Source organism: Sphingomonas sp. PL20, from assembly GCF_017875905.1.
Classification (GTDB): Bacteria; Pseudomonadota; Alphaproteobacteria; order Sphingomonadales; family Sphingomonadaceae; genus Sphingomonas; species Sphingomonas echinoides.
In genome coordinates, this window is sequence record NZ_JAGINH010000002.1 from 1145325 (window position 1) to 1202995 (window position 57671).

Annotated in this window: 44 protein-coding genes and 1 tRNA gene (2 of these 45 cut by a window edge); 14 read left to right on the forward strand and 31 right to left on the reverse strand. The window is 63.5% G+C overall.

Going from position 1 to position 57671, the window contains the following annotated elements:
- The 7 genes from H4W01_RS05455 to arfB form a co-directional block, all read right to left on the reverse strand.
- On the reverse strand, positions 1-655 hold the 5' portion of the coding sequence (locus H4W01_RS05455; RefSeq protein WP_209610206.1) for an endonuclease/exonuclease/phosphatase family protein. 38 nt of this gene lie to the left of the window's left edge; 655 of the gene's 693 nt are visible here — the first part of the coding sequence; the start codon lies at positions 653-655; its stop codon lies off the left edge, out of view.
- A 133-nt stretch (positions 656-788) separates the two neighbouring features.
- On the reverse strand, positions 789-2192 hold the full coding sequence (locus tag H4W01_RS05460; RefSeq protein WP_209610207.1) for an efflux transporter outer membrane subunit: 1404 nt from the start codon (positions 2190-2192) through the stop codon (positions 789-791).
- An 8-nt stretch (positions 2193-2200) separates the two neighbouring features.
- Entirely contained in the window at positions 2201-5398 is a 3198-nt protein-coding gene (locus tag H4W01_RS05465) for an efflux RND transporter permease subunit (RefSeq protein WP_209610208.1), read from the reverse strand.
- Positions 5399-5656: 258 nt separating this feature from the next.
- Complete coding sequence (locus H4W01_RS05470) at positions 5657-6931, reverse strand: efflux RND transporter periplasmic adaptor subunit (protein ID WP_209610209.1); 1275 nt, start codon at positions 6929-6931, stop codon at positions 5657-5659.
- Positions 6928-7320, reverse strand: coding sequence for a hypothetical protein (locus H4W01_RS05475; protein WP_209610210.1), 393 nt, complete (start codon positions 7318-7320; stop codon positions 6928-6930). Before H4W01_RS05475 ends, H4W01_RS05470 begins: the two co-directional genes overlap by 4 nt.
- 343 nt (positions 7321-7663) lie before the next feature.
- Complete coding sequence (locus tag H4W01_RS05480; RefSeq protein WP_010408299.1) at positions 7664-8278, reverse strand: TetR/AcrR family transcriptional regulator; 615 nt, start codon at positions 8276-8278, stop codon at positions 7664-7666.
- Between the two features lie 56 nt (positions 8279-8334).
- Positions 8335-8757 carry an alternative ribosome rescue aminoacyl-tRNA hydrolase ArfB gene (gene arfB / locus H4W01_RS05485; RefSeq protein ID WP_010408303.1) on the reverse strand — a complete coding sequence of 141 codons (423 nt, stop codon included), beginning with the start codon at positions 8755-8757 and terminating at the stop codon, positions 8335-8337.
- A 96-nt stretch (positions 8758-8853) separates the two neighbouring features.
- Between arfB and H4W01_RS05490 the strand changes: the two genes are divergently transcribed.
- Complete coding sequence (locus tag H4W01_RS05490) at positions 8854-9339, forward strand: GAF domain-containing protein (protein ID WP_209610211.1); 486 nt, start codon at positions 8854-8856, stop codon at positions 9337-9339.
- 113 nt (positions 9340-9452) lie between these two features.
- Entirely contained in the window at positions 9453-10379 is a 927-nt protein-coding gene (locus H4W01_RS05495) for an RcnB family protein (RefSeq protein WP_334685163.1), read from the forward strand.
- 9 nt (positions 10380-10388) lie between these two features.
- Here H4W01_RS05495 and H4W01_RS05500 read toward each other — a convergent pair whose 3' ends face one another.
- The 3 genes from H4W01_RS05500 to H4W01_RS05510 form a co-directional block, all read right to left on the reverse strand.
- Positions 10389-11699 carry a M28 family metallopeptidase gene (locus H4W01_RS05500; protein ID WP_209610212.1) on the reverse strand — a complete coding sequence of 437 codons (1311 nt, stop codon included), beginning with the start codon at positions 11697-11699 and terminating at the stop codon, positions 10389-10391.
- A gap of 73 nt (positions 11700-11772) precedes the next feature.
- Positions 11773-12375, reverse strand: coding sequence for an anthrone oxygenase family protein (locus tag H4W01_RS05505; protein ID WP_334685164.1), 603 nt, complete (start codon positions 12373-12375; stop codon positions 11773-11775).
- A 78-nt stretch (positions 12376-12453) separates the two neighbouring features.
- Positions 12454-12909, reverse strand: a complete 456-nt coding sequence (locus H4W01_RS05510; protein ID WP_010408319.1) for a universal stress protein — start codon at positions 12907-12909, stop codon at positions 12454-12456.
- Positions 12910-13044: 135 nt separating this feature from the next.
- On the opposite strand from H4W01_RS05510, the gene H4W01_RS05515 reads away from it, so the two are divergent.
- Genes H4W01_RS05515 through H4W01_RS05535 form a run of 5 tightly spaced genes read left to right on the forward strand, consistent with a single transcriptional unit; the run spans position 13045 to position 17782 of the window.
- On the forward strand, positions 13045-14331 hold the full coding sequence (locus H4W01_RS05515) for a pyruvate dehydrogenase complex dihydrolipoamide acetyltransferase (RefSeq protein ID WP_209610214.1): 1287 nt from the start codon (positions 13045-13047) through the stop codon (positions 14329-14331).
- A gap of 7 nt (positions 14332-14338) precedes the next feature.
- Positions 14339-14551, forward strand: a complete 213-nt coding sequence (locus H4W01_RS05520; RefSeq protein ID WP_010408325.1) for a hypothetical protein — start codon at positions 14339-14341, stop codon at positions 14549-14551.
- Positions 14544-14939: an acyl-CoA thioesterase gene (locus H4W01_RS05525; RefSeq protein ID WP_209613257.1), complete on the forward strand. Its 396-nt coding sequence runs from the start codon at positions 14544-14546 to the stop codon at positions 14937-14939. Before H4W01_RS05520 ends, H4W01_RS05525 begins: the two co-directional genes overlap by 8 nt.
- Positions 14932-16326, forward strand: a complete 1395-nt coding sequence (gene lpdA, locus H4W01_RS05530) for a dihydrolipoyl dehydrogenase (protein WP_209610215.1) — start codon at positions 14932-14934, stop codon at positions 16324-16326. The genes H4W01_RS05525 and lpdA overlap by 8 nt, the downstream gene beginning before the upstream one ends.
- A 40-nt stretch (positions 16327-16366) precedes the next feature.
- Positions 16367-17782 (forward strand): hypothetical protein, encoded by a 1416-nt coding sequence (locus H4W01_RS05535; RefSeq protein ID WP_209610216.1) that lies wholly within the window; start codon positions 16367-16369, stop codon positions 17780-17782.
- A gap of 79 nt (positions 17783-17861) precedes the next feature.
- Here the strand turns inward: H4W01_RS05535 and H4W01_RS05540 are convergent, their stop codons facing one another.
- Both H4W01_RS05540 and H4W01_RS05545 read right to left on the reverse strand, forming a co-directional pair.
- Complete coding sequence (locus H4W01_RS05540; protein ID WP_010408334.1) at positions 17862-18362, reverse strand: bactofilin family protein; 501 nt, start codon at positions 18360-18362, stop codon at positions 17862-17864.
- A gap of 65 nt (positions 18363-18427) precedes the next feature.
- The gene (locus H4W01_RS05545) at positions 18428-19504 is read right to left on the reverse strand and encodes a hypothetical protein (protein WP_209610217.1); all 1077 of its coding nucleotides are present in this window, start codon (positions 19502-19504) and stop codon (positions 18428-18430) included.
- A gap of 147 nt (positions 19505-19651) precedes the next feature.
- Between H4W01_RS05545 and H4W01_RS05550 the strand changes: the two genes are divergently transcribed.
- Positions 19652-20080: a phasin family protein gene (locus tag H4W01_RS05550; RefSeq protein WP_209610218.1), complete on the forward strand. Its 429-nt coding sequence runs from the start codon at positions 19652-19654 to the stop codon at positions 20078-20080.
- Between the two features lie 57 nt (positions 20081-20137).
- Here H4W01_RS05550 and H4W01_RS05555 read toward each other — a convergent pair whose 3' ends face one another.
- The 5 genes from H4W01_RS05555 to H4W01_RS05575 all read right to left on the reverse strand — a co-directional run bounded on the left by H4W01_RS05555 (position 20138) and on the right by H4W01_RS05575 (position 27026).
- On the reverse strand, positions 20138-20683 hold the full coding sequence (locus H4W01_RS05555; protein ID WP_209610219.1) for a GNAT family N-acetyltransferase: 546 nt from the start codon (positions 20681-20683) through the stop codon (positions 20138-20140).
- A 157-nt stretch (positions 20684-20840) separates the two neighbouring features.
- Entirely contained in the window at positions 20841-22322 is a 1482-nt protein-coding gene (locus H4W01_RS05560; protein ID WP_209610220.1) for an efflux transporter outer membrane subunit, read from the reverse strand.
- Entirely contained in the window at positions 22319-25513 is a 3195-nt protein-coding gene (locus H4W01_RS05565; protein WP_334685165.1) for an efflux RND transporter permease subunit, read from the reverse strand. Before H4W01_RS05565 ends, H4W01_RS05560 begins: the two co-directional genes overlap by 4 nt.
- A gap of 6 nt (positions 25514-25519) precedes the next feature.
- Positions 25520-26701, reverse strand: coding sequence for an efflux RND transporter periplasmic adaptor subunit (locus H4W01_RS05570; RefSeq protein ID WP_209613259.1), 1182 nt, complete (start codon positions 26699-26701; stop codon positions 25520-25522).
- Positions 26702-26843: 142 nt separating this feature from the next.
- The gene (locus H4W01_RS05575; protein ID WP_209610221.1) at positions 26844-27026 is read right to left on the reverse strand and encodes a hypothetical protein; all 183 of its coding nucleotides are present in this window, start codon (positions 27024-27026) and stop codon (positions 26844-26846) included.
- Between the two features lie 119 nt (positions 27027-27145).
- On the opposite strand from H4W01_RS05575, the gene H4W01_RS05580 reads away from it, so the two are divergent.
- Together H4W01_RS05580 and H4W01_RS05585 are read left to right on the forward strand one after the other, a co-directional pair.
- Positions 27146-29701, forward strand: a complete 2556-nt coding sequence (locus H4W01_RS05580) for a TonB-dependent receptor (RefSeq protein ID WP_209610222.1) — start codon at positions 27146-27148, stop codon at positions 29699-29701.
- Between the two features lie 108 nt (positions 29702-29809).
- On the forward strand, positions 29810-30916 hold the full coding sequence (locus H4W01_RS05585; protein ID WP_209610223.1) for an S-(hydroxymethyl)glutathione dehydrogenase/class III alcohol dehydrogenase: 1107 nt from the start codon (positions 29810-29812) through the stop codon (positions 30914-30916).
- A 36-nt stretch (positions 30917-30952) separates the two neighbouring features.
- Here H4W01_RS05585 and H4W01_RS05590 read toward each other — a convergent pair whose 3' ends face one another.
- From H4W01_RS05590 to H4W01_RS05610, 5 genes are all read right to left on the reverse strand, one after another.
- Positions 30953-33328: a TonB-dependent receptor gene (locus tag H4W01_RS05590; protein WP_209610224.1), complete on the reverse strand. Its 2376-nt coding sequence runs from the start codon at positions 33326-33328 to the stop codon at positions 30953-30955.
- A gap of 144 nt (positions 33329-33472) precedes the next feature.
- Positions 33473-34975, reverse strand: a complete 1503-nt coding sequence (locus tag H4W01_RS05595) for a tryptophan halogenase family protein (RefSeq protein ID WP_209610225.1) — start codon at positions 34973-34975, stop codon at positions 33473-33475.
- A complete protein-coding gene (locus H4W01_RS05600; RefSeq protein ID WP_209610226.1) occupies positions 34972-35976 on the reverse strand; it encodes a cupin-like domain-containing protein in 1005 nt (334 codons plus the stop codon). Before H4W01_RS05600 ends, H4W01_RS05595 begins: the two co-directional genes overlap by 4 nt.
- Positions 35973-36749, reverse strand: coding sequence for a SapC family protein (locus tag H4W01_RS05605; protein WP_209610227.1), 777 nt, complete (start codon positions 36747-36749; stop codon positions 35973-35975). Before H4W01_RS05605 ends, H4W01_RS05600 begins: the two co-directional genes overlap by 4 nt.
- A 116-nt stretch (positions 36750-36865) precedes the next feature.
- Complete coding sequence (locus H4W01_RS05610) at positions 36866-40003, reverse strand: TonB-dependent receptor (protein ID WP_209610228.1); 3138 nt, start codon at positions 40001-40003, stop codon at positions 36866-36868.
- 384 nt (positions 40004-40387) lie between these two features.
- Between H4W01_RS05610 and H4W01_RS05615 the strand changes: the two genes are divergently transcribed.
- The 4 genes from H4W01_RS05615 to H4W01_RS05630 all read left to right on the forward strand — a co-directional run bounded on the left by H4W01_RS05615 (position 40388) and on the right by H4W01_RS05630 (position 45468).
- On the forward strand, positions 40388-41398 hold the full coding sequence (locus H4W01_RS05615; RefSeq protein WP_209610229.1) for a LacI family DNA-binding transcriptional regulator: 1011 nt from the start codon (positions 40388-40390) through the stop codon (positions 41396-41398).
- A 3-nt stretch (positions 41399-41401) separates the two neighbouring features.
- A complete protein-coding gene (locus H4W01_RS05620) occupies positions 41402-42655 on the forward strand; it encodes an MFS transporter (protein WP_209610230.1) in 1254 nt (417 codons plus the stop codon).
- A gap of 165 nt (positions 42656-42820) precedes the next feature.
- Positions 42821-45226, forward strand: coding sequence for a glycoside hydrolase family 3 protein (locus H4W01_RS05625; RefSeq protein ID WP_334685166.1), 2406 nt, complete (start codon positions 42821-42823; stop codon positions 45224-45226).
- A 168-nt stretch (positions 45227-45394) separates the two neighbouring features.
- Positions 45395-45468: transfer RNA gene (locus H4W01_RS05630), tRNA-Gly, on the forward strand.
- A 151-nt stretch (positions 45469-45619) separates the two neighbouring features.
- Here H4W01_RS05630 and H4W01_RS05635 read toward each other — a convergent pair.
- From H4W01_RS05635 to H4W01_RS05675, 9 genes are all read right to left on the reverse strand, one after another.
- The gene (locus H4W01_RS05635; protein ID WP_209610232.1) at positions 45620-45919 is read right to left on the reverse strand and encodes a hypothetical protein; all 300 of its coding nucleotides are present in this window, start codon (positions 45917-45919) and stop codon (positions 45620-45622) included.
- 1 nt (position 45920) lies between these two features.
- A complete protein-coding gene (locus tag H4W01_RS05640) occupies positions 45921-46460 on the reverse strand; it encodes an antirestriction protein ArdA (RefSeq protein ID WP_209610233.1) in 540 nt (179 codons plus the stop codon).
- Between the two features lie 332 nt (positions 46461-46792).
- Positions 46793-47875 (reverse strand): glycosyltransferase, encoded by a 1083-nt coding sequence (locus tag H4W01_RS05645; RefSeq protein WP_209610234.1) that lies wholly within the window; start codon positions 47873-47875, stop codon positions 46793-46795.
- Between the two features lie 119 nt (positions 47876-47994).
- Entirely contained in the window at positions 47995-50496 is a 2502-nt protein-coding gene (locus tag H4W01_RS05650) for a hypothetical protein (RefSeq protein WP_209610235.1), read from the reverse strand.
- Positions 50497-50505: 9 nt separating this feature from the next.
- Positions 50506-51120 (reverse strand): hypothetical protein, encoded by a 615-nt coding sequence (locus H4W01_RS05655; protein ID WP_209610236.1) that lies wholly within the window; start codon positions 51118-51120, stop codon positions 50506-50508.
- Between the two features lie 161 nt (positions 51121-51281).
- Positions 51282-52679 carry an HlyD family type I secretion periplasmic adaptor subunit gene (locus H4W01_RS05660; protein WP_209610237.1) on the reverse strand — a complete coding sequence of 466 codons (1398 nt, stop codon included), beginning with the start codon at positions 52677-52679 and terminating at the stop codon, positions 51282-51284.
- Positions 52676-54835: a type I secretion system permease/ATPase gene (locus tag H4W01_RS05665; protein ID WP_334685167.1), complete on the reverse strand. Its 2160-nt coding sequence runs from the start codon at positions 54833-54835 to the stop codon at positions 52676-52678. Before H4W01_RS05665 ends, H4W01_RS05660 begins: the two co-directional genes overlap by 4 nt.
- Positions 54836-55038: 203 nt before the next feature.
- Complete coding sequence (locus H4W01_RS05670) at positions 55039-55365, reverse strand: hypothetical protein (RefSeq protein ID WP_209610238.1); 327 nt, start codon at positions 55363-55365, stop codon at positions 55039-55041.
- Between the two features lie 181 nt (positions 55366-55546).
- On the reverse strand, positions 55547-57671 hold the 3' portion of the coding sequence (locus tag H4W01_RS05675) for a hypothetical protein (protein ID WP_209610239.1). The gene runs 845 nt beyond the window's last position; the window shows 2125 of its 2970 coding nt (coding positions 846-2970); the start codon falls outside the window, past its right edge — the gene reads right to left on this strand; the stop codon is at positions 55547-55549.

A 57671-nucleotide genomic window follows, 5' to 3' on the forward strand; every position in this document is an offset into this window, starting at 1 on the left:
CCGACGCGCGCCGCGCCAGCGCGCTGTCATGCACGCCGCAGCCGAGCACGCGAAACCCGCGCGTCATGATCCGGTCGAGTCGCCCGACCGGGCGGCGCGCATGGAAGCTGGGGCCGGTCGGCACGCTGGGATACTCCCGCCCGAAATCGTGCAGGCAGCCGCCGCGCGCGGTCCATTCGTTGAGGTCACCCATCAGCACCGTCGGCAGCGGGGCGGGGCAGGCGTCGATATGCGCGAGGATCGCGCGCGCTTGCCGCCTGCGCCACAGGCCTGACAGATCGAGGTGCATCCCCAGCACGCGGATCGCGTGGTGGCCGATAACCACATCCGCCCGGATTGCACCGCGCGGTTCGAGCGCGGGCAAATGCAGCGATGTGGCGGCGCGTATTTCGCTCCCCTTGCGCACCAGCATCGCATTGCCGTGCCACCCCATGCTCGCCCCGTCATGCCCGAAGGAAACGGCGTGCCACGGCGAATGCTCCTCGATCAACGCGTGCGGGATGACTTGCGCCTTGGTGCCGAAGCGGCGGTCGGCCTCTTGCAGCGCGATCACGTCGCCATCGATCTCGCGCAGCACATCCAGGATGCGGCGCGGATCGCGGCGGCGGTCCAGCCCGATGCCCTTGTGCATATTGTAGCTGACGACCTTGATCATCGCGCGCTCGCGCCGGATCGAGCGGCCACACGCGACCGCCGCCTGCAGCGGCAGGTCGCGGTGCCAAAACCGGGGTCGTTAAGAACGATCACCGACCCCGGTTAGGGATTTCGCACGCTTTGGGAAAGGGGGACTAGCTGACCCGAGTCTGCCAGCCGCCGCCCAGCGCCCGAAACAGGTCGATTTGCGCATCGGCGATGCGCGCGTCGGCGGCGGCCACATCGGCATCGGCATCGGCGAAGGTGCGTTCGGCGTCGAGCACCTCGAGGAAATCGATCGTTCCTTCGCGCTGGCGGGCGCGGGTGATGCGCGCCGCCGTCTCGGCATTGTCGCGCGCCGATTGCAGCTGCGCGCGCCGGTCGAGTTCGCGCGCATAGGTTGAGAGTGCGGTCTCGGTTTCCTCCAGCGCGCCGAGCACGCTGCCGTCAAAGCTGGCGAGCGCGCCGCGCGTTTCCGCTTGTGCGCCTGCGATCTTGGCGCGCGCGGCGGATTGGTTGAGCGACCAGTTGAGCAACGGGCCGACCAGCCAGCGCACCGGGCCGCCGGTGAACAGGTCGCCCAGCGATGGCCCGGTCACGCCGCCCGATCCGCCCAGCGTGATATGCGGGTAGAGATCGGCGGTCGCCACTCCGATCCGCGCGGTGGAGGCGGCAAGGCGGCGTTCGGCGGCGCGCACGTCGGGGCGGCGCGCGATCAGACCGGCTCCGTCGCCGACCGGGATCGGCTGATCGAGCCGCGGTGTGGTGGTGCGGGCGCTTGCCGCTGCTGGCAGGTCCTGCGGGGTGCGACCCGTAAGCGTCGCGAGGCGGAACAGCGCCGCCTGCCGCTCGGCGATGATTGCGGGCACCAGCGCAGCGCGCTGATCGCGCAGCGTTGCAATACGGACAGAGTCGAATTTGGTCGCCCGCCCGGCCTCGACTCGCTTGCCGGTCAGTTCGGCAGATTTGCTCAGCAAGGCGACGATGCGCTCGGCCACCGCCTGGCGTTCCGCAGCAGCGGCGGCGTCGACATAGGCGCGGGTGGTGGCCGCGACGATCGCCACGCGCACCGCATCGGCATCGGCGGCGGAGGCCGCGACATCGCCGCGCGCTGCCTCGATGTTACGCCGGACACGGCCAGCCAGATCGACTTCATAGGAAACTTGGAGCCCGGTATCGAACACCGCCGCTTCGCGGTTGCTGCCGGGCAGGCGCTGCGATTGTGGCAAGCGGCCATAGGTGCCGCTCGCGCCTGCGGTTACCTGCGGCAGTCGGTCGGATCGCGCGCCGCGCAGCGACGCCTTGGCCGCATCGAGCCGCGCCACCGCGACGCGCAGATCGGTATTGGCGGCAAGCGCATCGGCGACCAGCGCGTCGAGCGCCGGATCGCGATACAGCCGCCACCAATTTTGATCGGCGGGTGTGGTGACGGTCGCCGCATTGGCGGTGACGAACGGCGCGGCAGCGCTGTGCGGCGTGACCGGTGCGACATAGTTAGGCCCGGCGGCGCAAGCGGAAAGCGCGAGCGCGGAGAGGCTGGTAAGCAAGGCGGCTTTCATGATCGTTCCTATTCGGCTGGCTGCAGCGCGGGCGCGGCAGCGGGGCCATGGCTCGCGGCGGGGCTGGCGGAGCGGCGTTCGAGCCGCTTCGCCAGCGCACGGGCGACGACGTAGAAGGTGGGGGTGAAGAGCAAGCCGAAGCCGGTGACGCCGATCATGCCGAAGAACACCGCCGTGCCGAGCGCCTGGCGCAGTTCGGCACCAGCACCCTCGGCAATCACCAGCGGCACGGCACCGAGGATGAAGGCGAAGCTCGTCATCAGGATCGGGCGCAACCGGTCCCGCGCGGCGCGGACGGCGGCTTCGACCGGCGACAGGCCGTCTTGCTCCTCGGCCTGCTTGGCGAATTCGACCACGAGGATCGCATTCTTGGCGGCAAGCGCGATCAGCACGACGAGGCCGATTTGCGTGAGCACATTATTGTCCATGCCGCGCAGGTTCACGCCGGTCATCGCCGCGAGCAGACACATCGGCACGATCAGGATGATCGCGAGCGGCAGCGTCAGGCTCTCATATTGCGCCGCGAGCACGAGGAAGACGAACAGCACTGCCATGGCGAAGACGAGGCCCGCCGTGCTGCCGGCCGATTTCTGCTGGAAGGCGATGCCGGTCCATTCATGCGCGTAGCCGGTCGGCAGGGTGCTATCGGCGAGCTTCTCCATCGCGACCAGCGACTGGCCCGAGGACGAGCCCTTGGCGGTGTCGCCATCGACCTCGACCGCCGGGAACAGATTGTAGCGCACGACGCGATACGGCCCGGTCTTGTCACGGAAGGTGGAGACCGATCCGATCGGCACCATTTCACCGGTGTTGGAGCGGGTCTTGAGATTGGCGATGTCGGTGGTGGTGTTGCGGAACGGCGCATCGGCTTGCGCGGTGACACGGTAGGTGCGGCCGAGCAGGTTGAAATCATTGACGAAGACCGAGCCGAGATAGACTTGCAACGCCTCGAACACACGTTCCGGCGGCACGCCGAGCATGTTCGCCTTGGTGCGATCGACATCGGCGAAGATGCGCGGGGTGGCGGTGTCGAAGAAGGTGTAGACTTGTGCCAGGCCCTTGGTCTGGTTGGCCTTGCCGATCAGGTCATAGGCGGTCTTGCCCATCTCGGGATAGCCGTGGCCGCCCTGGTCCTGCACCATCATGCGATAGCCACCGGCCGAGCCGATCCCCTGGATCAGCGGGGGTGGGACGATCAGCAGCCGCGCTTCGTTGATGTCGGCAGTGGCTTTCTGCGCCTCGGCCATGATCCCGGCGAAGGTGACGCCCAGTTTCTGGCGCTCCTCGAAGCTCTTCAGCGGGATATATGCGGCGGCGCTGTTGGGGGCGAGCGTTTGCGATGGGCCGTCAAACCCGGCGAGCATCACCGCGCCCTTGACCCCAGCCAGCGGCAGGATGCGCTTGGCGACCTTCTGCATCACGGCATCGGTGCGCTCGACCGAGGAGCCGGGCGGCAACTGGATGACGGTCAGGAAGTATCCCTGATCCTGTGCGGGGACGAAGCCCGAGGGGGTGACGGTGAAGACGAAGGCGGTGAGCGCGATCAGTGCGCCGTATGCCAGCATCATCTTGCGCGGTGCGGTGACGAGACGGTGGGTGAGGGTGCCATACGCCACGCTCATCCGCTCGAAACCGCGGTTGAAGCGGTCACCCGCGTTGCGGACGAAGCGCGTGATGCGGCCACCCGAATCCGCTGGTGCATGCGGCTTCAGCAGCATCGCGGCGAGTGCTGGCGACAGCGTCAGCGACAGCAGCAGCGAGATGATCGTCGCGGTCGAGATCGTCACCGCGAACTGGCGGTAGAAGGCGCCCGACAGACCCGTGAGGAACACGGTCGGGATGAACACCGCGCACAGCACCAGCACGATCGCGACGAGCGCGCCGGACACTTCGTCCATCGACTTGCGCGCTGCCTCCAATGGGGAAAGCCCGTGTTCGAGGTTGCGCTCGACATTCTCGACCACGACGATCGCGTCATCGACGACGATGCCGATCGCCAGCACCAGCCCGAACAGCGAGAGGTTGTTGAGCGAGTAACCGACCGCCGCCAGCACCGCGAAGGTGCCGATCAGCGATACCGGGATCGCCACGATCGGGATGATCGCTGCGCGCCATTTCTGCAGGAAGACGAGGATGACGAGGACGACGAGGATCATCGCCTCGATCAGCGTGTGCTTCACCGCGTCGATCGACTGGGCGATGAACTCGGTGGGGTTGTAGATAACGCGGTAGGCGAGGCCCTTGGGGAATTTCTTCGACATCGCCTCCATCTCGGCCGACACGGCCTGCGCGGCGGCGAGCGCGTTGGAGCCGGGACGCTGGAACACCGCGGCGATGACGGTCGGCTTGCCGCTGATATAGGTGTTGGCCCCATAATCCTGCGCGCCGAGTTCGACGCGGGCGACGTCCGATACCTTGACCTGGCGGCCGTCCTTGTCGGTGCGGATCACCACATCGGCGAATTGCTTGGGATCGGTCAGGCGGCCTTGCGTCTCGACGTTGAGCTGGAAGGCATTCCCTTGTGCGTAAGGCGGTTGGCCGAGCGTGCCGGCGGCGACCTGGACGTTCTGCGCGCGCAACGCGGCGACGATTTCGCCTGCGGTCAGATCGAGCGCGGCGGCGCGGCCGGGATCGATCCAGATGCGCATCGAATAATCGCGCGCGCCGAACAATTGCACGTCGCCGACGCCGTCGATGCGGCTGAGACGATCGCGCACCTGCGTCAGCGCGTAATTGGAGATATAGCCGCGATCGAGCGAGCCGTCGGGCGAAACCAGGTTCACCACCATCAGGAAGTCGGGGCTGGTCTTGCGCGTGACGACGCCCAGGCGCTGCACATCCTCGGGCAGACGCGGCACCGCAACCGCGACGCGGTTCTGCACCAGCACCTGCGCTGCATCGAGATTGGTGCCGATCTTGAAGGTGACGGTGATCGTCAATTTGCCGTCGCCGGTCGATTGCGACGACTGGTACAGCATGTTGTCGACGCCGTTGATTTCCTGCTCGATCGGCGCGGCGACGGTTTCCGCGACCGTCTCGGCCGAGGCACCGGGATAGACCGCGCTGACCGTGACGGTCGGCGGCACGATGTCGGGATATTGCGACACCGGCAGGCCGAGATAGGCGATCAGCCCGACAATGGTGATGACCACCGCAATGACCCCGGCGAAGATCGGCCGGGTGATGAAGAAGCGCGAGAAGCGCATGGACACTGTCCTCGAAAGAAGCGCGCGCGCCACCGATCGGCATCCGAGGAGCGGGTGCCAAAGGGACGAACGGCAGTGATGAATCGATCGGTTATTCGGCTGGGGTCGTTTTCAAACCACGCCTCCGCCCCGTTCGGGCTGAGCTTGTCGAAGCCCTTCTCTCCACGGGAGCGGGCGTCCGCTTGGAGAGGTGCCCTTCGACAGGCTCAGGGCGAACGGGGAGGGGTGGGTGCGTTGAAAACGATCCTCATACTCTTCTTAACGCCCGGACAAGGTCGCCTCGCCCGCGATCGGCTGCGCAGTGGGTGCTGCCGTATCCGCCGACACCGCGATCTTGCCGACCGTGGGCGCGACCTTGGCACCGGGCATCGCCATTTGCGTGCCCTTGATGATGATGCGGTCGTTCGGGCCAACCCCGGAGCGGATTACCCGCATCCCGTCAACCACCGCGCCGAGCGTGACCGGCTTGGGCGTGACGACATTGTTGGCATCCACCGTCAGCAGGATTTTCCGCGCCTGGTCGGTCTGCACCGCATCGTCGGGGACGAGCAAGGCAGGCTTGGTTCCAGCACTCGCGAGGCGCATGTTGCCGAACATGCCGGGTGTCAGGAACAGGCCCGGATTGGCCAGCACCGCGCGGCCGCGGATCGTCCCCGAATGCGTGTCGAGGCCGTTATCGGTGAAATCGAGCTTGCCCTTCCAGCGGTGGCTGGTCTCGTCCTGCAACTGGATTTCGACCGCAGGCGCGGCGGCACCGGGTTGGCGGTTGCGCTGCGTCTTGAGGAACAACGCCTCCGATCCATCGAAGGTGAAGTAGATTGGGTCGAGCGCGTTGATCGTCGTCAGCACGGTGCCGCCAGTGCCTTCGCCGCCCGCGACCTGATTGCCCGGGTCAACGCGGCGATCGGAGATGCGCCCGCCGATCGGCGCGCGGATCTGGGTGAAGGATACGTCAAGCGCACGGGCGCGGACGCGGGCCTGGGCTGCCGCGAGCGCGGCTTGCGCCGCCTGGAGCCTGCCGCGCAGCGCATCGATTTCCCCGGCGGAAACCGCGTCATCGGCAATCAACCGCGTCGCACGCCCAAGGTCGGTGCGTGCCAGCACCAGCGCGCTTTGCGCACTCGCCTCATTGGCGCGGGCCTCGGCCAGCGCGGCGGCGAAGGGACGGGAGTCGATCGTGAACAGCAACTGGCCCTGTTTCACGACTTCGCCATCGCGGAAGTGCACGCCGGTGACTTCGCCCGCCACGCGCGGACGCACTTCGACGCTGCGGCTCGGGGCGAAGCGACCGACATAATCGTCCCATTCGCTGATCTGGCGGACCAGCGGGGTGGCGATGGTGACGGGTGCGGGCGGCGGCGCAGCGGCGACGGCATCGGAATGATCGAACAGCTTCACGCCGATCACCCCGGCAATGGCGATCGGCACGAGGATTGCGGTGCGTTTCTGCCAGCGCGTCCACCGTTTTGCTGGCGGGTGCGACGCGTCGGGAACGACGGCGTGGGTGGTGTCGATGGGGGCAATCATATTCATGCGGCGATCCTCTGGTCGGTCCGGCCGACGCGCATGCCCGTCACGCTGGTGACGAGCGTCTCCATCTGCGCTTCGCTGAAGCCGACGGAATGGAAGTTGTGGATTTCGGACATGGGCAGCGCGAACCCGCGATGACGGGCCAGGACTGCGGCGCGGCGCAACGCCTCCAATTTAGGGTCGGCCAGCCTCGACGAGGGGCCGCGCCCGAACAGGCTGCCGAGCGCGCGCGACATGCGGCCGGGCTCGGCGAGGCTGGCGAGTGTGTCGCGCTGTGCGAGCGCGATGACGCTCCATTCAAGCCCCGAAAAGCCGGTTTGCGCTTCGTCGGCGTCTGCGGCGCTGCTGGTGACAGGGCCGGCGAACATGGAATCAAGGTCCAGATAGGCCATGGAAAATCCCCCTTTGGGCTTTTGGCGATCATATGGACGAGCAGCACCGTGCGCGAACGCGCCTGCGTTCGTACTCGGCCAGTCGTGGGACGTGCGGGAACGCAGCCGGAAGCGCGGGGCGCTCCGAAGACACGTTCTTGAAATGTGGGATCGCCAGTCGGTGCGGCCGCTGGCGGTTGGGTTAGATGCGCGTGCTGGTCATTGGCGGAGACCCTTCTGTCAGAACCGGTTCCCCCGCGGGACCCAGCTTCAATACCATTCGGTATATAAAGCGATTGTGCGGTGCGTCAACAGCATTCTGTACCGATCGGAATATTTATTCCGACGTTTTTTATTCCGACCCTTATCGTGTCGGCCACACCGCCATGCTGGTTTCGACCAGTTGCGACAGTTCTTCGCAGGTGGCACCCGAGCCGCCCTGAATCGCCAGACCCTGGAGGATGGCGAACAGATAGCGGGTCAGCGCGGCCGGGGTCATCCCTTCGGGCAGTTCGCCCGCCGCCTGCGCCTGTTCGAAGCGCGCGATCAAGGCGGCTTCCGAAGAGGCGCGGCGTTTGACGACCTCGGCCTTGATCGGTTCGGCTTCGGCACCGCAGGTGGCCGAACTGATGACGCCGAGGCAGCCCTTGGGGTCGCACGTGCTCATCTGGATTTCGAGTGCACCGCGCAGCAAGCGCTCGGCCACGTCGCGCGCGGTCGGCGCTTCGAGCGCGGACTTCATATAAGCGAGCTTTTCGCGCTCATAGAGATCGAGCGCCTTGTGGAACAACGCTTCCTTATTGCCGAACGCGGCATAGAGGCTTGGCTTGGTGATGCCCATCGCGCTGGTCAATTCGGTCATCGACGCGGCCTCATAGCCATTGCGCCAAAAGACCATCAGCGCCGCGGCCAGCGCCTCATCCACGTCGAATTCGCGCGGGCGGCCTTTCGTGGCCGGCAGGGAACAAACGCTATTCATACCGAGCGGTATATAGGGATGTCGCGTCAAAGGTCCAGTGCGCGTTCGCTGCCGCTTTAGTCGGTAACCCGGCCGCGGAGCGATTTGACGGTCGAGCGCTTGGTCTTGCCCTCCATCCGCTTGGCCTTGGCGGCTTTGGAGGGTTTGGTCGGGCGGCGGCGCTTGGGGACGATGGTGGCTTCGCGGATCAGCTCGATCAGGCGGTCGCGCACTTCCTGGCGGTTGAGCAATTGCGAGCGCGCGCCTTCGCTGCGCAGCACCAGCACGCCGTCGCGCGTCAGCCGCGATCCTGCCAGCACCGCCAGCCGGTTCTTCACCGCATCGGGCAGCGAGGGGGATGCGCCGACATCGAAGCGCAGCAGCACGGCGCTATCGGTGGTGTTGACGTGCTGCCCGCCCGGACCACTGGCGCGGGTGAAGGATTCCTGCAGCTCCTCGCTGTCGATGCTGATCGATCGGGTGACGGGAATGGCGACCATGCCCGTCCTCCTAAAACATGCGCGCGCGTTGGTCGATTGGTTGCGGGCTTGTTCCGTTGGCGCTGCTTCGCCACATGGGCGGCGACGGAGATAGCGATGTACGATTTTACGATTTCGGCGGAATCCAAGGCCGAGCTTTACCGCGACCTGCATGCGGCGCTCGATGCGCTGACGGCGGGGGAGGGCGATGCGATCGCCAATATGGCGAATGTCGCGGCGCTGATCTGGCAATATCTGCCCGATTTGAACTGGGCCGGCTTCTATCGGCTGGTCGAGGGCGAATTGGTGGTTGGGCCGTTCCTTGGCAAGCCCGCCTGCATCCGCATCGCGATCGGCGACGGGGTGTGCGGCGCGGCGGCGGCGACGCTCAAGACGCAATTGGTCGAGGATGTCCACGCCTTTCCCGGCCACATCGCCTGCGATGCGGCGAGCCGGTCGGAACTGGTCGTACCGATCGTCCATGACGGGCGTTTGATCGGCGTGCTCGATCTCGACAGCCCCACGCCCGCACGCTTCGATGCAGCGGATGCAGCGGGGTGCGAAGCGCTGATGGCGGTGCTGGCGGCGCGTATCGCGGGGTGATCCGTTTCGGGACACACCCGAATGTGGCGGAAAACTGCCGAAAATGGTAATCCGGACGTTAATGATTTGGTGACGTGCCTTTGGGGGGCGGCACCACAACCGGAGAGTTTACCATGCGAACCCTAGCTCTTGCCGCCCTCACAATGGTTACCGCATTCGGCGCGGGCGGTGCGGAAGCGCAGCGAATCGGGCAGAATGGCGGCACGGTTGGCGCGCCCTATCCGGTGCCCTCCTATCCCGCTCCGTCGATGCCCGCGCCGCCGCAGCCGATGCCGCCGGTCGCCTATCCCGGCCAAGCCGTTCCGCCGCAGCCTTATCCTGCGCAAGCCTATCCGGCCCAATCCTATCCGGCCCAATCCTATCCGGGCCGCCCGCCGCAGCAGACCACGCAACGGCGCTGGGGTGGCTATAATGGCGGGCGCTGGTCGGGCGGGAGCAATGCACCGGGCGGCTGGAAGGCCTATCGTCGCCCGCATCGCGGCTATGCGCTGCCGCAATATTGGTTCTCGCCCAGCTTCTATATCGCCGATTTTGGTAGCTATGGGCTCGCCCCGCCGCCTGCAGGCTATAGCTGGCATCGTTATTATGACGACGCCGTGCTGGTCGATGGGCGCGGGCGCGTGTGGGATTCGGTGAACGGGCTTGATTGGGACGGCGCTGGCTATGGTCAGGGCGGCTATGACGGCTATGCCAGCGGCTACAGCCAATCCTATGGCCAGTCTTATGGTTCCCAGCCGTACATTTCGCTGCCGCCGGTCGTGCAAAGCGGCACCGTTACCACCTATTCGACCGGTGGGTATATGCAGGGCGGCTATGCGGCGAGCGGCTATGCTTATGCTGGTCCGACGACGACCGTGGTGATCCAAGGGCCGCCGATCGTGACCACGACGACGACCACGACCGAATATGTCGAGGAATCGCGGACGCGCTATGTCGCGGCCCGCCGCGTCTATCGCGCCGCGCCGAAGCGGCATTATCGCCCCGTGCGGCGGCCGAGCTGCGGCTGCCGTCGGGTCGAACAGCCGGTTCAGGGGAGCTAAGACGGCTGCTTAGCCGCGCGGTTCCGGCCCGGCGAAGCTGACCAGGCTTTCCGCCCCGTTCGCTGCGACCGCGCTGACGCCGACGAAATGGTCATCGACGCTGATGTCCTTCAGCACCGTGCTGGTGGATGAGGCGGGGACGTCCGTGGATTTCTGCCAGTCCTGCGCGTCGTTGCGGCGCCAGTGGATGCGGTAGGCGGTTGCCCCGGCGACGGGCTGCCATTTGACCGTGGTGTCAAAGCTCAGCGCACCCGCCACCGTCACGCCCTCCGGCGCGGCGGGCGCGGCGGCGAGGCGGCGGATGGTGGCGACGTTGATCGCGGTGACCTTGGCGAGATACGGGAAGTCCATCTTGTCGACGGTATCGCCGTAAGGAATGCCGTTTTCGACGCGCACGTCCTGATGCTGCTGGGTCCAGTTTTCTGCGCCCACTGAGAAGCGCACCGCCGGATAGCCGAGCTTCAGGAACGGCTCATGGTCGCCGCCGCGCCCGAAGCGGTCGGGGCGGCGATCGACGAACACGTCGAGCCCGCCGGGTAGGGTATGCGCCACGCCATCGATCGCCTTGGCGAGCGCGCGCGACGGGCCGTCATCCTCGCCGCCATTGCCGCGCCGCGCCATTTGCGCGGGCACGTCTTCGGCTGCGCGGATCCCTTCGGAGAACACCCGCACGCGATCGGCGACGCGCACGCCGTTCTGGCCCATCGTATTGCCGACGATGTCGTTGTTGAGCATCGCCGAAATGGTCCAGTTGCGTTGCTTGGCGGTCTCGGCGAGCAAGGTGCCGCCGAACAGGCCCTGTTCCTCACCCGAAAACACCGCATAGACGATCGTCGCGCGGAATTTTTCCTTGGACAGGATGCGCGCGGCCTCCAGCACCAAAGCGACGCCCGAGCCATCGTCATTGGCACCGGGCGCATCATGCGTGGCGTCCATCACGTCGCTGACGCGGCTGTCGATATGCGCGCCGACGATGATCACGCGCTTCGGGTCGAGACCTTGCTGGAAGCCGAGCACATCGACCACATTGACCCCATTTGGTGCGCGCGCGTTGGTGAAGGTGCGCGCGAGATTGGCGACGGTGATGCAGCCGTCGCACGCATCGGCAATCCGCGTCATTTCGCCGCCGACCCAACTGCGCGCGGCGCCAATGCCGCGCACCGGATCGTCGGCAGAAGACAGCGTGTGGCGCGTGCCGAAGCTGACGAGTTTTTCGACCGTGGCCTTCAGCCGGGCCGGGTCGGGCGCGCTGTCCTGGGCGAGGGCAGGGGTGGCGAGCGTCGCGATGGCGAGCGCGGCTGCGGTGGGGAGGGAACGCATGGGCATATGGTGGCGGGATATCGGAAGCGACGCAAGTTGCTGTCCACCGTCCCCAGACGGCGGGACTGGCGGGCTAGATGTTCGAGACGAACCAGATGACGAACGCGGCCACGCCAGCCAGGAAAGCCAAAAGCAGCAACCGGACGACCAGCGAATCGCGTGGAGCCACCTCGGTTGGCCACGGCAATGTGAGCGCGCGCAGCGCCGCAACGAACGCGACCGCCGCACCTGCGACGCGCACCCAGTCCAGTTCCACCCATTGCCGGGCCATGGCGACCGATTCGGCGTCTGATATCGTGTCCCGCGGGGAGGCGATGCCGTGATACCACAGCGCGGCATTCATCGGCCAAAAGGCGATGACGGTCAGCACGAGCAGCGCCAGAATGCCGAGCGACGGGACGCATAGCAGCCAGCGATAGCGCCACGGCGTCGTCCAGCCCGCCGCCAGCGCGCCGAACGCGGCAATCAGCATCGCTGCCGAAAAGGGGATGAAGAACACCCCGGTATCGACTGGCCATGCTTTGCCATAGGGCATCATCGCCAGTGAATGCGGCGGATGGGCACTCCACGCCCCGGCAAGCACGATCAGATCGAAGAGCTTCGCGCCGAGCAAGGGGCCGCCGACCAGAACCGCCAGCCACAGGAACGCTTTGGTGATATTCTCGCGACGGGTCATCTCCGACATCCCTATACCGTTCCGAAATCCCTGTACCGTGCTCGTTCGCGTCCGTTTGGCGATTTCGGGTGCGCCGGATCAGCTCAGCCGGTCGATCGCCTCGCGGTCGAGCGAGCCGGGGATGATCATCAGCGGGATGGTCAGCGCGCCGGTGTCGGTGCCCGCGAAATGCGCCACCAGCGGGCCGGGCGCGCCGCTCGCGGCGGCTGCCAGCACCAAAGCTGCGATGTCGGGATTGGCGGCGATCATCTCGCGAATGACCTTGGGGCCCTCGCCCTGACGCACGGTGATCTGCGGCTTCAGCCCCGATTCCTCGATCAGCGCACCGGCAGCGGCGGCGACCAGCCCCTCGGCATGGTGGCGTGCTTCTTCCTCGATCGTCGCCTGCACGCCGGCAAAGGCGGTGAATTCGGTGGGCGGCACCAGTGCCAGGATTTCGACCCCGCCGCCGGTCTTCACCGCACGCCGTGCGGCAAAGCGCAGCGCAATGCTGCTTTCGGGCGTCTCGTCGATCACCACCAGATAAATACGCATTGTCGCCCGCCCCCTGAAGCGATTGTGGCGCTTAAGTGGGGTGAACCGACGTGTCTGACAAGCAGCGGTCTTGACCGTTCGCGCAACGGGCGCGAGAGACGGGCGCTACGGATTCGGTTAGATGAGGACGCGTTGATGCCGGTCGAAATCAAAATGCCAGCTCTCTCCCCCACGATGGAGGAAGGCACGCTGGCGAAATGGCTGGTGAAAGAGGGCGATACGGTCAAATCCGGCGACCTGATGGCCGAAATTGAAACCGACAAGGCCACGATGGAATTCGAGGCGGTCGATGAAGGGGTGATCGGCAAAATTCTGGTCGCGGAAGGGACTGACAATGTGAAGGTCGGCACCGTGATCGCCACGCTGATCGCAGAGGGCGAGAGCGCCGATGCGGCCCCCGCGCCGAAGGCTGCGCCGGTTGCTGCGGCTCCCGTCGCGGCACCTGCGCCGGTGGCGGCCAAGGCGGCCCCCGCACCAACCCCTGCCGCCCCTGCGCCAAAGGCCGAGAGCGGCGATCGCGTGAAGGCGAGCCCGCTTGCGCGCCGGATCGCGACGGAAAAGAGCATCGATCTGGCGACCTTGACGGGTTCGGGCCCCAATGGCCGCATCGTAAAGGCGGACGTCGATGGCGCGAAGGCCGCTGCTGCACCGGCCCCCAAAGCTGCCGAAGCCGTTGCTTCTCCTGCCGCCCCGGCGGCGGTCGCTCCGGCCAAGCCCGCTGCGATCCCCGATATTCCGCACACCGCCGAAAAGCTCAGCAACGTGCGCAAGACCATTGCACGCCGCCTGACCGAATCGAAGCAGACGGTTCCGCACATTTATCTGACGGTCGACATCCGGCTCGACGCGCTGCTCAAGCTGCGCGGCGAACTCAACAAGGGGCTTGAGGGCCGCGGCGTAAAGCTGTCGGTCAACGATCTGCTGATCAAGGCGCTCGCCGCCAGCCTGATCCAGGTGCCCAAGTGCAACGTGATGTTCACGCCCGACCAACTCATCAGCTTCAGCCGCGCCGATATTTCGGTTGCGGTGTCGACGCCGACCGGGCTGATCACGCCGATCATCGCCGGGGCCGACACCAAGGGTGTGGCCGCGATCTCGACCGAGATGAAGGATCTCGCCGCGCGTGCGCGCGATGGCAAGCTGAAGCCCGAGGAATATCAGGGTGGCACCGCCTCGCTCAGCAACATGGGCATGTACGGGATCAAGCAGTTCGAGGCAGTCATCAACCCGCCGCAGGGCATGATCATGGCGATCGGCGCGGGCGAGAAGCGCCCCTATATCATCGACGACACGCTCGGCGTGGCGACGGTAATGTCGGCCACCGGCAGCTTCGATCACCGCGCGATCGATGGGGCGGACGGCGCGCAACTGATGCAGGCGTTCAAGACGCTGGTCGAAGCGCCGCTGTCGATGCTGGCATAAGCCTGTCATGCGGCGCACTCTGATCGAGGTGTTTCACATCGCGGTTGGCGTGTTCGCCACCGCGTTTCTGGCGGCAGGGGCGGTTTGGGCGCTCCCGCATGCGGCCGACACGATCTGGGCGGTCGCTTATGGCGTGATGGTCGTGGTGGTCGCCATGGGCATTCGGCCGCTCCGGGATGCATGGCGCAGCGATCATGGTGGTCGGTCCCTCGATGAGTGACCTGCCGCCTGATAGCGCGCCCGCCATTCGCGCGACCGCGATGGTGTGCGACGCCAACCCTTATGGCAAGATCTTCGTCGGCTGGCTGATGGGGCAGATGGCGCTGGCGGCCGGATCGGTGGCTTCGCGCTTTTGCGGCGCGCGCGCGCCGGTGGTGGCGGCGGACGGGTTCAGCTTCACCGCGCCCGTGGAGATTGGCGATGAGGTGAGCTTCCATGCCGAGATCGTCGGCACGGGGCGCACTTCGATGAATGTCGCCGTACAGGTCTGGCGGCGCGACCGGCACGGCGAGGGCACCTCGCGCGCTGCGGCCGGGCGCTTTACATTGGTTTCGATGGGGGAGGACGATCGTCCGCTCCCGCTACAAAAAGGATCCTCCCTTGGCTGATACGTTCGATCTCGTCATCCTCGGCTCCGGCCCCGGCGGTTATGTCGCCGCGATCCGCGCGGCGCAGCTTGGGCTGAAGACCGCCATTGTCGAGCGCGAGCGGTTGGGCGGCATTTGCCTCAACTGGGGCTGCATCCCGACCAAGGCGTTGCTGCGCACCTCGGAAATCTATCATTACATGCAGCACGCCGAATCCTATGGCCTGAAGGCCGAGAATGTCGGTTTCGATCTGCCCAAGATCGTCGAGCGCAGCCGCAAGGTGGCGGGCCAGCTCAATGCCGGCGTCAAGGGCCTGATGAAGAAGAACAAGGTCACGGTGTACGAAGGCGTCGGCACGCTGACCGGCAAGGGTAAGCTCAGCGTCAAGCAGGGTGACAAGACCGCCGAGCTGGAAGCCAAGCACATCATCATCGCCACCGGCGCACGCGCGCGCGATCTGCCCTTCGCCAAGGCTGATGGGGAGCGCATCTGGACCTATCGCCACGCGATGGTGCCGACCGAAATGCCGACCAAGCTGCTGGTCATCGGCTCGGGCGCGATTGGGGTGGAGTTTGCCAGCTTCTACAATGACATGGGCGCCGATGTTACGATCGTCGAGATGCTCCCGCGCATCCTGCCGGTGGAAGATGAAGAAGTCTCCGCTTTCATGGACAAGGCGCTGACCAAGCAGGGAATCAAGCTGCTGACCGGCACCGGCCTCGAAGGCCTGACCACCTCGCCCAAGGGCGTGACCGCCAAGATCAAGGGCAAGGACGGCACGGTGACCTCGGAAGAGTTCAGCCATGTCATCGTCGCGATCGGCATCGTGCCCAATACCGAGAATATCGGGCTGGAAGCGCTGGGGATCGCGACCGATCGCGGGCACATCAAGGTCGATGGCTATGCGCGCACCAATGTCGAGGGGATCTATGCGATCGGCGACGTGACGGGCGCGCCGTGGCTCGCGCACAAAGCGAGCCATGAGGGCATCGTCTGCGTCGAGGCGCTGGCGGGGCTGAAGCCGCATCCGTTCGACAAGTGGAACATCCCCGGCTGCACCTATTCGCGCCCGCAAGTCGCGAGCGTTGGGCTGACCGAGGCCAAGGCCAAGGAAGCCGGGCACGAGCTGAAGGTCGGCAAATTCCCCTTCATTGGCAATGGCAAGGCGATTGCGCTGGGCGAGGCCGAGGGTTTCGTAAAGACCGTGTTCGACGCCAAGACCGGCGAATTGCTCGGCGCGCACATGGTCGGCGCGGAAGTGACCGAACTGATCCAGGGCTATGTCATCGCGCGCCAGTTGGAAACGACCGAGGCCGAGCTGATGGAAACCGTGTTCGCGCACCCGACGCTCAGTGAAATGATGCATGAAAGCGTGCTCGGCGCGTACGGTCGCGCGCTTCACATCTGATGGGGGCTCGCACGCCTGTAGCGGGACGTCCGCGACCGATATGACGACCCAGCCGCCCCGCATCTGGACGGTTGCCGGGGTGACGCTGCTGTTGCTGGTGGGGTCGCTGGCGCTGTTCTGGCCGGGCATCGCGATGTACGATAGCGTCGGCCAGTTCGCCCAGGCGCTGACCGGTGCGTATGAAGACTGGCATCCACCCGCAATGGCGCGGATGTGGAACGCGCTGCACGCGGCCATTGGCGGCACCAGCGAGCCGATGTTCGCCTTGCAGATGGCGCTATATTGGGCCGGGTTCGGCCTGATCGCGGCAGCGCTCGCGCGGCTGGGGCGGCGGCGTGCGGCGGCGGCGGTGCTCGCAATCGGCGCGCTGCCCTTGTTCCTTGGCTGGCAGGCGGCGGTGCTCAAGGACACACAAATGCTGGGCGCGGTGCTCGCGGCGTCCGGTGGGATTGCGTGGTGGCGGCTCAAAGGCGCGCGCGTGCCCGTCTGGGCGCTCATCATTGTGGCGGCGTTGCTGGCTTATGCCACGCTGGTGCGCGCGAACGCGGTGTTCGCGACCGTCCCGCTGGCGGTGATGCTGTTCGGGACAGGGCGCTGGTGGACGCAGCTTGCGCTCGGCCTGGCGGGGGTGGCGGCGGTGTTGTTGGTGGCACCGCTGCTCAATCACGGGCCCTTGGGCGCGGCGTCGAGCGGTGTCGAGCGGACCGAGGCGCTCTACGATCTTGCCGGGATAGCGGCCCGTGCGCCCGATGCGGCGGTTGGCTTTACCCCGCTTGAGGCGCGGGCGTTGGTGGCGGGGCATTGCGTCAAACCGTATTTCTGGGATCCGCTGGGCGAGGAAACCCGCTGCGCGCCGATCGTGGCGCGCCTGCAACGGCTGCCTGCGGGTGATCTCTACCGGATGCTGGTCGCAGCGATCGTGCGAAACCCGTTGGCCTATGCGGCGCATCGGCTGGCGCATTTCAATTCGACCGAACGCTGGCTGGTGCCGGCCGGCTGGCCGGGTGCTGCTCCACCGGCGCGGAGCGAGCCCAACAGCCTTGGCCTGGGCAACCCCGGCGCAGCGGCGCGCGGGTGGCAGGTGGCTGCCAAGTGGATGGCGGAAACGCCGCTCGGATGGCCGTTTGCGTGGCTGACGGTCGCGATCGTGGGTTTGGCGGCGGCGGTGCCGCGCGCAAGCGCTCCGCCGCGTGACCTGGCGCTGGCGCTGCTGGTTTCGGCGATCACGCTGGAGCTGAGCTTCGGCGTGCTGAGCATTGCCTCGGACTTGCGCTATCATTTGTGGCCGATGGTCGCGACGACGCTGGCGACGGTGCTGTTGTGGGGGGACTGGCGGCAGAGCAAGCGCGCGGTGCGGATCGGCGGGCTGGCCCTTGCCGTGGTGCTGCTCGCTGGAACCGTGGCGCGGCTGACGTTGCCGACTCCGCCGACCAGCTATCGTGATTTGCTGCGGTAGGAAATGCGGCGATTGAGGACTGTGCCGACCCAAGCACGCAAACCCGATGGGTCGCAATGCTTGGGCCGGCGGGAGCCGATCAGGCGGCGGTCGGTGCCGTCGTAAATTGCACCACATCGTCGTCGCGTTTCGCGGTGACGGGTGGGGTGCGGTCGAAGGCGCGCGTGCCGGAGTCGGCGGCGATATGCTTCAGACGCCCATCAATCGAGGCACCGGTTTCGATCGCGATCGATTCATATTCGACATCGCCGATAATGCGGGCGGCGCGTTCGATGGTCAGTTGACGGACCGACACCGATCCTTCGATCGCACCGGCAAGCCGCGCGATTTCGGCGGTCACTGCGCCGTTGATGCGGCTGTCATTGCCTTGGACGAGGTTGGCGCAGTGCACGTCGCCATCGACGCGACCGTCGATATGCAAGTCGGCAGTCGCCGCGATATTGCCGGTAATTACCATGTCGGGGCCAATGACCGAGAACATGCCACGCTTGCCATTGGCGCTTTGCGGCATCGGCGGTGCGGGGGGAAGCCCCGGTCCTGCATCCCGGTCACCGCGCGAACTGCTCGTGAAAATCGCCATCTACCCCACCCTCACAACACCCCGAATCTGGGGTTTGGCTAGCATAGCGTGCAGAAATTACAGAACTAAGTTCTCGCTGGCGGGCGTGCCATAAGGGGATTGTCGTTGGCCGCAGGCTGCAGCACCGTGCGGGCGAGCGATAGCGTCGCCGCTAGCAGCGCCACCGCGCCCAGCATGGCAAGGGCGGGAAGGTCCAGTCGATTGCCAACCAGGCCTAAAGCCGATCCGGCCTGCACCAGCATGGCGACTCGCCAGCTTGCCCGGTCATGACGGGCGAGGGCGAGGATTAGCGCCAGCAGGTCGGCCAGCAGGAAGCAATCGGCCTGCTGATACGGCAGGAGCCCGCCCATGATCAGCGCGGCGAGCAAGGCCGCCGCGATCAGCGACTGACCGTTCAGCCGCTGCGCGGAGAAGCGAGCGATATAGGCAGCGCTGACACCGATGGTCGCCGTACCGGCGAGGCCCGACAGCGACAGCGCGCCCAGCGGGAGCGCTTGCACGATCGCCCAGATATTGGGGGCGTTGGCGGAAAGCGGCGGAAGGCCGTCGGCCCGACCCGCAAATAGGCTTTCCCAGCCGGGCATCGGCCATCCGATCGCGAACAGTACCGCCAATGTTGCGAGGCTGATCAGTGGCGCGACGGCCCAACGGAGCACCGGGACGTGGCGGTTGATCAGCAACGCCAGGAGGAGGGGCGCGACGAACATCGCGTGCGGATCGAAAGCCAGCGCCGCTCCCCACCACAGGAGCATGTGCATATGGCGGCGATCGAGCGCTGCCGCGAGCGCCATCAGGCACGCCGCGATCCAGAAGGCGTCGCTTAGCCCGTTCAGGCCCGGCTGAAGCAGGAGGGAGGGCGCGATCGCGAAAAGCGCGGCGCTCCGTTCGGGTGCCGCCACGCCGAGGCGTCGCAAAATCGCCAAGGCGGCAAGCGACACGACCGCGATGCCGAGCAGCGCGCAGAATGCGCCAAAGGCCAAGTTCGCGGTCACATTCGAGAAGCGTGCAAGCGCGGCGACAGGATCGAGCGTCAAGAGCATAGGCCCAAACGCCAGCACCGCCGCAAGCAGCAGCGACAGGGCCATTGGCGGCAGGCCCCGCCGGTGCGGGCGCGCAGGCATCGGGATGAAGGCGGCGTTCACCGGTTCGTCATGCCAAGGCCGAGCTAAGGCCGCGTTAAGGGCGCGCCCGTTGCGTGCACAGCGCCAACGCCCCTTGCCCAAGCGCGCGGCGAGGTTCACCATCCGCGTCGCGACGCAGGACGACGTCGGCAGGAGAGGACAGATGCTGTGGTCAAGCGGCGCGCAGCGCCACTCTTCGCCGCCTCATGCGTTGACGCGATCGGCCGTTACCAAAACGGCGTGGCAGCAGAAGGAAACGAGCGCATGACGGATACAGCGAGCTACGCTTTCAAGGAAACCATCACCGATCCGGCTCAAAAAGCCGCGGAGTCGATCCGCGAAGCCAGCACCAAGATCGCGGAGAACAGCGCCAGTGTCGGTCTTAAGCTGCTCGATCAGGCCGAGACCAACACGCGTGAGGCCTTCGCGGCCATGCGCGCCGCTGCCTCGGCAAAGGATTTGTCGGAAGTGATGAAGATCCAGGGCGAGTTCCTGCGCGAACAGGGCAGCCGCAGCATGACCCAGGCGCGCGAGATTGGGGAAGTGATCCTGCAATTCGGCCGCGACGCGGTCGGCGCGGTGCGCGGCGACGCGTGATCGGGCCAGGGGCGCTCGGGTCGAGCGCCCTTGCTCCTCTGTCGTCGTGGCACGCGGTCAGGCAGCCGTCTCGCTCGATTCGGCCGAGCGCGGTTTCGCCGTGGCGGGCATGTCGTGGCTGAGGATGGTCAGGTCATAGGCCACTCCCGCGCGATCGCGCACCTGGCCCTTGAGCAACGCCTCGGCGCGGAAGCCAAGGCTTTCGAACAGCATGACCGATCCGATTTGGTCGGGGGTCATCTGCGCGGTCAATTTGGTAAGGCCCCGCTCCATCGCGATCGCGTAAATGCCCTCCAGCAAATCGCGGCCCAGCCCGGCACCGCGCTTTTCGGGGGAGACGAGCAAACGCACTTCGCCGACATGGCCGCTCCAGCCCAACGGGTCGCGTACCAAGGCGGCCGCACCGACCAGTTTTCCATGATCATCCTCGGCGATCAGGCTGTCGATCGCCCCCTCGCCAATTGCCTCTACCCAGGCGGCGATCACGCGCGGATGCCGTAAATCGCGCCCGAGGAACAAGAGATCATGCTCGGGCAAGCGTTCGGCAAACGCCTGCATGGCCGTTTCGTCTTTTGCCGCGAACCGGCGAATGTGATGGCCCATGCTGATCGTTTCCCCAAAACACCACGCTCGAGCTTGGCCTATGCCACCCGATCGACCGCCCCGGCACGGAGGCTGGCATGCCTGCCTGCGATTGTCACCTCTTGCTGCCGCAAAATACGGGCCGGCACCGCACTGTGATGCTTAGAGGGGTGGGCGCTTAGCGTTGCGGCGCGAGCGGTTGCGGTCCTGCGGGCGTCACATCCAAGGCAGCATCCCCGCCCAGCGCCCGGTACAGCGTCACCCGGTTGGTGGCACCGGTCAGCCGCGTCGTCACCAGCGAGCGCTGCGCCGAATAAAACGACCGTTGCGCATCAAGGCTTTGCAGGAAGGTGTCGATGCCGCCGCGATAGCGCGCGTCGGACAGGCGGTAATTGTCCCCTGCGGATTTGGTCAGCGCCTCTTGCGCCGCCAATTGGTTACCGATCGTGCCGTGTCGGGCCAGCGCATTGGCGACTTCCGAAAACGCCGTCTGGATCGATTTTTCATAGCTGGCGAGCGCGGAATCGCGTTGCGCCTGCGATTGCGCGACACCCGCGCGACCCGCACCGGCGCGGAAGATCGGATAGCTTACGCTCGGCGCAACCGAGTAGTTGAAGGCCCCGCCGGTAAACAGGTTGCTGAGCGAGGTGCTGGCAAGCCCGGCCAGCGCGGTGAGCGAAATGCGCGGGAACAACGCCGCGCGCGCCGCACCGATCTGCGCATTGGCGGCGCGCAGCGTATATTCCGCCTGCACCACGTCGGGGCGACGCAGCAGGATACCGGAATCGAGCCCTGCGGGCAGTTCGGCGATCGTCGGTGCGGCTTCCTCAATTGAGCTTGCCAGCAAGGTCGGGTCGACCGGGGCACCAACCAGCAATTGCAAGGCGTTGATATCCTGGGCAACGGCGGTGGTCTGCGTCGCGAGATCGGACAAGGCGGTCTGCTGCACGATCTGCGCCTGATCGAGATCGGTGCGCGGCGCGATCCCGCCATCGAGCCGCGCTTTGGTGAGCGTGACGCTGCGCTGCGCGCTGGCCGCAGTATCACGCGCGATCTTGAGCAGGCTCTGGTCCGAGGCGTAGTTCAGCCAGGCGGAGGCGATGTCGCCGACCAGGGTCAGCCGGGTGGCGCGCGCGGCGGCCTCGGTCGCGAAATAGCTGTTCTGCGCGGCGGTGGTCAGCGAGCGGACACGGCCGAACAGATCGATTTCGAACGCCGTAAGGCCAAGGCTGGCCGAATAGGTGTCACGAACGCCCGACCCGCTCGTCGCTGTGCCGCCACTGGTCGATCCGCCAGTGCTGCCCGACGAGACGCCACTGGTACCGTTGTCGCGGTGGCTGAAGCTCAGCCCTCCATCGACTTCGGGCAACAACGCCGCGCGCTGAATCCCATATTGCGCCCGCGCGGTGGCGATGTTGGCGGCGGCAATCCGCAAATCGCGATTGTTGACCAGCGCTTGCTCGACAAGTCTTTGCAGGCGCGGATCGCGGAAAATGTCGCGGTAGCTGACGCTCGGCAGCGTGATTTCGCTCTGCTTGAGATAGGCATCGCCGACCGGCCAGCTCGGCGGCACGGGTAACTCCGGCCGCACATATTTCGGGGCCATCGAGCACGCGGCGAGCGACGCCAGGGCTGCCAGCGAGACGGTTTTGCGGATCATGCCGTTGGCTCCGGCTGGCTCGGGGCCGCGGCGGGTGGAGTGGGATGCTCGTGGTGCAGATGCTTCAACATGTCGCGCGTGCCGCGGCGGACCAGCACGAAGAACAGCGGGATGTAGAAGATCGCCAAAATCGTCGCGGTCAGCATCCCGCCGATGACGGCGGTGCCGATCGCGATACGGCTGTTGGCACCCGCGCCGGTCGAGATGGCGAGCGGCAGCACGCCGAAGATGAAGGCGAAGCTGGTCATCAAAATCGGCCGCAAGCGGATGCGCGCGGCTTCCAGCGCCGCCTCGATCACGCGCTTGCCCGACTTTTCGGCCTGTTCCGCAAATTCGATCATCAAAATCGCGTTCTTGGCGGCGAGGCCCATCGTCGTCAGCAGCCCGATCTGCAAATAGACGTCATTCTGCAGCCCGCGCAGCGTCACCGCGAAAATCGCGCCGACCAGCCCGAGCGGGATGACGAGCAGCACCGCGATCGGGATCGACCAGCTTTCATACAAAGCGGCAAGGCACAGGAACACGACCAGCAGCGAAATGCCGTAGAGGAACGGGGCTTGCCCCGAGGACAGCCGCTCCTGATAGGACAGGCCGCTCCATGCCACACTGATGCCGGGATAGTGCGCGGCCAGTTCGGTCATGCGGTTCATTGCCGTGCCCGAGCTGTTGCCCGGGGCAGCCTGGCCGGAGAGTTCATAGGACGAGATGCCGGAGAAGCGCGCGAGCGTCGGCGGGGTCTTGCTCCACGAAATGGTGGAGAAAGCGGAGAAGGGGGCCATTTGCCCGCTCGATCCGCGGACATACCATTGCGCGAGATTTTCAGGAGCGGCGCGATATTGCGCGTCGCCCTGGACATAGACGCGCTTCACGCGGCCGCGATCGTTGAAATCGTTGACGTAGCGGCCGCCCCAGGCGGTCGCCAGGGTCGTGTTGACGTCGCTTTGCGTCAGCCCGAGCGTGCTCAGCTTTTGCGCGTCGAGATCGACCTTGAGCGTCGGCTGATCATCGAGATCGGTCGGGCGCACGGCGGCGAGCGTCGGGTCGGCGCGCGCGGCGGCGAGCAGGCTGTCGCGTGCCGCCTTGAAGTCGGTGCGGCTGAGCCCGCCGGTGTTCTGCAACTCCATCGTAAAGCCGTTGGACTGACCAAGGCCGCGCACGATCGGCGGCACGGTCGCATAAAACTCGACGTCGCGCAGGCCGCTCAGCGCCTTGGTCGCGCGTTGCGTGATCGCGTCGGCACCGTTGACTGCGCCCTTGCGATCGGCCCAATCCTTGAGCGCGATGAAGCCGCGACCGGCATTCTGCCCGCCCGCGACCCCGCCGCCGCCCGAGCCGGCCACGGTCAAATATCCGTCCACATTCTTGCCCTCGGGGCCGGCGAAATATTTCTCGATCTGCATCTGCGCCGCGCGCGTCTGGTTGATCGTCGCGCCGGGGGCGAGGTTGAACTGGATCTGGGCGATGCCCTGGTCCTCGGTCGGCAGGAAGCCCGTCGGCAAACGCACGAACATGATCGCGAGGATCGCGACGACCCCGGCGTAGATCAGCAGGAACAGCCATTTGCGATCGACCACGCGCGACACGGCGTTGCCGTAGCGCGTCACCATTCGGTCAAACCCGGTGTTGAACCACTCCGAGGCCGCGCTGGTCTTGCGGTCGAGCCAGCTCGCTTGCTTGGTCTTGTCCTTGCGCTTCAGCAAGGTGGCGGTCAGCGCCGGGGTCAGCACCAGGGCGACCAGCACCGACAATCCCATTGCCGATACGATCGTGATCGAGAACTGCCGGTAGATCACCCCCGTCGAGCCGCCGAAGAACGCCATCGGCAGAAACACCGCCGACAGCACCAGCGCGATCGCGATCAGCGCGACGGTGATTTCGTCCATCGACTTGATCGTCGCGTCGCGCGGCGACATTTCGGGATGTTCTTCCATCAGGCGTTCGACGTTTTCGACCACGACGATCGCGTCATCGACCAGCAAACCGATCGCCAGCACCAGCCCGAACAAAGTGAGCGTGTTGATTGAAAAACCCGCCAGCGAGAAAATGCCGAAGGTGCCGAGCAAAACCACTGGCACCGCGATCGTTGGGATCAACGTGGCGCGCCAGCTTTGCAGGAACACGAACATGACCACGACGACCAGCGCGATCGCTTCCATCAGCGATTTTTCGACTTCCTCGACCGACAATTTGATGAACGCGGTCGAATCCTGCGGGAAGCTGTAGGCATAGCCATTGGGGAAGTTTTTCGAGGCGCGCTCGATCTCGCTCTTTACCAGCTCGGCGGTGCTGAGCGCGTCCGCACCGGGAGCCAGGCTGACGGCCAGACCGGCACCTGGGTGGCCGTTGACGCGGCTGGTGATGCCGTAATTTTCCGAGCCGAGCTCGATCCGGCCGACATCGGACAGCCGCACCGTCGATCCGTCGGGCTGTGTCTTGAGCACGATCGCGCGGAACTGCTCGGGGGTCGACAGGCGTGACTGGGCGGTGACGGTGGCGTTGAGCACCTGTTCGGGGGCGTTGGGCGTGCCGCCGATTTCGCCGGCGGCAACCTCGGTGTTCTGCGCGGTGATCGCGGTGACGACGTCGCCGGGGATGAGGCTGTAGCTGGCGAGCTTGTTGGGATCGAGCCACACGCGCATCGCATATTGCGCGCCGAACACGTTGATGTCGCCGACACCCTTCAGGCGGCCGATCGAATCCTGCAGGTTGGAAACCAGATAGTCGGATACGTCCTGGTTGGTGGTGCGGTCACTGGTGTCGTAAATCGCGGCGATCAGCAGGAAGTCGGGGTTGGACTTGGTGACGGTAATGCCCTGTTGCTGCACTTGCTGCGGCAGGCGCGGCAGCGCTTGCTGGACCTTATTCTGAACCTGCACCTGAGCGATGTCGGGATCGGTGCCTTTGGCGAAGGTCGCGGAAATGTTGACCTGCCCGCGCGACGACGAACTGGTGCTGAAATACAGCAAGCCATCGATGCCGGTGAGCTGTTGCTCGATCACCTGGGCGACCGATGTTTCCAGCGTCTCGGCCGATGCGCCCGGATAGGTCGCGCGGATATTGACGTTGGGCGGCGCGATATCGGGGAATTGCTCGACGGGGAGCGTATAAATCGCCCCGATCCCGCCCAGCATGATGATGATGGCGATGACCCAGGCGAAGATCGGCCGGTCGATGAAAATGCGCGAGATCACGGGCGGTCAGCCCTTCGACTTGTCAGAGGTCGGTGCCTTGATCGTCTGCGGCGTGTCGGCGCTGACGGGTTTGATCGGCTGGTTGGGTTTCACCTTGCCGACACCCTGCGTGATCACCTTGTCGCCCGGGCTCAGGCCATCGGTCACGACCCAGAATGCGCCCTGCGTGCGCGGCGCGACGATGGTCTTCTGGATCGCTTTATTGCCCGGCCCGACCACGAACACCGTCGCATTGCCCTTGGGGTCGCGCGACACCGCTTGCTGCGGCACGAGGAACGCCTTGGTATCGATCGACTGCGCAAAGCTCGCGCGGACGAACATGCCGGGCAGCAAGAGGCCCTTGGGGTTGGGGAAGCGGGCGCGCAGCGTGACGGTGCCGGTCGTCGGATCGACGACGACTTCCGAAAATTCAACGTCGCCGGTGATGCCGTAATCGCTGCCATCCTCCAGCTTCAACCGCACATCGGCGCGCGTTGGAACGGCACCGCCGCTGGTGAGGGCGCGGCGCAGACGCAGCAGATCCGCGCTCGCTTGCTGGATGTCGACATAGATCGGATCGAGCCGCTGGATCGTGGTGAGCGGGCTCGTCTGGCTCGCCGTGACCAACGCCCCTTCGGTGAAGAGCGATCGCCCAATGCGCCCAGTGATCGGCGCAGGAACGGTGGTGAAGCGCAGGTTGATCTTCGCCGTCTCGAGCGCGGCGCGATTTTGTTGCACGGCTGCGGCCGCTTGGCGCGCTGTGGCGGTGGCGTCGGTGTAATCTTGCTTGGCGACCGCTTCCATATCGGCCAGCGGCTTGTACCGCTCGGCCTTCGCCTTGGTTGCCTCGGCATTGGCGGCCGCGCTGGCGAGGTTGGCCTGCGCCTGATTTGCCGAGGCGCGGTACAGGCTCGGGTCGATCTGGTAGAGCGGCTGGCCCTGGCGTACCAACGCGCCTTCAGTGAAAAAACGGTGCAGGATCAACCCGCTGACCTGCGGCCGTACCTCCGAGCTTTGATAGGCGGCGGTCCGCCCGGCGAGTTCGGTGACGATCGGCACGCTGGTCGGCTGGACGACGACAAAGCCGACCTGGGGCGGCCCCTTGGCGGCGTTCTTCTTATTCTGCGAGGAGGCACCACACCCGCTGAGGAGCAGCGCCGAACCGCCAAGCAGCGCAACTGTATGCAGGGAGAAAAACCGAACCGTCATCGCTGTCCACCGCTCCGGGCCAAGTCGGCGCATGGTGGATACCCTGCGCAATCGTCGCCAAACGTCGTCTGTTAGGGATTGTTCCGGGGCCGGATCAACTGTCTCGGTTCGGCCCTAACCGACTCTATTGCGACGCAACATGTCACCGCAGCTTGGCGATGGTCAACCCATCGACCTTCGCGCGGTCCTTGGTGGATTCCTCGCTGCGCTTGAGCGCCTTGGCGATGGCCTTGAGCGCCATGCCCTTTTTTGCAAGGGTGTGCAGCTTCTGGATTTCGTCGCTGGTCCAGGGTTGCCGGTGGCGTTCGAATCGATCTTCGCTCATAGCGCTGCGCTACCGCACTCGCGGGGTCTGCGCCAGCGTATCGCCTGTCTGACACACTCTTGCGACACTTGGCGGCTAGGCGGCTCAAATCGTTTCTAACCTCGATCTACGGATATGTTATGGCTGCCACTACGACCTTGTTGACGCTTGCACTCGCGGCAGCCCCCGCGCCGGCGAGCGCGCAAGCGGCGTCGCAGTCCACTGGCGTGCCGCAGGCCCCTGCCAAATCCACCAAGCCGCCCGTGTCGGATGATAGCGAGGAGGGGCCGGACATTGTCGTGCAAGGGGCCAAGCAGCCGGGCGCGGTGATTGGCGATATTCCGCCCGAACAACAGCTCGGGCCGGCCGATATCCGGTCTTATGGGGTCAGCTCGGTTTCGGAATTGCTGACCGAACTCGCGCCGCAAATCCGCAGCGACCGTGGCAGCGGCGGCGCGCCGGTGGTGCTGATCGACGGCAGGCGCATTTCCGGCTTTGCCGAGATACGCGACTTGCCGACCGAGGCGATCGCCCGTGTCGACATCCTGCCCGAAGAAGTCGCGCTGAAATATGGCTATCGCGCCGACCAGAAGGTGGTCAATTTCGTGCTGCGGCGGCGCTTCCGCGCAGCGACGGTCGAGCTGTCGGACAAAGCGGCAACAGAGGGCGGGCGCAACACCCCGCAGGCCGAACTCGATTTGCTCGCCATCGCCAATAAGGGGCGGGTCAACCTGCACCTCGAATATCAGGCATCAGACGCGCTGACCGAGAATGAGCGCGACATCCAGCCCACCACAAAATCGTCCGCCACCGGCGGCAGCCCTGTCAGCACGACCGACCAACGCCCGTTTCGAACCTTGCTGCCCTCGGGTCGCACCTTCAACGCCAACACCACCTATGCGCGCATGTTCGGGGACATTTCGGGCACCGTAAACGCCACGCTGTCGGCAACCGACACCACGGGTTTGCTCGGGCTGCCGGCCGATGCGGTGGTCGTCAATGGCGTGCCAAGCGGCAATGTCACGCCGCTGAAGCAGCGCAACTCGACCGTTGGCGCGCATCTTGGCACGGCGTTTAACGGCGTGGTGGGCGGTGGCTGGCAATGGTCGGTCACCGGTGCCTATGATCACAATGAATCGAAGACCTTTACCGATACGGGCCTCGGGTCTGCGGCGGCTTTGTCGCCGGTCAATCGCGGCTATTCGACCTCGGACGAGGGGCAGATTGACCTGCTGCTCAACGGCGCGGTGTTCAAGCTGCCGGCCGGCGAAGTCTCGACCAGCGTGCACCTCGGTGGTGATATCAGCGACTTCAACAGCCAGTCATATCGCGCCGGGCTGACCTCGCTGGGCGGCGTCTCGCGCAACACCGTCAACGGTCAGCTCAATATCGACGTGCCGCTGACCAGCCGCGCCAAGAATGTGCTGCCGGTGATTGGCAGCCTGTCGGTGAACGGCAATGTCGCGGTCGATCATCTGTCGGATTTCGGCACGCTGACGACGCTCGGCTATGGCCTCAATTGGTCGCCGGTGGTGCCGCTGCGGATCATCGCCTCAGTCACCGATCGTGACACTGCGCCGACCGCGCAGCAACTCGGCAACCCGCAAGTGGTGACGCCCAACGTTCCCGTGTTCGATTATGTGCGCGGCGTGAACGCGGTGGTGACGACGGTTTCCGGCGGCAATCCCAATCTGATTGCGAGCAACAGCCATACGCGCAAGCTCGGCGTCACGCTGAAGCCGTGGAGTACCAAGGATCTGTCGCTGTCGGCCAATTATGTCGATGTGCGCACCGAAAACCCGGTCGCCAGCTTCCCGAGCGCGAGTTCGGCGATTGAAGCCGCGTTCCCGTCGCGCTTCACGCGCGATGTCGATGGCAATCTGCAGCGGATCGACACGCGGCCGATCAACTTTGCCGAGAGCAGCCGGTCGGAACTGCGCTGGGGCATCAATTTCTCGATGCCGCTAAAGTCGAAATTGCAAAAGCAGATCGAGGCGTGGCGCGCGGGCAAGGGGCCCAATCCGTTTGCCGGGATCAAGATCCCCGATAGCGTCGCGCGGCAGATCGCCCAGGCCCGTGCGGAGCGTGGCGGCGGCGCGGGCGGGCCGGGTGCTGGTGGTCCCGGCGGTCCCGGTGGCCCGGGTGGCCCCGGCGGTGCCGGACGCGGCGGCTTTGGCGGCTTTGGTGGCGGCGGGCGCGGCGCGACGGGTGGCCGCCTGCAATTCGCGCTCTATCATACGTGGCATTTCACCGATCGCGTGCTGGTGCAGCAAGGCGGGCCTTCGCTCGATCTGTTGCGCGGCGATGCGATCGGCGGCAGCGGCGGCCAACCGCGCCACGAACTGGAAGGGCAGGCCGGGTATAGCAATAACGGCATCGGCGTGCGGCTGTCGGCCAATTGGCAGAGCGCGACCAGCGTCAATGGCGGCACCGCCGCCAATCCGCAGGATCTGCATTTCTCGGATCTGGCGACGGTCAGCTTGCGCTTGTTCGGCGATCTCGGGCAGCGGCTTGAGTTGGTGAAGAAGCATCCGTGGATGCGCGGGATGCGCGTCGCGGTCGCCTTCGACAACATCTTCGATTCGCGCCAGCGCGTGACGGATTCGAACGGCACGACGCCGGTCGCGTATCAGCCCGATTATCTCAACCCGCTGGGCCGGACGGTGCGCGTGTCGATCCGCAAGCTGTTCTTCTAAAGGGCGATACCGACCATGCTTTTGCGGCATGGCGGCTGAACGGCGCGGGCGGTTGACGCGGGGGGCGGCGGTCGTAAGGGAGGAGACACGTTTCCAGGAGTGTCCGCCATGAAGACCCGCGCCGCCGTCGCCTTTGAAGCCAAGAAGCCGCTCGAAATCGTCGAACTGGATCTGGACGGGCCGAAGGCGGGCGAAGTGCTGGTCGAGATCATGGCGACGGGCATTTGCCATACCGACGCTTATACGCTCGACGGGCTCGACAGTGAGGGGCTGTTCCCAAGCGTGCTGGGCCATGAAGGTGCGGGCATCGTGCGCGAGGTCGGCGCGGGCGTCACTTCGGTCAAGCCGGGCGACCATGTCATTCCGCTCTACACGCCGGAATGCCGCCAGTGTAAATCGTGCCTCAGCGGCAAGACCAACCTCTGCACCGCGATCCGCGCGACGCAGGGCAAGGGGCTGATGCCCGACGGCACGACGCGGTTCAGCTACAAAGGCCAGCCGATCTTCCATTATATGGGCTGCTCGACGTTCTCGAACTTCACCGTTCTGCCCGAGATTGCCGTCGCCAAGATCCGCGAGGACGCGCCGTTCAAGACGAGCTGTTACGTCGGCTGCGGCGTGACGACGGGGGTCGGCGCGGTGGTCAACACCGCCAAGGTGCAAGTCGGCGACAATGTCATCGTGTTCGGTCTGGGCGGGATCGGGCTCAACGTATTGCAGGGCGCGCGGATGGCGGGCGCGAACATGATCGTCGGCGTCGATATCAACCCCGACCGCGAGGAATGGGGCCGCAAGTTCGGCATGACGCATTTCGTCAACCCGAAGGACGTGACCGATCTGGTCGCGCATCTGGTCGCGCTGACCGATGGCGGGGCGGACTACACTTTCGATTGCACCGGCAACACGACCGTGATGCGCCAGGCGCTGGAGGCGTGCCATCGCGGCTGGGGCACGTCGATCATCATCGGCGTGGCCGAGGCGGGCAAGGAAATCAGCACGCGCCCGTTCCAGCTCGTTACCGGGCGCAATTGGCGCGGGACCGCGTTTGGCGGGGCCAAGGGGCGCACCGATGTGCCCAAGATCGTCGACTGGTATATGAACGGCAAGATCGAGATCGACCCGATGATCACGCACGTTCTCTCGCTCGACGAGATCAATAAGGGCTTTGATTTGATGCACGCAGGCGAGAGCATCCGCAGCGTGGTGGTGTACTGACCCTTTGCTCCTCCCCGCGGGCGGGGAGGAGGGCCCTTACTGCCGCGCCCGCAAAGTGACGCCGATCACGCGCGGGTCGCTTGGCGTGCCGAGGATCAGGCCCGAATTGCCCGCCTGGATCGTCAGATTCTGGATGTACTTGGCGTTGAACAGGTTGCGCACGAACACCGCGACTTCGAGCCCGCTTTTGCTGCGCAGGCCAAGGCTGGCGTTGGTGACGTTGTAGCCGTCGATCAGCGTGTATTTCGACAGGCTGGGGTCGCCATAATAGCTGGTGCGCCAGCTTGAATCGGCGTGCAGGATCAGCGCCGCGCTGCCGAGCGGCAGCGTGTAGTCCCCGCCAATCGTGGTTGACCATTTGGGTAGCCCGGCAAGCGGGCGTCCGGTCAAGTTGCACGCGGCGGTGGCGGCGGTCTGCACCTCAAGCGGGCAGGGGCCGGCGGGATAGGTCGCATAGCTGCCATGCGCATAGGCGACATTGCCGCGCAGTTGAAAGGCGCGGGTGACATTGGCGGTGACATCGGCCTCGAAGCCCTTCACCGTCACCTTGGGAATGTTGGACAGGTAACCGCGCAGCGCCACGGTTTGCGAACTGTCGACGATCGTCGCCTGGAAATCGCGGACATCGGTGTAATAGCCCGCGAGATTCGCCACCAACCGGCGGTCGAACAGCGCGGCCTTGATCCCACCTTCATAGGTGGTGTTGAGCTCGGGCCGGATCACGGCGGTGGTGAGCACCGGCTGGTTGGCGGTGTTGAGCGGCAGACCCGACAGGTTGATCCCACCCGATTTGAAGCCGCGTGCATAGCCGCCATAGAGCATCACGGTGTCGGTCGCTTGCCAGGCAAGATTGGCGCGGCCCGACACGTTGCTTTCGCGGTCATGCGCGACATAGCTTTGCGGGCGCAGCACGCCGAGCCGGGCGTTTATGAGGGTCGTGTTGGTCGTGGCGGGGCCGCCGAACACGGTGGTGTCGTAAGTGCCGTCCTTCACCTCATAGGTGTAGCGCAAGCCCCCAGTCAGCGTGAGGCGCGGCAGGATCTTGTAGTTGAGTTCAGCAAAGGCGGCGTAGCTGTCTTCCTTCAGCCGGGTGTGGCCGTCCGTGCCATAGCCGTCGAGCAAATTGGCGGGCACCGCGACGGCGGGCGTGCCGGTGGTCTGGCCGATCAGATAATAAGCCGCCGCCGGGCCATAGATGCTGATCGGTTCGCCAGTGATTTTCTGGTCGAAGAAATACAGGCCAGCGACATAGCCAAGCCGGTGGTCGCCATTCGAGGCGAGCCGCAGCTCCTGGCTATATTGATCCTGGCGCGAGGGGATGTGCTGGCTGAGCTGGACCGGGATGCCGGTGTAATCTCGGTCATTGGCGGCATCCCAGTTCCAGAAGCGCCACGCGCTGACCGAGGTGAGCGTTGCGAAACCGACATTCCAGTCGGCAATCGCCGAGACGCCGCCTTCATTGGTGTTCACGCCCAATGGCGCGTCAATGTCGGTCAGGCGGTCATAGGGATTGGTGCTGGGCGGGGTATAGTTGAACAGCGCCGCCAGCGCCGGATATTGCCGAGATGGAGCACGCAGGCTCTGGCCGACGCGCAGATAGACTTGGGTGCAGCATTCGCTTTCGAAATTGGTGAAATCGCCGGTCACGCGAAGCTGGAAATCGGTGGTCGCCTTGAACAGGATCTGCGCGCGCACCGCCTGATTGCCGATGCCGTTTTCCTTGGCACCGGTGCGGACATTGTCGATCACGCCGTCGCGCCGTGTGACCAGCCCCGACAGCCGAAACGCGACGGTATCGCCGATCAGCGGCCCCGAGGCCGAGGCCTTGGCCTGGACGAAGTTGTAGCTGCCAACCGACAGTTCCTCGCTCGCTTCGGGGGTGAAGGTCGGCGCGCGCGTGGTGATATTGATCGCACCCGCAGTGGTGTTCTTGCCGAACAGCGTGCCCTGCGGCCCACGCAGCACCTCGATCTGCTGAATATCCGAGAAATCGAACGCGGCGGTGGCGGGGCGGGCGTGATAGACTTGGTCGACATAGAAACCGACCCCGGGTTCCAGCCCGTCATTGGCCTGGCTGACCGCGACGACGCTGCTGCCAAGGCCGCGAATGGTGAAGGCGGTGTTGCGTGGATTGGCCGAGCTGTAGTTGAGCGCGGGCACCAGCAGGCTCAACTGGTTGGTGTTGACGGTGTAGGACCGGTCGATCAGCGCGCCGCCGACCACCGACACGGCGAGCGGCACCTTTTGCAAATCCTCGGCCCGCTGGCGCGCGGTGACGACGATGTCGCTATTGGGATAGATCGCGGCGTCGGATTTTGGCTGATCGGGGGTGGGCTGGGCGTCGGCGACGCAGGGCATCAGCGCCAGCACAGCAACCGCCGACACGGTGGCGGTAAAGATCGACGATCGCATGCAAATCCCCAGCTTTGGCCGACGGTGCTCCGTATCGGCGACTCGCTATATATCGTGGGATATAGAGATTAACAGCGCACGTTCGATCGTTTTGGTACGCGCGTCGCGCGCTGTTGCCTGTTTCAGGGCAGGATCAGGAAGGCGTCAGGTGGCGCAATAGTGGTCGAGAAACGCCTGATGCGTCGGCATCCGCGCGACCGCGCTCGCGATATTGCCTTTCAGGTCGTCGAGCGCGCGCTGCATATGCTCGATGCTCAGCATATGCCCCATATGGTGATAGCTGGCGGGCTCCAGCCGTTGCCCAAGCATGACTTGCAGCCAGGAATCGGCCTGGAACAGATCGTCGGCGGTCTGCGGGGTCAGCGCAGCCTCGCGGAACAGGGCGATGCGCTGGGCGAGCGTAGCGGGGATGTCCATCGTGCGGCAGCGATCCCAGAACGGATCGTCGCTGCGCTCGGTCAAATGATAATGCAGGATGATGAAGTCGCGCACGCGCTCCAGCTCGGTTTCAGCCAGCGCATTGTAGTGCTGCACCAGCGTGGGCTTGATGCCGTTGAACGGGAAGGACTGGATCAGGCGGGTGATGCCGATCATGATCAGGTGGATGCTGGTCGATTCCAGCGGCTCGACGAACCCGCTGGCGAGCCCCAGCGCCACGCAATTCTTGTCCCACACGCGCTTGCGGCGACCGGTGACATAGCGGATCAGGCGCGGGTCGGTGATCGTCTCGCCGTCGATCTGCGCCAGCAGCTTTGCGTGGGCGGCATCGTCCGACAGATAGTCGCTGCAATAGACCAGGCCGTTGCCGACGCGGTGTTGCAGCGGGATCTGCCATTGCCAGCCCGCCTCATGCGCGATCGCACGGGTATAGGGCAAAGCGGGCTGGACCGCCTTGGTCTGCACCGCCAGCGCGCGGTTGGTGGGCAGCCAGTGGCTCCAATCCTCATAGCCCGCCTGCAGCGTCTGTTCGATCAGCAGGCCGCGAAAGCCGGTGCAATCGATGAACAGATCGCCTTCGATCCGGCGACCATCGGCCAGCTCCAGCGCTTCGATAAAGCCCGTTTCGGGATGCTGGTGGACCTGCCCGATCTTGCCCTCGACGCGGGTAACGCCGCGCGCTTCGCTGAACTGGCGCAGGAAGAGCGCGTAGCGCGAGGCATCGAGATGATAGGCATAGTTGATCTTGGCGTCGGGCCCGGTGGCGAAGCGGCCAGCCTCGGCTGCGGTCAGCTCGAAACAATAGTCGCCCAGCGCGCCGCCCGCGCCCTCGGCGCGGGCGCGCAGCCACATATGCTGGAAATCGCCCATCCAGATCGACTGGCCGACGCGCCCGAAGGAATGGATGTAGCGATCCCCGCGCCGCGCCCAGTTTTCAAAGGCAATGCCGAGTTTGAAGGTCGCCTGCGTCGCGCGCATAAAATCGCGCTCGTCGATTTCGAGGAAGCGGTGGAAGGTGCGGATCGTCGGGATCGTCGCCTCGCCGACGCCGACCGTGCCGATCTCGTCGGATTCGATCAGCACGATGTCGAGCAAGGGCCCGAGATGCTTCGACAGTGCCGCCGCGGCGACCCAGCCCGCCGTGCCGCCGCCCGCGATCACCACGCGCTTGATCGTCTGCGTATCGGCGCGGGGAGGGGCGGCGGTCATCGGTTCAACCTTTGCAGCAAATGCGCGCGCAAGCGCCGCGCGGTGAGATCATCAAGCGGCGCGAGCGGCCCGCGCGCCGCTTCGGGAAGATGGTCGGCCGCAGCATCGGCCGGGCCGAACACATAATGGTCGAACAGCGCGCGCCACGCCTGCTTCTCGGTCAAAGGGCGGTCGCGCAAGCTGAGCAGGCCGTGCAGCAGCGTGGTCATCGGCGTGTCGAGGAAGCGCGGTGCTGCGTTCCACCAATAATTGACCAGCACGTTGAAGGGCTCGAGCGCCTCGACATTGTGCCACCACAAAGCCGGGTAGACGAGCACGTCGCCGGGTTCGAGATCGAACACCTGCGCGGCTGCGAGCGCGTTGGCGAAGCGCGGGTAACGATCGAGATCGGGCGCGCGCAGATCGACCATGCTGACCACTTGCCCGCCTGGGGTGGGTTCTAGCGGGCCGGGATAAAGGTTGGCGACCTGATCGGGCGGAAACAGCGTGAAGCGCCGCCGCCCGACCAGGCAACACGCGATGTTGTTCGACATGTCGTAATGCGTTGCCGCCGTCGTGCGGTTGCCGATCCAGATGCTCGCCAGCGGGGTGGCACCGCCAAACGCCGCTGGCGGAAGGGCGAGGTCGTTTTCGGCGCGAAAGCCGGGAAGATAGGTGTCGAGATCGGTCGAGCCGACATAGAGCGCATCCGCTTGCGCATCGTCCAGCGTGGCGAGCATCCGGTCGAGAAAGGCATCGAGCTTCACGCGGGTTGCGGTGAAGTTCATCGCGGTGAGGTCGGCATTGTAGAAGAACCGACCGCCAATCTCGGGCGGGCCGCTATAGCCGACCACCGCCGTGCCGGTGTAGAAGGACTTGAGATAGGCCACCGCCGCCTCGGGGCCCTTAAGGCCCTTGGCGACCAGAGGCCAATGCCGGACCAAGCCGCGCAGCACGACAGGCTGCTGCCGCGCGATCAAGCCAGCCGGGTCGAGCAGCGGCTCGGGCGTGGGGGTGCTCATACCGGGACTGGTGCGCCCGCTTTGGGTTCGCCCAGTTCGGCGCGGCGCTTGCGGTTCTTGAGCTCGATCAGCCGCGCGACATTGCCGAGCGACGACGCGATCAGGAAGGCGTGCCGTAAGTAGCCGCTCTGGTTGAGCGCGTGCAGCGCCGTGGCATCGAGCCGGGCCAGACGATCGGTGCCGATCGTGAAACAACCCGGCACATCATAGCGGGTATGCGCGTCGAGCGCGATTTCCAGTGTGACAGGCTCGATCAGGTCAGCCTGTTCGAAGGCGGCGAACATGGCGTCGCGCTGCTGATGCCCATCATGGATGACCTGCAATACCCGCACGATATGGTCGAGATAGGGCGACGATCCGCCATGCGGCAGGAACACGGCCTGCGCATGCGGGCTTTGCGGTGCCGCGGCGATGCGGGGATGGTCGAGATCGACATGCAGCATCGGCTCGCGCCGCGTCTGCCCGTCGATCGTGCGATCGACCAGGCCGATCAGGAACGGGCCGCGCTGGTGGATTGCTGGGATGTGCCGCGCCTGCCATCCGGCGGCATCGAGAAACAGGTTTTCGTCGGGGTCGAGGCCGAGCAGCGCCACGGCATAGAAGGTCCCGGCCTCGTCACGACGCAACAGCACGGGATAATCGCGCTGCACCTCGTCGATTTCACTCGGAAAAACGACGCATTCGTTCACCGCATCGCCGAAATGGGCAGAGTAGCCGATGGCGACGCGCAGGTCAGCATGGGCGATGGTATCGAGAAGAACCGTCTTGGTCATACGCTGTGGTAATCGCCGATCGGGATTGCGCCAAGCGGCACGAGATCCGCGCGACCGAAAGCCCCCAAAAATAACCGGGTGCTCCGTTGCGGAAGCACCCGGCAAGGTGGAGGAAATCAGAAGCGGTAGCGTGCGCCGAACAAGAAGCGGCGCTGCAATTCCTGGGCGAACCAGACGTTGCTTTCCGAGCGGCCATAGGTCCGCAGGCTCGCATTGGTCAGGTTGATCCCTTCGATCGACAGCGCGATCTTCTTGTTGAGATCATAGCTGATGTTCATGTCGAGCTGACCGAACGCCTTGGTGTAGACCGGGTTTTTGTAGCTGTCGCGGTTGAGCTGCGACAGGAACTTGTCACGCCAATTGTAGCTGAGCCGTGCCGAAATGCCGTGCTTGTCGTAGATCAGCGTGGCGTTGGCGGTGTTGCTGAGGCCGGTCAGCGCGAACTGGTCGACATTGGGATCGCCACCATTGTTGAAGCCGACATCACCCTTCACATAGGTGAAGCTGCCCGAGACGCCGATGCCGGTCTGGCCGAAGAAATATTGGCCTGCGATTTCGAAGCCGTAAATCTCCGCGTCCTTGTTGTTGATCGGGCGCGAAATGGTGAAGTTATACAAGGGATCGGACGACGACCCATTGATATCGACCGCCGACAGGATCTGGTTGACGAACGCCTGGTCGACCGTCTTGGTGACCGAGCTGTAATGCGCGTTGAACTGCGTTGCCGCCGCCGCTGCGCCATCCCGCTGGAGCAAGGCGGAATAGGTGAACAGGTTGACGTCGCTGATATCGGCCCCCAGCGCGCTGAGCGCCGCCTTGGCGGTGCCCGAAAGCGTCCCTGGCGTCCCCGAGCTCGGATCCCGCAGGCCGAACAGCGACCCGTTGGAAAGCCCCGTGCCGATGAAATTGTGCACGCGCTTGTCGAAGAAGCCCGCAGAGACATAGCTGTCAGGCTTGAAATAATATTCGAACGACAGATCGAAATTGTCCGAGATCAGCGGCGCGAGGTTGGTGTTGCCGGTGTTGGCGGTGGCGACGCCGCCGATCGCGGTTGGACGCGAAGGGGCGAAGACGCTCGTCGAGGCGAACAGATTGTCATAGTTCGGGCGGGCGATCGTGCGGCTCGCCGAGAAGCGGCCGATCAAATTGCGCTTGAGCTCGACCTGGAAATCGAACGACGGCAGGATGTTGTCGTACGACCCATAGCCGCGCAGCGTTTGCGGGGTCGCCCCGACGCTGATCGTGAAGTCGTTATCGGCAACCCAGGCGATCTGGTTTGGCACCGCCTGCAGCGAAATCGCTTCGTCCTTGGTATGTTCATAGCGGGCACCGGCGACGAGCGTGGCATTGTGGCCCGCAATCTCACCCTTCCAGGTGACCTGGCCATAGCCCGCGTAGATCGTTTCCTTGACGGTGTTGTTCTGGCTGGCGGTGATCGCCACACTGTTGCCCTTCGCGGCATAAGCCGACGACAGCGCATTGTAGAGCGTCAGCGCGTCACCGCGGAAGGCGACCAGGTTGGGGCCGGTGCCCTTTGGATCATAGCTGTTGAATTTGCACAGCAGGCAGAAGTCCTTGAGCACACCAGGCGCGAGCTTCTGGACGTCGCCGGGGAAATCGACGCTCCAATTGCCCAGCGTCTGCTGGGTCGAGGTCAATTGCTGGTTGGTGTCGGTATCGCGATAGAGGCCGCCGAAATCAAAGCGGCTGCCGCCACCCAGATCCCAGCCGAAATCCGCACGGATTTCCTTGACCTTCTGGCGCTGGCTGGTGGTGTAGGTACGCCCGATCGAGGAGCCAACGTCGTTCACGTCGAGCACGCCATTGTGATTGCCGCCGGCAAGCGAGGCATCGCTGATCGAGATGTCCTGCACTGGGATCTGACCGCTATAATCCACCGAGTGCGCGGTGATGACGTTCGCACCCAGGCCAACCAGCGTCGAGCTGGTGCCGTTGCTGTTGTTCGGCAGCACCGACGATTTGCCGTAATGGCCGTCGATCGTCAGCGTGAAATTGTGCGCGATGTCCCACTTGGCGTTGAGGCCGTAATCCTCAAGCTGGTTCTTCTGCGCGCGCGCCTGCTGCTCGAAGCCGGTGTCCTTCACGCCGGCGATGGTCTCATGCAGGTAGGTGGTGGTGGCGACGGCCTTGTTGCTGTCGAAGGTGACGACATCGAACGGGCGGTTGAACCAGTTCGATTCATCCGAGCGCTGCTCGTCCTGCAGCGTACGCGCAAACAGCGCGTCGGCGGTGATGGTCAGCGCGTCGGTCGGCTTGAACTGGACGATCGCCTGGCCGTTCAGACGCTGATATTTGTCGTCCGAAAAGTGGTAGCGGCTGTCATTGGGGACCGAGACCAGCTGGTTCGGGTCGGTCGGCGCGTTGTTGATCTTGGTTGCGGCGTTGACGAAGCCGTTGCTGGGGTTGAGGAAATCGGCGAGCGTGCGGATATTCCAGGCGTTGGACGTCGCCGACACGGTCGAGAAGTGCCGTTCCTGATAGCTGCCGAACAGCGACACGCCGAAGGTCTGGTCGGGGTTCGACCAGCTCGCCAGCCCGGTGATTTCCGGCGTGACCTTCGAGCCGCAATCGACACAGTCATTGGCGCTGGTGTCGTAGTTGAGCTTGCCGCCAAGCGTGCCGTTAAAGCCCGACTGGCGCGAATCGAGGGGACGCCGCGTCACGACGTTGATCGTCGCACCGATACCGCCCGAGGGGACGGCGGCGCGGCCGGTCTTGTAGACTTCCAGCGTCTTCACGCCTTCCGACGCCAGGTTGGAGAAGTCGAACGAGCGCGTCACGCCGACGGTGCCGTCGGCGCTTTCGTCGCCGCCGACCGTCTGGACGTAAGACGACGCCAGGGTGCGGCCATTGAGGGTTACGAGATTGAAGCTCGGCCCGAAGCCGCGCACGGTGACCTGCGCGCCCTGACCGTTGACGCGGTCGATCGACACGCCGGTGATGCGCTGCAGCGATTCCGCGAGGTTGGTGTCGGGGAACTTGCCGATATCTTCGGCCGAAATGGCGTCGACGATACCGGTCGAATTGCGCTTGATCGCGATCGATCGCTCAAGGCTGGCGCGGACGCCGGTGACGACGATATCGTCGCCCGTCGTCGAGTCGGCAGGCTTGCTGGCGTCCTGTGGAGCCGGCGCGCTCTGCGCATGGGCGGATTGCGGGAGCGCGAGCCCCGCGGCGAGCGCTACTACCGAAGCCGACCAGACATAAGCCGACGCGTGACCAAAGCTCTTCATTGAGCCCCCCTCCCAAAATGACGCGGCCTTATCTGGCCGCTTGAAACCCCATGCCGATCCCCCAATGGATGCGGCACGAATAGCGCTATCAGATTGTCTTACGTTGTCAATACGCCTTCGTTGACGGACATCGCCGTGCCGGCCGCGCGCGGCTCCGCTGGGTGGGCGTGAATTCGATGGTGCGGCGCACAAAAATACAGAAAATTCGATAGCTTCTCACGGGGCAAGCAAGCTCTACGTATTGCGCGATGCCCGATCCTCGTCGAACCGGAACCGCGCTGCACGCTCGACCGAGGGGGAAAGCAGGTGTCAACGTTATCAGAGACATCTAGCGCACCAGGTTTTGTTCTGGTCTATTGAGCGGCGGATCTGGGTTTGAGTGGCATGAAACGAACGACGATTGTTGACGTGGGGCGGCTGGCGGGGGTCTCGGCCAAAACGGTGTCGCGTGTTCTCAATGACGAGCCGCATGTCAGCGCCGCGGTGAAGCAGCGGGTCCGGGCCGCAGCCGATGCGCTGGATTATCACCCCAATGTGTTTGCGCAGGCGCTGGTTCGGCGCAAATCGCACATGATCGGCCTGGTCTATGAAAACCCAAGCCCGAGCTATGTCGTTGAATTGCAGAAGGGCGTGCTGGAACGGCTGATCAACGAACGCTATCGCCTGGTGGTGATCCCGATTCGATCGGTGCAGGAGAACGCGGCCGAGGTGGTAGGCCTGTTGCGCTCGGCCGCCCTGGATGGGGTGGTGCTCGCCCCGCCTGCGTCGGATCATCCGTTGATTCTCAATCAGTTGAAGGAAGCGCGCATTCGCTGCGCGCGGATCGCGCCGACGCGTATGATCGAGGCGGCGCCCAGCAATCTCGTCGACGACGTTGCTGCGGCCCGCGAAATTGCGGCCTATGTGATTGGCCTCGGCCACCGCGAAATTGCGATCATCCGCGGCGACCCGACGCATCCATCGACCGAAGCGCGGATGCTTGGCTATATGCAGGCCTTCCATCAGGCCGGGCTCGACTTGCGCTTCGACCGGATCGAACCCGGCATGTTCACCTTCGACAGCGGGCTTGCCGCCGGGCGCAACATTCTCGCGCGCGCCGATCGCCCGACCGCGATTCTGGCGCAGAATGACGATATGGCGGTGGGGGCGATGATGGCGGCGCGCGAGATTGGCCTGTCGATCCCCGAACGTCTGTCGATCGTTGGTTTCGACGATTCGGAAGTGTCGCGAATCACCTGGCCGCGGCTGACGACGGTGCGGCAGCCGGTGTTCGAGATGGCGGTGGCGGCGACGGAGATGGTGATCGCCCAGCTTGAAGATCGCGAGCCGCTTGCCCGCGTGCTGCATCGCCACACGCTCCTGATCCGCGAATCCGCCGCGCCGCCCCACGCATAGGCAATGCTAAGGCGTTGGGAATCCTGGTATTACGCGGCCGGTGATCTTGGCTTCAATTTCGTGTGGCAGTCGATCGAGCTCTACCTGCTGTTTTATTATATCCGCGATCTGGGCATGGCACCGGGCATTGCCGCAGGCATCTTCCTCGCGGGTGCTGCGGTTGATTGGGTGACCGATCCACTGGTCGGCGCAGTGGCCGATCGGCTCGCGCCGCGGGTTCCGCTGCGCGCATGGGTGTCGGTCGGCGGCCCGCTTTCGGTGCTGCTCTTATGCTTGGCGTTCGCGCCTCCGCCGGTCCCTGCGGCCTGGGTTCCGGGATATGCGCTGGTGACCTATTTGGGGCTGCGCTTTGCCTATGGCGTCGGCAATATCCCCTATGGCGCGCTCACGGCCCGCATCTCGCCCGATGCGAACGATCATTTGGTGTTGACCAGCGCGCGGATGCAGGGGGCCGCGCTTGGTGGCCTGATCGCGGCACTGACATACGCGTTGCTGCCAACCGGGCGAGTCGGGGGGGCGGATTTTCGGCTGGGCGCGCTGATTCTCGCCGCCTTGGCGATGCCGGCCTTTTTGGCGACAAGCTGGGGCACGCGCGAGCGGGTGGCACCACCCGCCACTGCCCGCCTGCATCTGGGCCGTACCATCGCCGAGATGTTTACGCTGGTCGCGCGATCGTCCGCGCTGCGGCGGTTGATGGCCACGATTTTAATGGTCGGGCTGGCGGTCACCCTGCTCAATAAATCGCTGTTATTTCTGTTCGATCAGGTGGGGGCCGCCGATATCGGCTATTATGTCGCGCTGACGCCGTCTTTGTCCTTGTTGCTGACCGCGCCGCTGTGGAGCCGACTGGCCGAGCGCATCGGGCAGGCGCGGACCTTGCGCCTTGGCGCGATCCTGTTGTTTCTCGCGGTCGTGTTGGCCTCGGTCAGCCGGGGGCTGGCCCCGATGCTGGTGTGGATTACGCTGTCGATCATCGCGGTTCAGGGTATGTCGGTGATGTTCTGGTCGCTCGTCCCCGGTGCTGTCGCGGCGTGCGAGCAGGAGGCCCATGCCGCCGGCTATGCAGTGCGCGTTTATGCGGTCGCGACGATCACGCGCAAACTGGCCCAGGCGCTTGCCCCGCAATTGATCGCGCTTGCGCTGTTCGCGCCGCGCGGTTCCATCCTCATGATCTTGGCAGCGGTCGCCTTTCTCACCGTTGCGGTGGTGGTTCTTTTCCCGCCCGTGGAGGAGCGATCGATCCCCCACAGGCCTTGACAGCGCCTTGTCAACGTTGTCAACAACGCCCCACGGATCCACCGTTCAGGGGATGACCGGATTTCTGGAGGAGGGGGCATGATCCCGAGGCTTGCAGTTTGCGCTGCATTTTCCGTTGTGGCTGGCGCAACGGCTTTGCCGGCCGCGGCACCGGTGGCAAACCCCGTGGTTCACCCAGCACTTTGGCCCGAGGCCGTCTGGCCGGTTGCGACCAAGCGCGACGACGAGGCGCGGATCGCCGCCTTGCTCCAGCACATGACGGTTGAGGAAAAGGTCGGCCAAGTGATCCAGGCCGACATTGGCAGCGTAACGCCCGACGATGTCCGTCGCTATCATCTCGGATCGATCCTCAACGGTGGCAATTCCGGCCCGGGCGGCGATGACTTCGCGCTTGCGCCGAAATGGCTGGCCTTGGCCGATGCCTTTTATGAAGCGTCGGTCGATCGGTCGGCGGGCGGATCGGGCATCCCGATCCTGTGGGGGATCGATGCCGTCCACGGCCATAGCAACATCATCGGCGCGACGCTGTTTCCGCAGAATATCGGGCTGGGGGCGATGCGCGACCCCGCCTTGATCGAGCGGATCGGTGCCGCGACCGCCGCTGAAATTCGCACCACCGGCCAGGAATGGACCTTCGCCCCGACCATTACCGTGCCGCAGGACTATCGCTGGGGGCGGGCCTATGAGGGCTATTCTTCGAATCCCGATCTGGTCGCGAGTTATGTCGGGCGGATGATCGTCGGGCTGCAGGGCAAGCCCGATGGCAGCCGCATCCTGGCGGGCCCGCACGTGCTGGCGAGCACCAAGCATTTCCTCGCCGATGGCGGCACCTTTGAGGGGCATGATCAGGGCGATGCCAAGATCAGCGAGACCGACCTACGCGACATCCACGGCAAGCCTTATCTCCCCGCGATCGGTGCCGGTGTCGCGACCGTGATGACCAGCTTCTCGAGTTGGCAGGGGCAAAAGATTGCGGGCAATAAAGGGCTGGTCACCGATGTGCTGAAGGGTCGGATGCATTTCGGCGGCTTCGTCGTCACCGACTGGAACGCGCATGGCCAGATTGCCGGGTGCAGCAACGAAAGCTGCCCGCAGGCGATCAACGCCGGGGTCGATATGTATATGGCCCCCGATAGCTGGCGTCCGCTCTACGCCTCTTTGCTCGCGCAAGTGAAAGACGGCACGGTGCCGATGTCGCGGCTCGACGATGCCGTTGCGCGCATTTTGCGCGTGAAGTTCCGGCTCGGGCTGTTCGAGGCGGGCAAACCCTCGACGCGTCCGCTCGCGGGCGACTGGAATGTGCTTGGCGCGGCGGCGCACCGCGCGGTGGCGCGCGAGGCGGTCGGCAAGTCGCTGGTGCTGCTCAAGAATAGCGGTGTCCTGCCACTGAAGCCGCAGGCCAATATTCTGGTCGCGGGCGACGGGGCTGACGATATTGCGCGGCAGTCGGGTGGCTGGACGATCACCTGGCAAGGCACCGGGCTCGACAATAGCAAATTCCCCGGCGCGACCAGCCTGTGGGCGGGCATTGAAAGCGCGGTCAAGGCGGGCGGTGGTCATGCCGAACTCGCGCCCGACGGCACCTTCAAGACGCGACCCGATGCCGCGATCGTGGTGTTTGGCGAAACGCCCTATGCCGAGTTTCAGGGCGACATCAAATCGTTGCAATTGCGCCCCGATTTGCGCGGGCCGCTGGAGACGATGCGGCGGTTGAAGGCGCAAGGGATTCCGGTCGTGGCGGTGATGCTGACCGGGCGCCCGCTGTTCGTGAACCCCGAGCTGAATGTCGCTGACGCCTTTGTCGTCGCGTGGTTGCCGGGCACCGAAGGGGCGGGGGTGGCCGACCGCTTGTTCGCCGCCAAGACCGCCGCCGCACCGTTCACGGGCAAATTGCCGGCCGCCTGGCCGATGACCGCCAAGCCCGGCGACGCGCCGCTGTTTCCGTTCGGCTATGGGCTGAGCGGACGCGAAGCTACCTCTGCGTGGAAGCCTTTGTCGGAGGATCCCGGCGTCACCGACGCCGGGACCGACGGCGTCTATTTCGCGGCGGGGCGGCCCACCCCCGGCTTCTCGCTGCAGATCGGCGACGGCACCGGTTCCGGGACTCGCATCGCCACCGTGCCCGCGCAGGCGCTGGGCGGACGGGTGACGGTGACGGCGGTCGATTATGGGGTGCAGGAAGGGGCTCGGCACTTCTCGCTGGCCGGCGGCGGCCCGCAGACGATCGCCTTGCAGGCGACCGATCCCCTTGATCTCGGGCGCGAAACCAATGGCGATGTGATGCTGGTCACGACGCTGCGGGTCGATCGACCGGTTGGCGCGGACGTGACCTTGGGGGTCGCGTGCGGCGGGGGAGGGTGCGGTGCCACCGTTGCCATTCCGGCGGCGGCGCTGCCGGTCGGGAGCTGGCGCTCGATCGCGGTTCCGTTCAAATGCTTTGGCAAAGCTTCTGAGATGACCCGGATCGCCGCGCCCTTCGTTTTGCGCACCGCGTCGCCTCTGGAAATCAGCGTGGCGCGCGTCTCGACCGGGATGGTCGCCGATACGGTATTGCGGTGTGGCGGGTCATAATCCGAGGCTGTCCGCAACATCCGCGGGCACATTCTGCGTCGGCACCGTCCAACGATCGCTGAGAATGCGTTGACCTGTCGGCTACGAATGTGCCAGTGGCACAGGATCGACGACGCGGCGCGCGGTAAGGGGGCATTCCCCCTTTGGCGCTCGCCAGGCGGTCGGTATGCGGGTGTAGCTCAATGGTAGAGCAGAAGCTTCCCAAGCTTACGACGAGGGTTCGATTCCCTTCACCCGCTCCAGATCTTTGGATTCATCCAAAGATTTGAATAATAAAGATAAATATCGGCAGTTTTTGCCTGTGTAGGTTTTGTGTAGAATAGTTTGCGGAACTGTTTGTCGGCGGTCCGACTTAGACAAACGTGGGCGTTTCCGATTCGCCGAACCGCCGCCTTACCCAAACAAGTCTCCCTGCCGTGACGCTTCAACATAGCGTAGCCATTGCGGGCTTTGGGCTTCGTCCTCCAACCATGCGATGACCTGCGCTACCACGTCGCCGCCAAGGGCTTCGATGGTGCCCGGTTGATGGAAGTGCGAACGGTAGCCGGTACTGGTGATCGGCAACGGTACCCGCTCCGGGTAAATGCTCTCGATTTCTAGGTGCGCGGTGACGCCCCACTTGCGTGGCCAATAGCGGGCCTCGATCTCGACGCCTTGCCATGTCAGCCGGTAGGTCTGCGGTTGCTGGTCCATGTCAGCACCCCGCGAACACATGCACCACATCCCACGCGACGGTGACGGAGAACAGGTCGCCGCTCATCTCAGCATCGCGCGCCATCGCCTGCCAGTCGATGTAGCAGCGCAAGCTAGGGGGGATGCCGGTCGACTCTTCGGTCACGTCCTGCACGTAGCCGGCAAGGCTAGCATGTGCGCCAAGGTAGCGATCGGTAACCGCCTCGCGCGCCTCGTTGAGATCGCCGCTGAAATAGTCGAGCAATGCCGCGCCCATATCTCCATGCTCGACGATGAAGGATGCCAGTTCGGCCACGGTGTTGAAGCCGGTATATTCCTCGATACGAACCTCGCCGAACCCTTCATAATCATGGATGGCCCATTCTTCCGCCCCGGCGACGGGCGATGCGGCCAGCATATCGCGCACCTCATCGTAAATCGCCCAAGGCTCCTGCGCCGCCTCGACCCATGCGCCATGCAGGATGCCGTTATTGTAGGCCGCAAGGCACGCCACATAGATGCGGGGTTGTTCGGTTCGGTTGATGGTGAAGGTTGCTCCCATTTCTATCTCCGTTGGGTCTGGGGTTCAGTGGTCATCTGAACCCTTGCCCGTCGGCGAGACTGGGGGTGCAAGCGGAGCAAGCGCCTTCGCGGGGAACCGGCTGCACGGAGCGTAGTGGAGGAAGCTGGGCGGAAGGCGCTTCGCAGCGCGCCAGGGGCAAAGCCCCAAGCCTTCTTATGCGTTCGCGATCGTCACCGGATGGCAGAGACGAAAGGCTCCGGGCGCGCAGCGCCTAGAGCGCGGGCCGAAGGCAACGCCAACCCAGACTTTTCATCTTTTGAATGCTCTTTGCGATATTCTTATTCCTGAGGATGGCCGTATTTCGGGTCGTTTCATCGACATGACGTACACGCGTCTATGACCGCCTCGACGGTCTCTCGCGGGTTACTCGCGGCGGGCACATCAATCTCAAGGCCGATTGCATGCTGGATCGCAACTGCAATTGACGCAGCCTGTGTATTCGGTGAAACCACAACTCCACGGCCTGCTGAAACGACTGCGGCGGCATTCATGTGTTTCTCCAGGTCGGTTGGCATCAATAGTTGCGGGACGCCGTGGGCAAGACACCACCCAGTCATACCCAGCCCACCATGATGAACAGCGCATGGTGCTCTAGCTAAGACATGCGCGAGGTCGAGCGGATTTTTTGAAATCGCGATGCGATCGCTGCACGCGAGGTCGCTTTTGCCAAAATAGGCGATTGCTCGCATCTCTGCTTTGTCGATCGCGTCGACAAGGTTGGCCTGAGCTGGGTGCCTGTTCGGTAGATAGGCGACGACTTCCGGCAGGCTCACGTTCGATCGGGGCAAGACATGGATGTTAGCCGGCCACCAAGTCCGTTCGCGCCGTGTGCTACGATAAGGATCGAGCAGCGGATGCGTAAAAACGAAGTTTTCGTCCCCGCGCAGCAAATCCACGAAGCGCGGTAGCCCGTCAGAATCTCCTTTCAATCTGGCCGCGGTTGAGTGAATTGCTCTTTCCGCCGCAACCGCGACTTCGCGATTATAATCCCGCAGCGGCAGTGGCGGCACGAATTCCAGATCAGGAGGGAGCGTCCAGCCATTGCCGGTTACGATAGTTCGCACGCGGCCTCGCGCCGCCAATGCCAAACTTGGTGCGCAGTCGGCGATCACGATTTGGGGGCCAACCTCGTCGATAATACGACCCCAAGCCGTCATCACCGGACGCCAGAGTTTCGCATCGGCGAAACCCGCATGCGCCAAGATCTCCGCAAGCGAAAAGAGCGGGCGAGGTGGCGGCACCGCGCGGTGGAGGAAGATCGGTGCTTGGCGCAGATCTAGCCTTCCAATAGACGCAGGAGCGAGTTTGGAGAGTGCCGAGCGCGCCGTCGCGACATCGCGCATTGCGGCAACCACACGCCAGCCCTGCATGAGGAGCGCGTCGATGAGCGGCACCAACGGCTCGACATGACCGCGACCGCTGCCGAGTTCCCATCCAACGAGCGCGACTGGCGTGTTACCCACTATGCTTGAAGCGCGCGGCTGAGCCTCATCGGGTTCGACCGCGCAGCCAGTCAGTGCGCAACCGCGAGCGTGAGCGGATGTGACCCAAATTCACGGTTACGCATCGCCGAAGTATCGAGTGTGCCAATTCCTTCGCCGGCATGAAAAGCGGCCATCGCTTCGATTAGCCTATTGAAGTTGGACGCTCCGACAGCGTCGATCGAGGGAATCGTTCCGAACTGGATTTGTGAGCCTTGCCGTATCCGAGAGCCGACAAGGTTGGCGGTGGAGTCAATCACGGCCGACAGAGGGGATGCGCGGTTCGTGTTGTAATTGCGTAGGATAAGTGCCGCATCCGATAGTCTCGCACTACCCGATTGGATGGTCGACGAAAGATCGCTTTCAGCCGAAGAACCTTGCCCGACCGTGGTGATTGGATCGGCGTATATTTGCGTTACGCCCTTCTGCGGAGCACCTTGGTCTGAGTCCGCAAGGCTGGAGTCGGCGACAAAAACTGGCTCTGCGGGAGCCGCTAGCGCAACCGGCACCGTGGCAATGTGGCCTGTTCTGGACGCTGCAAGTGATTCCTGCGTGGGCGGGTTAACTGCTAGGAATGCCGCAGTTGGAGAGGGAGCATTGACGGGATCAGCCTGGAAGTAAGTAGCATTTATGTGTGTGACGAATTGCTGCTGGTTGCCCGGATAATACTGACTAACGACATAAGTGTCGTAACTCACATTTGCGGTACCGTTGGCGCTACCGTGACCGTTCCCAACAGCGTTCCATATCTGGGTAGCATCCCATTTGGTTCCGTTTGCGAACTCCACCGAAGTGATCGGTGTCCGCGCGATAGCGTCGTCCACTCCACTGGGGCCATCAGGGTCGTGGCCAACTGCCACTGCCTCGTCCTTGTTCACAAACGTAATCGTCTCGCCAGTCGAATTGATTTGAAAGGCGATGAATTCGTAGACATCAGTCGAGTGCGTACCATCGCCAACCGAACGGTAAAGATCCTGACCCCCCGCAATAATTGTAATATCAGCTACGTTCAGCCCACGCAGCTTCAGATCATACGTCCCGCCCGCTTCAGTCTCAACCAGATCATGGCCGCCGCCGCTGGCAAAGTCGATCGCGGCAGGCGTTCCCTGAGCCTGAAACAGATCGTTCTGCTTACTGCCGATAATATGCTCGTCGTTTTTGATCGTCACGACGCGTGTCGCATCAGCTGCTGCCGCAACGTTTAGCGAGGATCCGTTTAGCGTGACCTTGGCGGCTTCGTCGAGGCCAGACAGGTCGACATAGTCGCCCTTGTATTTGCTCGATTTATCCTCGGCACCAAGGTCGATGACGTCGATACCTCCGACGTGGTTGGCATTGGCAAGCGTCGTCGCGGAGAGCTGCTTGATTGCCACGATATCGTCTGCCGAGGTACCCGTCACCTTTTCGATCGAGATCAGCGTGTCAACGCCCTTGTCGCGGCCCAAGTCGGTTACAAAGCTGGCATGGGAGAAATCCTTGTTCGCCTTCCAAGTGTTGTTGACCACGGTCGTGCCAATCTGGACCTTAATGCCCAGCTTCGGATCGGTTGCCGTCAATTGCGAATAATCGACCGTGTCCGTGCCGTCGGTCGTCAGGTCGCCAGCAGCCGTCAGATTCTGGTTGCCTCCATGATACAGATTGTTGCCCTTGCCAGCGATTAGCGTGTCGTCGCCCATGCCGCCAAAAAGCTGATCGTTTCCCCAGCGCGTCGCGCTTGCCGAATCTCCGCCGTCCAATGTGTCATTACCGTCGCGCCCGATTATGAGATCAGACCTGAATGAGCCTGTGATCGTGTCGCCGACGGTCGAACCAACGAAGAGGTTAGTAGGCTCAACATCGGAAATATTGCCGGTTTCGTTGGCGGTTATCGTTGCCGTTATGTCGTTGATGTTTTGAAACGTCAGGATCGTCCCCAGCGCTGCGGTGCCGCCCTTATTTGAAGATTGAGTCCCTAGGATGAAAGTTTTTCTGTCGTAATTCAACGAATAGGAGCCTCCGCTATCCCCTGGGGTGTTAGGAGACCCTGTGTTCGCAGGTTTATTAAACTTAAGATCACCTTGATAGATTGATATTATCTTGCCTGAGACTTGACCAGTGTTCAGGCCATCTCGACTTACCGCACTAGAACCTTGGAGAATAGTTTTCGTAGAGAGAAGGTCATTCACGTCACTAAAAGCACCAAGTCCGGCTGAAGTTTTCGATACTGTCACACCTGACTGCTGTATCACTACAGAATCTTGTGAAAAAAGCTTAGCCTCAATTGTCGTATTAGCGGGATACAGGCCAGTGATGGTATTTAGGCTAGCATTGGCCGCACTAAGATAGGCTCCTTGATAGCCTCTGTAGTCGAACGCACCTGCAAACGAGGAAATCACCGCTGGAGCGGCCGATTGGCGATTGAATTCGAATACAATGTGACCTGCAGTCAAGGCGTAGCCGTTGCCAATAACTACGCCAGATCCCTGCTCACCTGAAGGATCTGTGCCACTATCATCTGTGAATGCGCCACTTACCTGTACTAGACTGACTGCCATCAGAGCCTCCTATTTGGAAAAGCTGCCACTACACCAATCGATCGCCTCTTTAAGACGCGCAGTATCGACTCTCTTTTCAGGATAACGGAGTTTCGCGTCAAAAATAATTCGAACTTCTCGTTCGCCTTTCAGAAAGTCGATCAAGGACACAGGGTCCTTCCAAACCCTATCATGCGAGGACTTTACCTCGATCTTCAATCTCGGATCATCTATTACAACGTCATTTTCATCCGGAGATTTGCCTGTATCGTCTCTTGGCAGGGCAAGCGTCCTGATGCGATAAACATCAGAGTGACCTATGACCCGACGAGCCGACAATATGCCGGGCTCATTTTCACGGACTGCATTGGCTGCAAGGTCCGCCTCATTCGGGAAGAAACGCACGCCAAACTCTCGGTGCCCGTCAGGGAATAGCTGAAACCAAAATGGCCCATTGTTGACGATACAACGTTTCGAGGCCGGTGCAGAGGTGGTGAAGGCGATCCAATTGCCAAACGTTGCCCTCATAGCTGAGCCCATTCCCGTGGGGATCTGGTCGCGGGCGCGAGCTGACGCAAAAGGCGTTCCTGCAATGTGAAGTGCCAGAAAGCCCCCAAGTAAGGCAGATGCTGTCGAGCGACGCATTGATAGTTCCTCTCATCCGTTCCCGCAAAGACGTTGGCCGGGGTGTAAGATTGCGCCTGCTGCTTGTCGCTTCGCTGGTTTCGTTTGCCTGGGTTGTTCCAACGCATCCGTTATCGACTCTCGATAATTTCCTAATAATCATTTGCGCATACGATGATAAATCATCGTTCTCGTCCCGCTTCGTAGATGCGCCTTTCGAGCGGAGAGAGCAAGTAATCGACGATACGCCGGGTATTCGTTTTGATCTCAGCAGTAGCGGTGAGTCCGGGTTGCAGTCGTTCGGTGCGACCATCGGCCAAGATCACCGCCTCTTTCAGTTCAATCTGCGCTTCATACACCTGTCCAAGCTTCTCTTCCATGACAGCGTCGCGACTTATGCCGATTAATTTGCCGTGAAGCAGACCATACCGGGTGAATGGATAGGCATCGAGCTTGACCATGACGTCCTGTCCTTTGCGGACAAAACCGATATCGCGATTGAGCACCTCGGCCTCTACAAAGAGGCGTGCATTGTCCGGGACTATAACGAGGATCGGGTCGGCTGGCTTGAGCACCGCACCTTCGGTATAGACCGCGAGTTGCTGCACCGTCCCGGCGACGGGCGCGCGTAGCATCTGTAGGCCCGAACGGTTGTTGGCCTTGGTCAGCTCCTCCTCGCGCTGGCGCACGTCGGCTTCCGCCTTGGCAAGTTCGGTCAGCGCATCGCGTTTCCCCTCCGCACGGATTTGTGCAGCCTGTGCTGAGAAGTCCGACCTGCTCGCCCGCGCGCGGCGCGCAGTCTCGCGTTCGATGACAATACGGCGCTCGTGATCGACCTGCTGCTGTTGGAGTTCGAGCTGGAGAATCTTGGACGATAGCCCCTTGTCGGCGAGGACGCCGCGCCGCCGAACGCGCTCCGCGAGCAGAGGCAGCGTGTCGGTCAAACGCCGACTTTCTTCGGTCGAACCAGCTTCCTGGGCGCGGGCCTCCTCGGCTTGTGCATCAAGGCTGGCCGTATGTTGCCGCACCTCTGCAAGCCGCGCCGCGATCAGGCTCTCCTGCGTCCCGACGACATCAGACGGCGCGCCGGGTGGAGCAATAAAGCGTGCCGACCCGCCTTGAAATCCGTCGAGCAGAGCATGTCCGCGCGCTGCGTCGATACGAGCGGACAATAGCGCCGCTTCGGCTTGAGCCTTATCCGCACCGGCCGTGGTTGGATCGAGCGCGACCAGAGCCTGGCCCGCAGCAACGTGTTGGCCATCGCGCACGTAGATGGCGCGAACAACGCCTTGATCGGCCGCCTGCACGAGCTTGTTATGGCCGGTTGCGACAAGTTTGCCGGGTGCGACTGCGACGACATCGACGCGCGCGAGGCAGGCCCATAGTATGGCAATCCCTACCAACGCGATCAGCACCCACAAAAGCCACGCCCCGAGCGGGTTGGGCGGCGTTTCCATCACTTCGAGGGCGGCTGGCAAAAACCGCGTTTCGCTGTGCCGGGTAGAGGTTGTGCGGCGTTCCGTCTCGGCCACCCAGCTATCGCGCAGGACATTCCAATGCCGGGCGACCGTTCCGCTCATGCCGTGACTCCATGGATGCCCATCTGGCGGGCATGAAGATCGGCATAGCGGCCCTTCAGCTTGAGCAGCTCCTCATGCGTGCCGGCTTCAAGGATCGCGCCCGCCTCCAATGTCACGATCCGGTGACACTGGCGTACCGACGACATTCGGTGCGCAATGATGATCACTGTCCGTCCCTGGGCGATCATCCGCAAATTCTTCTGGATGATTTCCTCGCTTTCGGCATCGAGCGCCGAGGTCGCTTCGTCGAGAATGAGGATGCGCGGGTCGGTGACAAGCGCGCGGGCAATGGCGATGCGCTGGCGTTGTCCACCCGACAGGTTCGCGCCGCGCTCGTCGATGCGCGTGTCATAGCCTTCAGGCAGTTCGAGGATGAAGTCATGCGCCCCTGCCAGTTGCGCCGCCGCCATTACGCCTTGCATCGCCATGGTGGGATCGGCGAGCGCGATATTCTCGCGCACCGAGCGGTTAAACAGAATATTGTCCTGAAGCACGACACCGATTTGCCGCCGGAGCCATGCCGGATCAACAAGCGCCAGGTCGACGCCATCGACGAGAACCCGTCCCTGGGTCGGCACATGCAATCGCTGGATGAGTTTGGCGAGCGTCGATTTACCCGAACCCGACGTGCCGACAACGCCTATGGTCTCGCCAGCTTTGATTGCAAGTTCGACTCCACGCAATGCTTCCGGACCGTCGTCCCGGTAACGGAACCGGACCTTGTCGAACACGATATCGCCCTGGATGCACGGTAGATTCGAGCGCGCGCCCGAGGCTGCTTCAGCTGGCGCGTTGAGAATATCGCCCAATCGTTCGACCGCGAGCCGCGCCTGCTGAAAATCTTGCGCCAGTTGGGCAAGTCGTAGCACGGGTCCGGACACCCGCCCGGCGAGCATATTGAACGCAACCAGCATCCCGACGGTCAAATGGCCGTCGATGACCTGTCCCGCGCCCACGAACAGGATCGCTGCCGTCGTCAGCTTGCCGATCAGTCCAATCGCCTGACTTCCCCAGTTGCCGAGCATGGCGGCGGAAAACCCGGCATCGACATAGCCTGCCAGCTGTCGCTCGAACCGCGCCTGCATCTGCGGTTCGATCGCTGCTGCCTTCAGTGTCTCTACCGCTGTCACGCTTTCGACGAGGAAGGATTGGTTTTCGGCACCGCGTCTGAATCGTTCATCGAGCTTGCGGCGCAGCCCAGGCAAGACCGCAAGGGAGACGATGACGTAGCACGGCAGGCTGACGATCACGACCCAGAACAAAACCGCCGAATAGAGATACATGACAGCAAGGAATACGACGGTGAACAATAGGTCGAGCACCAGCGTGATCGAGTTCGAGGTCAGGAACTCGCGTATCGTCTCCAGTTCCCGCACCCGCGCTATCGTGTCGCCCACGCGCCGCGCCGCGAAATAGCTCATTGGCAACGACAGCAGATGACGGAACAACCGACTCCCCAGTTCGACATCGACGCGATTGGTGGTGTGTGCGAAAAGATATTGACGCAAGCCGGTGATCGCCGTCTCGAACAGCGCGACCAGCAACAATGCGAGTGACATCACCTCAAGCGTCGTCAGTGAGCGGTGAACAAGAACCTTGTCGATCACGACCTGAAAAATGAGTGGCGACACCAGCCCGATGATCTGGATCACCAACGATGCGAGGATTACCTGGCCGAGCAACCCTCGATATCGCACCAGCGCCGGGATGAACCATGAGACGTCAAACTTGCGGCCGGCCCCGCTTACGCTGGTGCGAGTCGTCAGGAGGACCAGTTCGCCATCAAAAACGGCATTCCATTCGGCTTCGTTCAAGCGGCTGGACTGGCCACTGGCCGGGTCTTGCACAAGCGCAAGCGTGGGACTTGCCCGCACGAGGATTGCGAAACTGCCGTCCGATCGGTGTGCGATCGCGGGCAGCGGCAGCGTGGCGAGTGCCGCGAATGTCTGATTCACATGCTTTGCGCGAACGCCCATGCGTCGCGCGAGCCGAACGAGGTCGGCGGATGTCACTGCCTCGCTCGAGCCGAGTTCGTGACGCAGTTGGCCGGAATCGGACGCGATTTCATGGAACTGAAGCGTAACGACAAGCGCAATGAGGCCAGTATCGATTGGTGCGGTCGGTGACAGCTTGTCCAGTTCGACCCTCTCGTTCACGCCAACACCCCCAAGATCCTGACAATATCCTTACGGGTTGTTTTTGAAAGTCTTACGACAAATTTCGTGCGACTCTGGCTTGAGGCACAATCTGAGCTGTACGCATCGGGCCTGAAACGTGGAAACCATGTGCGTCGGACGATCGTTAGCGTCTCACATAATCCGAGCGCGAAAGTCTCCCGTATTGTAGTTCCGCGCGATCATCATTGCGAGCCGCTACAGATAGTGGGCTGTGATCGAAGAACTGCCCAACTCGCCCGCAGTTTCTCAGCTCGTTCCTTGTCGATCTCATTGACGACATACCAGCCCGCTTCAACACCGGTGGGATTATGAACCACGGGATCTTCGACGACTGTTATGCGAAAGAAGCGACCGCGCGGAGCCAGACGGATTTGATCCGAAATGCCGGCCGGAACATTGCCAATCACTGCATATTCGCTCGTATCCCGAAACGTAAATCGTTCAGCGCCTACGTCGAAGTGAAACGGCTCGAACTGGTTAAGCCGAAAAAGAACTCGCTCGCTCATCATGGGTTTACCTGTTTGGCGTGATCCGCAACCACTGGAACATTGGGCGATCGTTCGGCAAGATCGGCTGCACGGAGCGTAACGGAGGAAGCTCAGCGGAAAGCGCTTCGCAGCGCGCCAGCGGCAAAGCCTCAAGGCTCATTACTTTACCGATTGGTCAGCAACGATCCAAGAGCGTTAGCGGCTATTCATCGATCGGCGGCAAATGTACAACGCTGATATTGTTACCGAATAATACCAGATAACGGTCCGAATCCCCGAACGGTTCGACATGTTTTATTGCGCCAATGGCTAGGCTCGGCATCAGCCATATGTTCGACAGTTCACCTCGGCGATTCCAAAGTGTCACGGCGTTGTCGCTCCAAGATAGAAAGCCGATGCCGTCTTTCAGTTCAATTGCACCCCTGATCCAGCCCAAATGGTCACGCATCGATTCGCGCTCTTCGCCGTCGCGGTCCCAAAGTATGATCTCTTCATCGCTCCAAGATAAATAGCCAGCAGCACTCTCTAGCGTGAACGCTCCCAGAACGGAGTCTGTATGGCCGCGCAGAACAGCGCGTTCGTCACCCTCCGAACTCCAAAGTTGAAGTGTTTTGTCTTTGCTCCAAGTGAGAAAGCCTGTTCCATCCTCCAGTGCTAACGCCCCGGTGATGTCACCGTCATGCCCAAAGTATAATCGCTCATATCGGTCGCCCTCTGGCCCCCAAAGCAGCAGGGAATGCTCCCCGCGATTGCACCAAGAAAGAAAACCCACATCGGGTTTCAGCGGCAGAACGCCGTCAACGAGGAGGTGTTTGCCTCGTATCACGGCTCGCTCTTCGCCCGCCGGTCCCCACAGTCCCAGTTCGCCGTCACTGCTCCAAGACAAGAAGCCTGTACCGCCTTCAAGTATCGCAATGCCGTCGATATAGTCGTCAGGGTGCCGCATGACCGCGCGTTCAACGCCGAACGGACTCCAAAGCCGAATATCATGCATGTCTCTGGATAAAAAACCCGCACCCTTCTTTAGCGCCAATACGTCTCTTACGGGTTTCGCGTGGCCGCGTAGTGCCGGACCAACTTCACCTGCCGGTCCCCAGAGCCGCAGTGTGCTATCCTCGCTCCACGATAAAAACCCTGCACCACCCTCCAGCGCCAGCGCGCCATGGACCCATCCGTCGTGACCGAGCAGGGGCGCGCGTTCATCTGCGGATGGTCCCCAAAGCTGTAATGCGTGCCTGCTCCAAGACAGGATGCCCGCGCCATCTTCCAATGCAATCGCATTATTGAGCATCTCTTGCCGGCCGAGCGCCACCAGCGAACTCGTGAGTTCAGAGCGCTTGCAACCAATGACAGGGGAATATTCCGGCCCATGGATCAAATTGCTATCGTGCATGAGCTGACGCCATGCATTGGGCATTTCTAGTGCTGTCGCGTGGGTGATGAGAGGGTGATAGTTCTCCCAGAAGCGCAGATGCCGCATCGGATCAGAACTATCTGCTATTTGGAGAAGCCAATCGTCTTTGGCTTTCCAAACCCAGGTTTTCCAATCGGACAGCATGCGCTGCGGACAATCTTCCGGCCCCAAAGCGGCCAAACGCGCGGAAATAAAGTCCGGGTCAGATAGAAGTGTGGCGAGATCCGAAGAAGAATTGGCCTGCGCCAAGTGTTCCGGGAGATGCCGGAACGCGTAACGCGGCCACTCGGAAAAAGGCTCGACGAGAGCTTTCTTACAGAGGTTGGTCAGCGCCCCTTGCTGCTGATAACCAATCGCTTGTCCGAAGATATGAGCTAGCAGCGGATGCGCGAAGCTCAGAAGCGGCGCGGCCCTTCGATCCGCACTTTCGACCAGAGTCAGCCAACGCATTAACTGGGGCGGGAGCGCGTCCGGGAAGATGCGGTTGCCGATCAGCGTGGACATCTCGTCGATCGGCATCGCCTCGCGTGCAAGGGTCAGAAATGCAAATATGGGTTGAAAGTCGGGCCACCGTTCGAGCCTTTTCAGCCGCCTAAATTCCGCTTCCGCAAAGCCAATGAGCGAACCTTGCGTTTCCCCAAGGTCAACATTTTCCCCCGTTTTCGCAGATTCGACCGCACTTTCCGCCATATAGCGAACGAAAAGGGGATATCCGCTGCCAGATGAGCGGAATATTCTCTCTGCTAGCCCGTCCGGTGCGACCAAGTCCTCGGCATCGAAGCGTTGATCGACCAACTCTTCCACATCGTCGAACGGCAGCATTGCAAGCGACTGGCGAACAGGCCGATGAAATCTAGCCATGTCATCTTGGAGCCACGGAGCGAGATAGGGTGGGATTACGGCGTCGTCGGCA

Excerpts from the sequence above, each read along its gene's own strand:
- H4W01_RS05460 (WP_209610207.1), bottom strand. The coding sequence starts at position 2,192 with ATGAAAGCCGCCTTGCTTACCAGCCTCTCCGCGCTCGCGCTTTCCGCT.
- H4W01_RS05465 (WP_209610208.1), bottom strand. The coding sequence starts at position 5,398 with ATGCGCTTCTCGCGCTTCTTCATCACCCGGCCGATCTTCGCCGGGGTC.
- H4W01_RS05470 (WP_209610209.1), bottom strand. The coding sequence starts at position 6,931 with ATGAATATGATTGCCCCCATCGACACCACCCACGCCGTCGTTCCCGAC.
- H4W01_RS05475 (WP_209610210.1), bottom strand. The coding sequence starts at position 7,320 with ATGGCCTATCTGGACCTTGATTCCATGTTCGCCGGCCCTGTCACCAGC.
- H4W01_RS05480 (WP_010408299.1), bottom strand. The coding sequence starts at position 8,278 with ATGAATAGCGTTTGTTCCCTGCCGGCCACGAAAGGCCGCCCGCGCGAA.
- arfB (WP_010408303.1), bottom strand. The coding sequence starts at position 8,757 with ATGGTCGCCATTCCCGTCACCCGATCGATCAGCATCGACAGCGAGGAG.
- H4W01_RS05490 (WP_209610211.1), top strand. The coding sequence starts at position 8,854 with ATGTACGATTTTACGATTTCGGCGGAATCCAAGGCCGAGCTTTACCGC.
- H4W01_RS05495 (WP_334685163.1), top strand. The coding sequence starts at position 9,453 with ATGCGAACCCTAGCTCTTGCCGCCCTCACAATGGTTACCGCATTCGGC.
- H4W01_RS05500 (WP_209610212.1), bottom strand. The coding sequence starts at position 11,699 with ATGCGTTCCCTCCCCACCGCAGCCGCGCTCGCCATCGCGACGCTCGCC.
- H4W01_RS05505 (WP_334685164.1), bottom strand. The coding sequence starts at position 12,375 with ATGACCCGTCGCGAGAATATCACCAAAGCGTTCCTGTGGCTGGCGGTT.
- H4W01_RS05510 (WP_010408319.1), bottom strand. The coding sequence starts at position 12,909 with ATGCGTATTTATCTGGTGGTGATCGACGAGACGCCCGAAAGCAGCATT.
- H4W01_RS05515 (WP_209610214.1), top strand. The coding sequence starts at position 13,045 with ATGCCGGTCGAAATCAAAATGCCAGCTCTCTCCCCCACGATGGAGGAA.
- H4W01_RS05520 (WP_010408325.1), top strand. The coding sequence starts at position 14,339 with ATGCGGCGCACTCTGATCGAGGTGTTTCACATCGCGGTTGGCGTGTTC.
- H4W01_RS05525 (WP_209613257.1), top strand. The coding sequence starts at position 14,544 with ATGAGTGACCTGCCGCCTGATAGCGCGCCCGCCATTCGCGCGACCGCG.
- H4W01_RS05535 (WP_209610216.1), top strand. The coding sequence starts at position 16,367 with ATGACGACCCAGCCGCCCCGCATCTGGACGGTTGCCGGGGTGACGCTG.
- H4W01_RS05540 (WP_010408334.1), bottom strand. The coding sequence starts at position 18,362 with ATGGCGATTTTCACGAGCAGTTCGCGCGGTGACCGGGATGCAGGACCG.
- H4W01_RS05555 (WP_209610219.1), bottom strand. The coding sequence starts at position 20,683 with ATGGGCCATCACATTCGCCGGTTCGCGGCAAAAGACGAAACGGCCATG.
- H4W01_RS05560 (WP_209610220.1), bottom strand. The coding sequence starts at position 22,322 with ATGATCCGCAAAACCGTCTCGCTGGCAGCCCTGGCGTCGCTCGCCGCG.
- H4W01_RS05570 (WP_209613259.1), bottom strand. The coding sequence starts at position 26,701 with ATGACGGTTCGGTTTTTCTCCCTGCATACAGTTGCGCTGCTTGGCGGT.
- H4W01_RS05575 (WP_209610221.1), bottom strand. The coding sequence starts at position 27,026 with ATGAGCGAAGATCGATTCGAACGCCACCGGCAACCCTGGACCAGCGAC.
- H4W01_RS05580 (WP_209610222.1), top strand. The coding sequence starts at position 27,146 with ATGGCTGCCACTACGACCTTGTTGACGCTTGCACTCGCGGCAGCCCCC.
- H4W01_RS05585 (WP_209610223.1), top strand. The coding sequence starts at position 29,810 with ATGAAGACCCGCGCCGCCGTCGCCTTTGAAGCCAAGAAGCCGCTCGAA.
- H4W01_RS05590 (WP_209610224.1), bottom strand. The coding sequence starts at position 33,328 with ATGCGATCGTCGATCTTTACCGCCACCGTGTCGGCGGTTGCTGTGCTG.
- H4W01_RS05595 (WP_209610225.1), bottom strand. The coding sequence starts at position 34,975 with ATGACCGCCGCCCCTCCCCGCGCCGATACGCAGACGATCAAGCGCGTG.
- H4W01_RS05600 (WP_209610226.1), bottom strand. The coding sequence starts at position 35,976 with ATGAGCACCCCCACGCCCGAGCCGCTGCTCGACCCGGCTGGCTTGATC.
- H4W01_RS05605 (WP_209610227.1), bottom strand. The coding sequence starts at position 36,749 with ATGACCAAGACGGTTCTTCTCGATACCATCGCCCATGCTGACCTGCGC.
- H4W01_RS05610 (WP_209610228.1), bottom strand. The coding sequence starts at position 40,003 with ATGAAGAGCTTTGGTCACGCGTCGGCTTATGTCTGGTCGGCTTCGGTA.
- H4W01_RS05615 (WP_209610229.1), top strand. The coding sequence starts at position 40,388 with ATGAAACGAACGACGATTGTTGACGTGGGGCGGCTGGCGGGGGTCTCG.
- H4W01_RS05620 (WP_209610230.1), top strand. The coding sequence starts at position 41,402 with ATGCTAAGGCGTTGGGAATCCTGGTATTACGCGGCCGGTGATCTTGGC.
- H4W01_RS05635 (WP_209610232.1), bottom strand. The coding sequence starts at position 45,919 with ATGGACCAGCAACCGCAGACCTACCGGCTGACATGGCAAGGCGTCGAG.
- H4W01_RS05640 (WP_209610233.1), bottom strand. The coding sequence starts at position 46,460 with ATGGGAGCAACCTTCACCATCAACCGAACCGAACAACCCCGCATCTAT.
- H4W01_RS05650 (WP_209610235.1), bottom strand. The coding sequence starts at position 50,496 with ATGGCAGTCAGTCTAGTACAGGTAAGTGGCGCATTCACAGATGATAGT.
- H4W01_RS05655 (WP_209610236.1), bottom strand. The coding sequence starts at position 51,120 with ATGCGTCGCTCGACAGCATCTGCCTTACTTGGGGGCTTTCTGGCACTT.
- H4W01_RS05660 (WP_209610237.1), bottom strand. The coding sequence starts at position 52,679 with ATGAGCGGAACGGTCGCCCGGCATTGGAATGTCCTGCGCGATAGCTGG.
- H4W01_RS05670 (WP_209610238.1), bottom strand. The coding sequence starts at position 55,365 with ATGATGAGCGAGCGAGTTCTTTTTCGGCTTAACCAGTTCGAGCCGTTT.